Here is a 56,695-nt window from a genome sequence, read left to right as displayed (position 1 = left end):
TCCAGTATTTGATCAAGCGTGTGTTGCGATTGACCGCCACGCCGCATGCCATTGCCGCAGGCGTGGCCGCGGGGGTGTTCGCGTCCTGGACACCGCTCCTTGGCTTTCATTTCATTCTGGCGTTTGCGCTGGCCTATGTGCTTGCCGGCAACATGGTTGCTGCTGCGCTGGGCACCGCATTTGGCAATCCCTTGTCCTTTCCGTTCATCTGGACGCTGACGATCAAGATCGGCAACATGCTGATCGGTGTTGAAACCGGCGCGCACCAGAGACACGTCAATCTGGAAGGCTTGCTGCGGCATCTCGACATCAAGCAATTGTGGGACCCGGTGCTCAAGCCGATGCTGATCGGCGCCATTCCGCCTGGCCTTATTACCGGCATCGCGTTTTACATTCTGACCTATTGGGGGGTGCGGGCATTTCAGACACGGCGCAAGTCGCGGCTTGCGGCGCGGGCCAAGATCCGCCTGCAGGCGATGGCAGGGAAGCGGGCCGACAGACCGGCAGACGGGGCAGAGAGCGCGTGATTATCGGCATTGGCAGCGACCTCATCGACATCAGGCGCATCGAGAAGACCCTGGAGCGTCACGGCGAACGCTTCACCAACCGCTGCTTCACCGATGTCGAGCGCGCCAAGTCCGATCGCAGAACCCTGCGTGCGGCCTCCTATGCCAAGCGATTCGCGGCCAAGGAGGCCTGTTCGAAGGCGCTGGGGACCGGCCTGTCGAAAGGCGTGTTCTGGCGCGACATGGGAGTGGTCAATCTTCCCGGCGGCAAGCCGACCATGCAGCTCAGCGGCGGCGCCGCAAAGCGGCTGGAGGCGATGACGCCGGAGGGCATGAAATGCGCCATTCACTTGACAATAACCGATGATTTTCCGCTGGCGCAGGCATTTGTCATTATCGAAGCACTGCCCAAAGACTGAGGCCCAATCCACCGCGTTTCAGACCTTCATCGGGCATGTGGTGCGGATCGCTCGGGCATAATGCGGCACATTGGCCAGTGGTGTTGCCGCGAACGATGCAAAGCGCTAGAGAAAGCGCTTCCGCGCCCTAGCTGAGGAATTCAACGCGTGTCAGATACAAAAAAAGACCAGTCCGGCGGACTTTGGGAAAACGTCAAGGTGCTCGCCCAGGCGCTGTTGCTGGCGGTGATTATCCGGACGCTGTTCTTCCAGCCCTTCAGCATCCCCTCCGGTTCGATGATGGAGACGCTGCTGGTCGGCGACTATCTGTTCGTTTCGAAATACTCCTATGGGTACAGCAAGTATTCCATCCCGTTTTCACCGGACCTGTTCGAGGGACGGATCTGGAGCAGCGAGCCCGAGCGTGGTGACGTGGCAGTGTTCCGGCTGCCCAGCAACCCCAAAATCGATTACATCAAGCGCGTGATCGGGCTTCCCGGCGACCGCATCCAGATGACCGATGGCGTGCTTTACATCAATGGTGAAGCGGTCGAGCGCGAGCTTGTCGGCAGCTACGAGCCGGAAGGCAAATACAGCCAGAGTGACGATGTGCCGGTCTACAAAGAGACCCTGCCCAATGGCGTGAGCTACACAACGCTTGATCTCACACCCAATTCTCCCGGCGACAACACCCGTGAATTCGTGGTGCCCGATGGCCATTACTTCATGATGGGCGATAACCGCGACAACTCGCAGGACAGCCGCTTTGAAGTTGGTTACGTGCCGCTCGAGAACTTCATCGGCCGCGCGACGATCATCTTCTTCTCGATCGGAGAAGGTGCGTCGCCGCTGGAAATCTGGAAGTGGCCAACCGAGGTTCGGCTCGGCCGATTCTTCAAATCCGCGCAGCGATGAAGCGCGCAGCGAAAAAGACAGCCGAAGTCGTCGCCCGTGTCGAGGAGCGCATCGGTCACCGTTTTGCCAATGCGGAACGGCTCGAGCGGGCGCTGACTCATTCCAGCCTGCGCAACCCCGCCGGTGGCAATTACGAGCGGCTGGAGTTTCTGGGTGACCGGGTGCTCGGCCTGTGCGTGGCGGAAATGCTGTTTGACCATTTCCGGCAAGCCAGCGAGGGCGAGCTGTCGGTTCGCCTCAACCAGCTCGTCAGTGCGCAGACCTGTGCCGAAGTGGCTGACGAGCTTGCCTTGCACGAGTTCATCCGGACCGGTGCGGACGTGAAGCAGGTGGCTGACAAACGGATGCTCAATGTCCGGGCGGATGTGGTAGAATCGATCATCGCGGCGATCTATCTGGATGCCGGGCTGGAGGCTGCGCGGGCCTTCGTCCACACTCACTGGAAGCCGCGGGCCTTTGCCGAGGACGCGGCAAGGCGGGACGCCAAGACGGAATTGCAGGAATGGGCCCACGCCAGCCACGGTGTGACGCCGGTGTACCGGGTGACCGACCGGTCAGGGCCCGATCACGAACCGGTGTTCAAGGTGACCGTGACGGTCGAAGGCACTGAGCCTGCTAAAGGAGAAAGCCGTTCCAAGCGAGCCGCAGAACAGGCCGCCGCAACGGCACTGCTCGAACGCGAAGGCGTCTGGCAGGCAAACGCAGGACAGGATGATGACTGATACACCCCACACAGACGCAAAACCGGCCGAACCGCAGGGCCCCACCCGTTCGGGCTTTGTCGCGCTGATCGGCGCACCCAATGCCGGCAAGTCGACACTGATGAACCAGCTCGTCGGCGCCAAGGTTTCCATTGTCTCGCACAAGGTGCAGACGACGCGGGCGATCGTGCGCGGCATTGCCATTTATGACCGCACCCAGATCGTTTTCATCGACACGCCCGGCATCTTTACGCCAAAACGGCGGCTCGACCGGGCGATGGTCTCGACAGCCTGGGGCGGCGCCAAGGATGGCGATCTGGTGCTGGTGCTGATCGACGCCGAGCGCGGGATCAAGGGCGAGGCGGAAGCGCTGCTTGATTCCCTGGCCGAGCGGGATGGACACAAGATCCTGGTGATCAACAAGATCGACCAGGTCAAGCGCGAGACGCTCCTGGCCCTGACCGCCGCCATTCATGAGAAAGCCAAATTCGACGAAACCTTCATGATTTCCGCACTGAACGGTTCGGGGTGCAAGGATTTGATGGCGTATCTGGCGAAAACGCTTCCTGAAGGGCCCTGGTACTATCCCGAGGACCAGATCTCGGATCTGCCGATGCGGCAGCTGGCGGCCGAGATCACGCGCGAGAAGCTGTTTTTGCGGCTGCATCAGGAACTGCCCTATGCTTCCCATGTCGAAACCGAGAGTTGGGAAGAGAAGAAGGACGGATCGGTCCGTATCGAGCAGGTGATCTATGTCGAGCGCGACAGCCAGAAGAAGATCGTGCTCGGCCACAAGGGCGAGGCGATCAAGGCCATCGGTCAGGCATCGCGCAAGGAAATCGCCGAGATCCTCGAGCAGAAGGTGCATCTGTTCCTGTTCGTCAAGGTGCGTGAAAACTGGGGCAATGATCCCGAGCGCTACCGAGAGATGGGGCTTGAATTTCCCCACTGAGCGCGCAAGGTCACGCGATGGAATGGCGAGACGAGGGAATCATCCTGGGCCTGCGCAAGCACGGTGAAACCTCGGTTATTGCCGAGGTAATGACACGGGCGCATGGTCGGCATCTCGGTATCGTTCGCGGTGGCCGCTCCAAGCGCCTGCAACCGGTACTGCAGCCGGGCAACTCGGTGGACCTGGTCTGGCGCGCACGGCTCGACGAGCATCTGGGGCAATATCAGACTGAACTTCTTACCGCCCGCGCCGGGCGGCTGATGGAAAGCGCCATTGGCGTGCACGGGGTTCAGGCGATGGCGGCGCTGCTCAGACTGCTGCCAGAACGTGACAATCATCCGCGGTTGCATGATGCCTTCGCCATCATTCTGGACAGTCTCGTCACGCCGGAGGAAGCCGGCGCGCTCTATGTGCGTTTGGAGCTCGCCGTGCTCGAGGATCTCGGCTTCGGTCTCGATCTCAGCCAGTGTGCGGCGACCGGCGCTGAGACCGATCTTGTCTATGTGTCGCCGAAGTCGGGGCGGGCGGTGTCCGCGGAGGCGGGCGCGCCCTGGGCGGACCGGCTTCTCGCCCTGCCGGCGTTCCTGCCGGACCGAACGAAGGCCTGCACCGATGCCGATATGCTGGCCCAGGCGTTCCGGCTGACCGGGTATTTTCTCAACCGGCATGTGTTCGAACCGCGCGGTGTCGACCCACCGATCAGCCGAGAGAGCTTTTGCACCGCCGCCTTGCGCGCCATGCCGCAACCGCGGCATGATCAGCCCCCTGTTCAGGAAAAGATGTGATGACCGACACCACAGACCGCCTTGATGACGCCCACCCAAGGTCCAACAGACAGATCGCCGGCGTAGTGCCGCTTGATGTGGTGGCGCGGGAGGGTGGACTTTCGGTGATGAAGGGCATTCTCGAAGGACGGCTGCCCGGAGCGTCGATGGGCAGGACGCTCAATTTCTGGCTCACCACCGTAGAGGAGGGGCGGATCGTTTTCACCGGCGCGCCGACGGTGGAGCATCTCAACCCGCTCGGCACGGTGCATGGCGGATGGGCGTCGACCATCATGGATTCCGCGCTTGCCTGCGCGGTGATGACAATGATCAAGCCCGGCGAGGGCTACACCACGGTGGAGTTCAAGCTCAACCTGACCCGGCCGATCCTTCCGGATATGGGGGAGTTGAGTTGCGAGGGCCGGATCGTGCATCGCGGCCGGACCATTGCCACTTCCGAAGCCTATCTGCGGGACAGTTCGGGCAAGCTCCTGGCGCACGGCACCGAAACCTGTGCGATCTTTCCCATCGACCGGCTGATGCGTTAAGTGGCGCTGCCTGGCAAGCGGTCAACTCGGCTTTGCCGGCTTCAATGAAGTCCAGGTTACGGAAGCCGATCGCAAATTCCGTTCGCCGCACGATTGCGCGCCATCCAGGATTGGCAGGACCCGGATTGTGGACGGTCGCCGACCGGGATCATTGAAACAAGGAAGGGCGCCCGTGGGCGCCCTTGCATTTCCGACAGATCCGAACCTGTCAGGCGATGCCGATCTTGCCGCCGCCCTGTTTGGTGACGGCAACGACGGCCGGGCGAACCGGCATGTCGTCGCGGAAATCCGGCCAGCGGGTGGCGGGCTGCTCATAGGTGGCGAGGCCTTCGTCGCCCGGGTGCTGGACGGCGAGGAAGACGGTCTCGCCCGTCGGATCGAACAGCGGGCCGCACATTTCCGCACCGACTGGAACCCGGAAGAACAGTTTCGAGGTTGCGCGTGCGTCGCCTTCGGTGTCGACGGCCCAGAGGCCATCGGTGCGGCCGGTCTTTTTCCCCGAATTGCCGTCAGTCGATACCCAAAGCCGGCCCTCGGTGTCGATGGCGCAATTGTCGGGCATGCCGAACCAGCCGTTGATGCTGGTGGCCGAAGAGAAGCTGGCGCCGACTTCGGCGACCGAGGGATCGCCGCATTTGAGCAGGATTTCCCAGGTCGATCTGGTCGAGGCAAAATCGCCGTCAGTTTCGGTGATCTCGACGATGTGGCCGAAGGCGTTGCCGGCGCGCGGGTTGGCCGGGTTCTCGTCACCTTCCTTGCGGCGGGTGTTGTTGGTCAGCATGCAGTACACCTTGCCGGTCTTCGGGTTAGGCTGCACGTCTTCCGGACGGTCCATCTTGGTGGCGCCGAGAAGGTCGCCGGCGCGGCGGGCCTCGATCACCACGTCGGCCTGGCTGGCAAAGCCGTTGGTTTCGGTCAGCGGGCCTTCGCCATGCACCAGCGGCATCCAGTCGACGGTGCCGTCCTCGTTGAAGCGGGCGACATAGAGTGTGCCGTCGTCAAGCAGGTCCATGTTGGCAGAACGATCATCGGGATTGTACGTGGCTGCGGTAACGAACTTGTAGACATAGTCGAAGCGCTCGTCGTCGCCGCTATAGAACACCACCCGGCCATCCTTGTTGAGAACGCTTTCTGCGCCTTCGTGTTTCATCCGGCCAAGGGCCGTGCGCTTCTTCGGTACCGAATTCGGGTCCATCGGATCGACCTCGACCACCCAGCCGAAGCGGTTGGGTTCATTGGGCTCCTTGGCGACATCGAAGCGGTCGTGGTGCTGGCCCCAGTTGTACCAGCCGGCGGGCGCGCCGTAGCGCTTGTAACTTTCGGCTTCGCGGTGACCTTCGGGCAATTCACCGATGAAGTAGCCATGGAAGTTTTCTTCCGCCATCAGCCATGTGCCCCAAGGGGTGACGCCGCCGGCGCAGTTGTTGAGCGTGCCGAGTACCTTGGTGCCTGTCGGATCGGCGTTGGTCTTGAGGCGGTCGTGGCCAGCGGCCGGTCCCGTCAGCATCATCTCGGTGCCGACATGCAGCCGGCGGTTCATGCTGCTGTCCAGGACCGGCGCCCATTTGCCGTCCTGCTTGCGGATTTCGATGACCGTGCCGCCGTGGGCTGCCATCTCGATATCGACGATGTCCCTGGTGAGCGCGCCGTTCTTGACTTTCTCGACAGTCTTGCTGACCCCGTCCTTCTCGACGGTTTCGGTGACGATGGTGGCCCAGTTGGGGAACATCAGTTCGGCATTTGTGTATTCGTGGTTGACCACCAGCAGGCCATGATCATCGGCACCGTCGAGCGGGATGAAGCCGACATAGTCATTGTTGTAGCCGAACTGCCTGAGCTGGCTTTCCGGGGTCTGGTTCGTCGGATCGAACTCGGGTGAATCTGCGAAGATCTTGTCGCCCCAGCGCAGCAGCACATCGGCATCGTAGCCTTCGGCGACATGGTGGGTCTCATCGACGCCGGCCTCGACTTCGGTGAAGGAAAAGGCGCTCGTGCCTTCCGCGCGGGCTTCGTCGGCGATCATCAGCGCTAGCGGGCTGACCGTAGTCGCGATGGCGGTGACGGCGAGCGATCCGCCGAGGAAACCGCGGCGCGAGAAGCGGCGATTGATGACATCGCCCATGGTGGGATTGCCGGTCGGATTGCGGCCGACATCCTCTTCCGCTTCGCGCTGTTCGGTGAGGTTGATGATGTCTTCGTCTGGCTCGAACTGGTTGTTCATGGCTTTCTCCGTCACGTGGGCTGCGTCTGATGGAGGGGTTTACACCCTGTTGCATAACAGCCGTATGACGCGTGGCCCGGCCCTATTCCGCTGCCGCCAGTTCCGGCCGTTCCACGGCCTGTTCCCGGATCGGCCAATGGACGATGGCTGCGAAAATGCCAAGCGCCACGCCGAGCCACCACACCGGATCATAGGTGCCGAAGATATCGTAGAGATAGCCGCCAAGCCAGACGCCGAGGAAGGAGCCGAGCTGGTGGCTGAAAAACACCAGGCCGCCGAGCATACCAAGATGTCCGGTGCCGAACATGATCGCCACGAGCGCATTGGTGGGGGGCACGGTTGACAGCCACAGCAAGCCCATGACGATGGCGAAGATCACCACCGAAGTGCCTGTCTGCGGCAGCAGCAGGAAGGCCGTTACGGCAACCGAGCGGCCGAGATAGATCCAGACCAGCGCCATCGGCTTGGAATAGCGCTGGCCGATGAAACCCGAGGCGAGCGATCCGATGATGTTGAAAAAGCCGATCAGCGCCAGCGACAGCACCGCAAACGAACTTTCGATGCCGATGTCACGCAGATAGGCCGGGAAGTGGGCGGTGATGAAGGCCACCTGGAAACCGCAGACGAAGAAGCCCGCCACGAGCAGCACATAGCTCTTGTGACCGAGCGCCTCCTGCAGGGCTTCGCCGATCGACTGTTTGTACTGCAGGGCCGATTGCGAGCCGGAACTGGAATTGCCGCGCAACGGGATGGCGAGGAAGGGAATGATGAACATCATCGCCGCCATCCAGAGGAGCGCTTCCTGCCAGCCATAGGCGTCAATCAGCCCCTGGCCGAGCGGGGCGAAGACGAACATGCCGGCCGAGCCCGCTGCAGTGCCGATGCCGAAGGCGATGGACCGCTGTCCCGGTTCGACATTGCGGGCAAACGCCGCCAGAACGATGCCGAAGGATGCCGAGGCGACGCCAAGGCCGATGAGGACGCCGCCACCGATGTAGAACCAGCCGGGAGTTGGTGCCACCGACATGACGATCATGCCACCGGCATAAAGCAGCGAGGACAGCGCCAGCACCTTCCATGTGCCGTATTTGTCGGCAATGGCGCCGAAGAACGGCTGCCCCAGGCCCCAGAACAGGTTCTGAATCGCCATGGCGAGCCCGAAAGTTGTCCGGTCCCAGCCGGTATCGGCCAGCATCGGGAGCTGAAAGAACCCCATCGCCGAACGCGGTCCGAACGACAGCAGCGCAATCAGGGAGCCGGCGATGATGATCAGCCACGGCAGGGGCGGCGTCGCTGCGGATGAACGGGTGTCGGACATGGAGGGCTCCTGGAAATGTCCGGCGATCTTAGCCATTGCCGCTTCCGGAACAAGTGCCTTTGCTTGAAGGCAACCATCAGTGAAATTGATTGTTCGGTGCGTTGGTGTTGTGGTCCGCTGGCAATTGCAGCGGGTTGTTGACAGGCGGCAAGCATCTGGAAATGCTTGCAGGTGAGCAAATCCAGAGGCGGGAGGCAGCAGTGATGAAGCAGGTATTTCTCAAGGGTCTGGCAGTGGGGGCGTTGCTGGCCGGGTTGACCGGAGCAGCGATTGCGGAGGATTTCGACCCGGACAGTGCCACCTTTGATCCCGAAAGCCAGTTTGTGATCACGCCGTTTGGCGCGATCATCGGCGATCCCGCCCAGGTGACGGACCTGTCCACGGACCGCATCGGTTTTACCTATTGCTCGGCGGTGCCGGACAAGAATCGCGGCATGCTGTTGATGGCGTCGATCGTCATTCCTGCCCAGGACGGGGCCGAGGGTGGCGGGCATGCGATGATGCTGCCGGTGGAAGAGGCGCGCAATTTCATCGCCTATCTGCGCAAGGCCCCGGAATGGGCCGAGGTGGCGAGTGAAAACAAGGTCGGCCTTTTCTCCAAGCCGATCGGCGATGTCATCGGCAGTGAGGGCGACGCAGAGCATCTGTCGATCAAGTTTGTCTCCGACGAAGACAGCAAAGGATCGGTGCGGATCGAGCACGTGCTCGGCGGTGTGACCAAAGCCTTTGAGCTGGGCATCAACCCCGCGGTGAAATTCGCAGCACAGGCCGAGCACGCGCTGGAAACCGCCCTGGCTCAGACCCCGGAATCAGCACCGGCGGAAGACGCGGAAAAGTCCAAACTGTTCGAATAACAGCTTCGGCCTGAGCCGGGGGTGGCGACAGTTGGCTGACTTGCATTCGGGCATGCAACATCCTATGTGAAGGGTTCCCCGGCACCGCCGGGTTCTTTTGATACCTATTTATGCTCAAACTGAGCATAAATTATGAGCACGGGAGGGTTTGCCATGACCCGGTTGGACACCATCACTGAGCCCAGAGCGGCCAAAAGCGCGCAGACTGCAGCGGAGCGGTTCGGGGTGATGGAGCGTCAGGAGTTGAAATACACCCCGGCAGTAGCGCGCGAAACCGCGCATCTCTACGAGCGCGTGCGCAATCATATCCCGGAAATCGAGTGGCCGGTCTATGCGCCCTACGTGCACGCAATCAACCGGATCAAGAAGGAGCGCGGTGCGGCGATCCTGGCGCACAACTACCAGACGCCGGAGATTTTTCATTGCGTCGCCGACATTGCCGGCGATTCGCTGCAGCTGGCGCGCGAGGCGACACTGGTCGACGAGCAGATCATCATCCAGTGCGGCGTGCATTTCATGGCCGAGACCTCGAAGCTTTTGAACATGGAGAAGACGGTGCTGATACCGGATGCCAAGGCCGGATGCTCGCTGTCGGAATCGATCACCGGCGCCGATGTGCGGCTCTTGAAGGAGCGCTATCCGGGCGTGCCTGTGGTGACCTATGTCAACACATCGGCCGATGTGAAGGCCGAGACCGATGTGTGCTGCACCTCTTCCAATGCTGTGGCAGTGTGCGAGAGCTTCGAGTCGGACACGATCCTTTGCATCCCGGACGAATATCTGGCGATGAATGTCGCCAGGCAGACAAGCAAGAAGATCCTGACCTGGAAGGGCCATTGCGAGGTGCATGAGCGCTTCACGGCGGAAGAGCTGCTGGCCTACAAGGAAGCCGATCCGACGATCGAGATCATCGGTCACCCGGAGTGCCATCCGGACGTGATTGCGGTCTGCGACTACTCGGGCTCGACCTCGGGCATGATCAACTACGTCAAGGACACGCGGCCGCCGCGGGTGCTGCTGGTGACCGAATGCTCGATGGCCTCGAACATCGAAAGCGAGGTTGAGGGCGTGGAGTTCGTCAAGCCGTGCAATCTGTGCCCGCACATGAAACGCATCACCCTGCCCAAGATCCTCGACAGCCTGCTTTACATGACCGAAGAGGTTGTGGTCGATCCGGCGGTTGCCGATCGTGCGCGGCTGGCCGTCGAGCGGATGGTCAATCTGAAAAACTGACGTCTGGGCGGCGGTTCCGCACCGTTCGCGACCAGCAGGAGCATGTCATGGCGTCAACCGCACTTGCCGTCCATCAGCCACGACCGGAGAAGCGGTCCGAAGAGGTTTTGATTATCGGCGGCGGGCTGGCCGGGCTGTTCTGCGCGCTCAAGCTGGCGCCAAAGGCGGTCACGGTTCTGGCCGCCGCCCCGATTGGCCGTGGCGCCTCATCGGCCTGGGCGCAGGCCGGGATCGCAGCTGCGGTGGGGCCGGGCGACACGGTCGAGACCCATGTCAGGGATACCATCATCGCCGGCGATGGCATCGTTGACGAAGCAATCATCCGGGAGATGGCATCGGAAGCCTCCGCCCGTATCCATGATCTGCTGGACTACGGCGTGCCGTTCGACCGCGACCTTGAAGGTCATCTGGCCGTCAGTCGCGAAGCGGCCCATTCGGAAAGCCGCATCGTCCGGGTCAGGGGCGACATGGCGGGACGCGCGATCATGGAGGCGCTGGTGGCCTCGGTGCGCAAGACGCCGTCGATCCGGGTGCTGGAAGGCTATGTCGTCGAGGATCTGATTGTCGAGGATGGCCGGGTGACCGGCGTCGTCGCTCGCGACAAGGCCGGTAGCGGCGAAGAGCTGCACCGGCTCACCGGCTCGAATGTGGTGATGGCAACCGGTGGCGTCGGCCATCTCTACGAGGTGACGACCAACCCGACCGAAGCACGCGGCGGCGGCATCGGCATGGCGGCGCGCGCAGGGGCGCGGCTTGCGGACATGGAATTCGTGCAGTTTCACCCCACCGCTATCAATGTCGGCGAGGACCCGGCGCCGCTCGCCACCGAAGCGCTGCGCGGTCATGGTGCGACCCTGCACAATTCCGCGGGCGAACGCTTCATGCTGCCCTTGCATCCGGATGCGGAGCTGGCGCCGCGTGACGTGGTGGCGCGCGGCATCTTTGCCGAAGTAAAGGCGGGCAGGGGCGCGTTTTTGGATTGCCGCACGGCAGTTCATGATTTCGCGGCCGAATTTCCGACCGTCTTCGGCTACTGTCAGAAAGCGGGCATTGATCCGGCCAGCGAGATGATCCCGGTGGTTCCGGCGGCGCATTATTTCATGGGCGGCATCTGGACCGACATCAATGGCCGCTCGTCCCTTCCCGGGTTCTGGGCCTGTGGCGAATGCACCTCGACCGGTGCTCACGGTGCCAACCGGCTGGCCTCGAACTCGCTTCTGGAAGCGGTAGTATTTTCCGCCCGCATCGCTGAAACGATGAAAGCCGAGATCAAGCCCGATGCGCCGGCAGATTGGCAGGACGGTTCGGTGACGACCTCCGAGCACATCACCGAGAAGGTTCACCCCAACATGGTGGCCTTGCGGCAGGTGATGAGCGCGCATCTGGGCGTGTTGCGCGATGGCGCGGGCATGCGCGAGGCGCTCGAAAAGATCCTGCATCTTGCGAGGGAAAGCCACTCGGTTCGGTTTGATAATGTCATTACCACAGCGAAGCTGATCGCGGTCTGCGCGATCAACCGGACCGAGAGCCGGGGTGGGCATTTCCGCACCGATTATCCCGAGGAACGGGCGGAATGGAAGCGGCGAACCCTGGTGACGCTGGATCAGGCCCATGCGATCATCCCCGACCTCCTGGAAGGCTGACCCATGACGAGCGCCTATCTCCCCGAACTGCCGCAGCTGATGATCGAGGAGCAGGTGCGCGCAGCCCTGCGCGAGGATCTGGGGCGTGCCGGTGACATCACCTCCAACGCCACGATCGGTTTGGAGCGCCAGGCGACAGCGCAGATGAACAGCCGCGAAGCGGGCGTGATTTCCGGGCTGCCACTGGCCGAAGCCGCGTTCCGGCTGATCAACCCGGCGATCCGGTTCGAGGCGCTGATGGCCGATGGTGCGCGGGTCGAACCCGGCGCAATGATCGCAAGGATATCCGGCCCGGCGCGGGGGCTGCTGTCCGCCGAGCGGGTGGCGCTCAATTACCTGATGCACTTGTCGGGCGTGGCTACCCATACGGCGCGCTTTGCAGACGCCATCGCGCACACGCCAGCCAGGGTCACCTGCACCCGCAAGACCATCCCGGGGCTCAGGGCCGTGGAGAAATATGCCGTGCGCTGTGGCGGCGGTTCGTCGCACCGTTACGGTCTCGATGACGCCATCCTGATCAAGGACAACCATATCGCCGTTGCCGGCGGCATTTCCGAAGCCCTGCGGGCAGCAAAAGCCTTTGCCGGGCATCTGGTCAGGGTCGAGATTGAGGTCGACACGCTTGCGCAGTTTCAGGAGGTGCTTGATGAAGGTGCCGATGTTTGCTTGCTCGACAATATGGGGCCGGAGATGCTCGGCCAGGCGGTGGCGATGAACAAGGCTGCAGGCGGCCAGATCACGCTCGAAGCCTCCGGCAATGTCGATCTCGACACGATCCGGGCCATCGCCGAGACCGGTGTTGACTATATCTCGACCTCGAAGATCACCATGGCAGCGCCGACCCTCGATATCGGGCTGGATATGACGATCAATTGAGGAGTTTTGCTTTCTGTCGAGAGGTGAAGAGAGCTGTCAACATTCTGCGCGGATCGAAAATCAGCTCTCGGAGATCATGTGCCTGGCTGATATAGCGGGAGCCGTTGAAGCGCGAGCCTGTATTGGATTTTCAGTGACTTATCATATTGCGACGGACCGCAAGGCCAATCTGGCCGGCAGTTTCTGGATGATCGCGGCCATGGCGATGTTTGCCATTGAGGACGCGTTCATCAAGGGGGCCTCCGAAGTGCTTCCGGTTGGTCAGGTGCTTGTCGTCTTCGGCTTCGGCGGCGCGCTTGCATTTGCCTGTATCGCACTCGTCAGCCGACAGCCGCTATACAACCCGGATGTCGTATCCCGGCCCATGCTGGCCCGTGTGGTGTTCGAGATTACCGGCCGCCTGTTCTATGTGCTGGCGCTTTCGCTGATCCCCTTGTCGGCGGCCACCGTGATCCTGCAGGCTACCCCGCTTGTCGTCGTTGCCGGAGCGGCTCTGGTTTTCGGCGAGACCGTCGGATGGCGCCGCTGGACAGCCATTTTCGTCGGGCTGGCCGGTGTCGTGATCATTATCCAGCCGGGAACGGAGAGCTTTTCGCTGCTCTCTATTCTGGCGATCCTGGGAATGCTCGGGTTTGCCGGTCGCGATCTGGCCAGCCGCGCCGCCCCCGCGGGGCTCAGCACCACGGTCCTCGGCCTCTATGGTTTCCTGTCGATTGTGGTTGCCGGCGGGGTGTACGCGGCCTGGCAAGGTGCGCCTTTTGTCATGCCGAATGGTGAATTGTCGCTTCTGCTGCTTGGCGCGATTGTGGCCGGTGTTGCCGCCTATTCGTGCCTGATGAGAGCGATGCGGACCGGTGAAGTGTCAGCCGTCACGCCGTTCAGATACACCCGGCTGTTGTTTGGCATCGCTCTGGGCATGGTGCTGTTTGGTGAGCAGCTGAGCCTTGCGATGGTGGTTGGATCGTCTCTGATCGTCGTTTCCGGCCTGTTCATTCTGTGGCGTGGCCGGGAGGCGCGGGTGGCTACGTGATTTGCTAGCGGTTCCCGCCGCCGCAAAAGCGCCGGGCCGAAAGCAACCGCCTTGAAAAAAGGGCCGCTGGTTTCCCGGCGGCCCTTTCTGTTTCTAGCGTGGCTCGCTGCGCAATCCCTTGACGATGGCCACACAGGCCAGCAGCAGCACAATGGTAAACGGGAAGCCGGTCGAGACCGCCATGGCCTGCAGGGCTGCCAGTCCGCCGCCAAGCAGCAGCGCGATCGCCACCAGACCCTCGAAAGTGGCCCAGAAGATGCGCTGCGACACCGGCGCATCGACCTTGCCGCCGGCGGTGATGGTGTCGATCACCAGCGAGCCGGAGTCCGACGACGTCACGAAGAACACGATCACCAGCACAATGGCGATGAACGACGTGATCTGCTGCAGGGGCAAGGCTTCGAGCATGGCGAAGAGCTTGAGCTCCAGCGGAGCGTCGACAACCATCTGATACCCGTCATTGACCAACTGGCTGATGGCGGTGCCGCCGAAGACGGTCATCCAGAACACGGAGACAAGCGACGGGATGATCAGCACGCAAGTGATGAACTCGCGCACGGAGCGGCCACGGCTGACGCGGGCGATGAACATGCCGACGAAAGGCGACCAGGAAATCCACCAGGCCCAGTAGAACGAGGTCCAACCCTGGCGGAAATTGTCATCCGTGCGGCCGAACGGGTTTGAGAGTTCCGGCAGGTAGCGGGCATACTCATAGAGATTGTGGAAGAAGCCTGTGACAATCGCAACGGTCGGCCCGACAAGCAGAACGAAGAGCAGCAAGAGGGCCGCCAGCACCATGTTGATTTCGGACAGGCGCTTGACCCCTGCATCTAGACCCGCGACCACGGAGACCAGTGCGACCGCGGTGATCGCGGCGATCAGAACAACCTTGGAGACATCGGTGACCGGGATGCCGAAGATGTGGTTGAGACCGGCACTGGCCTGTTCGGCACCGAAGCCAAGCGATGTCGCCAGGCCGAACAGCGTGGCGAAGACGGCCAGAGTGTCGATGATATGGCCAGTCCAGCCCCAGACGCGTTCGCCGAAGATCGGGTAGAACACCGAGCGCATGGTGAGTGGCAGGCCCTTGTTGTAGGCAAACAGGGCCAGCGCCAGCGCGACGATGGCGTAGATCGCCCAGGGGTGCAGACCCCAGTGGAAGATCGTTGCAGCCATGCCGAGATCGGTTGCCTCGGCCGTATTGCCGGCAGCACCGCCGAGCGGAGCCCAGCTGTCCGGCGTTCCGGCATCCTCCGCGACGGAGGAGGAGTAATGCGAGATCGGTTCGGAAACACCGTAGAACATCAGGCCGATGCCCATGCCGGCTGCAAACAGCATCGCGAACCAGCCGGAATAGGAATAGTCCGGCGTCGCGTCCTTGCCGCCGATGCGAACCTTGCCGTAGGGCGAAAAGATCAGGAACAGGCACAGCAGCACGAAGATGTTGGCTGCGCTGAGGAAGAACCAGTCAAAGGTACCGGTCAGCCAGTTGCGCAGATCGCCGAAGGCAGCCCCGGCACTCTCCTGAAAGGCCAGGGTGATAAAGACGAACGCAACGATTGTCAGTCCGGAGATTGCAAAGACCGGATTGTGGATGTCGAGGCCGAAGGGGCCGACCGACATGGAAATATTGTCCTGACCGACTTCGTATTCGGTTTCGATCGGAGTTGCCGGGCCTTCCGGCGCCGGAATACCCGGTCCGCTGTTGTCGCTCATGGGGTGTACTCCCGCTTGTGTTTATTGTGACAGGTGCCGTCGCCCGTGCCTAGCCGCGCACGAGGAAGACAGATGCATTGGTGTGGGTGGCCAGCCGGCCGCCATTGGAAGGCCAGAAATGATCGGCGACATTGGGAATATGCGTCGCCATGACAATAAGATCGCAGCCGGTGTCCTTTGCTGCATCGATCAACGCGTCGTCCAGATCGACCGCCGGGTCGTGACTGACGACGGTCTTTCCATCGGTCTGGATGCCATGGGTGCTGGCCTGGGACGCAGTGAAACCGGACAGCTTTTCTGCGTATTCGTCCGGATTGTGCCCAAGCGGGCCGGGTGCCGAGGATGTCACACCGACATAGGTCACAGGTGCGTTGTAGAGTTTCGCCATCTCGGCCGCCGTGTCCAGTGCACGCGCCAGCTTGTCGACGTGTGCAAGATCCACGGGCACCATGATCTTCTTGTACATTGGCTTTTCCCGTCTTGTGTTCGACCGGCTCGTCGTCTGCCGATTCTGTTGTTGTCGCGCTGATGGCCGTTGCATAAGGGCGACCATGGCGCCGCAGCCGGTCAAAAAAGCGCCAGTCTGCGACGAAAGGCTAACGCGGCTGGTACATGATTGTAAACCGAAGCCGGCTTGTTTCCCCAGGCGCGGCCCCTCCTGGAGCTCGAAACGGACCAGGTAACCGTGTCGATCAAGTCACTGATTGCCAGGGATGATGCGCCGGAAATGGCTGTGAACTGGGGTTTGCCGCACCCGGCGGACTGCGAAACCCGCTGCGAAGCGTCGGGCGGTTGCCGGCGAGAAGGGAAATCACGAATGAGCACGAAATCAGCCGGGTATCAGCAAGGAATTGGGTCCATGTGGGCCGGGTGCGCGCATGTCGTCATCATTTGCGGTTGACCACGAGATTCAGCGGCTGAGCGTCGCGTATCATGGTTCTGGTTGTGCACTTGGCAGGATTTGCCCGGTCAAACACAGTTCGCCCCGGCAATGGGGCATCCCGGAGAGGGCCTCGCTGTGGCCGGAAGAGTGCGGTAGAAGAGGCCCGTAGGCCTGCCGGGAGGGGCACGGTTACAGTGACGGCCAGGGAGAGGACCGCCAAGATGAACCTGTTTTCAATGTTGAACAAGCGCGCCGAGGACGGTGAACCCATCCGCATCGGCATGATCGGGGCCGGAAAGTTCGGGACCATGTTCCTTTCACAGGTGCGCAAGCTTGCGGGCATTCATCTGGTTGGCGTCGCAGACCTGTCGCCGGCGAATGCGCGGTCAAACATGGAGTTCGCCGGCTGGGAGCCGGAGCGCTTCGCCGCCGCATCGCTCGACCAGGCAGCAAAAGAGAGCGGCACCCATGTCGGAGACGACTGGCAGGCGCTTGTGGCGCACCCGGCAATCGACATCGTGATTGAATGCACCGGCGCGCCGGTGGCGGCGATCGACCACATCCTGGGCGCGTTCGATCACGGCAAGCATGTGGTCAATGTCACCGTCGAGGCCGATGCGTTTTGCGGCTATGCGCTGGCGCGCAAGGCCGAAGCGGCCGGGGTGATCTATTCGATGGCCTATGGCGATCAGCCGGCGCTGACCTGCGATCTGGTCGACTGGGCCCGTACCTGCGGTTTCAACGTCACCGCCGCCGGACGCGGGCACAAATGGCTGCCCGAATTTCGCAAGTCGACGCCGGAGACGGTCTGGGATCATTGGGGTGTTTCGCGCGAAAAGGCCGAGCGCGGGCGGCTCAATCCGAAAATGTTCAACTCGTTTCTGGACGGCTCCAAGCCGGCGATCGAGTCCTCGGCGATTGCCAATGCCACCGGCCTGATGGTGCCTGCACAAGGTCTGCAGTTTCCCGTCGGCGGCGCCGAGGATCTGGCCAATATCATGCGGCCGAAGGCCGAAGGCGGCCATCTTGAGCGGAAGGGCATGGTCGAGGTGGCCTCGTCCCTGACCCGCGAGGGCAGGCCGGTGCCCTATGACATCCGCCAGGGTGTCTGGGTGGTGTTTGAGGGCGACACCGAGTATCTGCGCAACTGCTTCCAGGAATATCTGGTCCGGACCGATGACAGCGGCCGTTATTCCTCGCTCTACAAGCGCTGGCACCTGATCGGACTGGAACTGCCGGTGTCGGTCGCCTCGGTCGGGTTGCGCAGAGAGCCGACCGGCGTTGCGCGGTGCTTCAATGGGGATGTTGCGGCCATCGCCAAGCGCGATCTGGCCGCCGGCGAGATACTCGACGGGGAGGGCGGCTACACGGTGACCGGCGGATTGCGCCCCGCCAGGCTGTCTGTGGAAGCTGGCCATCTGCCACTCGGACTGGCGCACAACGTCAAGCTCAAGCGCGCCATTGCCGATGGCCAGCCGGTCCGCTTCGGGGATGTCGAGATTGATGAAACCACGACGGCCTACAAGCTCCGGCGCTGGATGGAGAGCCTGGTCTGAGTGTTCGCACCCGTTCCGCGCTCTCAGGAAGTGCGTGCGATCTTCGTTTCATCGCTTCTTCAGGGCCGCATTTGCTAGCCGCGGCCGCCGAGACGGAGCCCGGGCGCGGGGCGCTCTTCCAGGATCTTGGCGCGGAAGCGGTAGAGCGCTGCGGGACGGCCTCCGGTTGCGGCGCTAGCCGCACCGGTCGGTTCCACCAGTTCCGCACCCTCGACCAGACGGCGGAAATTCTGCTTGTGCAGATGACGGCCCGAAATCGCCTCCACCGATGTCTGCAACTGGGTGAGGGTGAATTCGGGTGGCATAAGCTCGAAGATTACCGGCCGGTACTTGATCTTGGCGCGCAGCCTCTGCACTGCCGTCGCTGCAATGCGGCGATGGTCGAAGCGCATGGCGTGGCCCAGTTGCGAGGCAAGGCCGGTGGATTGCACCCGCTGGTCTGCGACCGCTTCGCTAAGCAGGCCTGCCTCGTAGAGAAGTTCGTAACGGTCGAGAACCCGTTCCTCGTCCCAGGGAAAATCGCCAAGCCCGAAGGCAAGCCGGATCCGCGCCTTGCGGCTCGGGACTTGTTGCGGCTTTGTGGGTTCTTCTGCCCAGGCCGAAAGTCGCGGCAGGATTGCTGCATCGAGCATGGCCGGGCGGCCCTTGCGCCAGTCCTCCCATGGAAACAGCTCGTACCAGTCGTGCCAGCGGGCGCCGGTGGCGTAGAGAGCTTCGGGGTTGTCGGCATCGACACGAGTCAAAGCAAGATAACCGACGGAGACCAGATGCGGGCTACCTTCGTCGCGTGCCTCGCTACTGCGCATGTGGCGTCCGCGGTCGCCAAAGGTATAGAGCTGTTCGACATAGCCCAGATGCAGTCCCGTCTGGCTCTCGACGCTCGCCCGCAGGCTGGCTTCGAAGGTGCGGTGCTTGGCGGGGTCGAACTGGCCGAAGGGCAGGCCGTCTGCCGAACCTTCCCCCGGTGACGAAGGAACGGCCAGGATGCTCGGTGTCTGGTTGGTCACGGCCACGATCGCGGCGTTGAGCCCAATGTGCAGGGAAGGGGTGAGGTCGCTGGCCATGGCCGTTCAACCGCAACCCAGGGGGCGAGCGGGTGTGGCAACTGGCACCGCGTCGCCGGGCCGGACCGCAAGGCAGATGCGGTCGCCTTCAAAGGCGTCGGCTCCACGGCCGATGGCCCTGATGGCGCGGATCAGCCTGCCGTCCCGTCCGAGCAGGGAATCGCCGATCTCGATCAGCCTGGCATTGGGCGTGACAAAGGGCGATGCGGCGCGCAGGCGTTCTGCCAAAGCGAACTCGTCCTGCCCGGGCTCGAGCGCCAGCGCGGTGATCGCGGCTGCGGCCGGCGACCGGGAAATCCCGAGCCAGCAGTGAATGATCAGCGGCGCGCGCCGGTCCCAGCCCCGGGCGAAGTTGATCAGGCGTTCGACGTGGGCTTCGTCTGGCGGCGTCAGGCCGGGGCGGGCTTCCGATATGTCGTTGAGGCCGAGCAGCAGGTGCCGGTTCTCATCAATGACGGCGGGGCGGTGGAAGTGCTGGTTCTCGGCGAGCAGGCTGACCATTTCCCGTGCACCATGCAACACAGCGGTCTCGGCGATCTGGTTGAGGCGGCAGACGAGAATATAGGACATGGGTCATGAACTCCGGGGATGGCGCAGGAGCTCGATTGCCGTAAAACGCGCGATGAACATCTCTTCGACTTCTGCGGCCGGGCGCGGCGTCACATCCAGCATGTCACGGCTGATGCCGCGCGGTGGACCGAAGATGGCGCGCGCCTCCTTGTCGTCAAACCCAGCCAGTTCCGTGGCTTCGAAATAGGCTGCGATCCGGTCGGCGCGCTTGATCAGCGCCTTGATGTTCTTTGGTGTCACCGGGGGAAGACCGAACCGGATATGGATGGCGGCCTCCAGCCGGGTTTCAACGGTCTTGTAGCCGCCGCCGACCACCGATTTGAACGGAGAAATCATGTCGCCGATCACATATTCCGGGGCGTCATGCAACAAGGCTAGCTGCAGGGTCTGTGGCGCGGCTGCGGTGAGCCGCTCGACAATCCCTTCCACCATCAAGGAGTGCTGAGCGACCGAAAAGGCATGGTTACCGCGGGTCTGGCCGTTCCAGCGTGCAACGCGCGCCAGCCCCTGCGCGATATCGGAAATCTCGACATCGAGCGGCGATGGATCGAGCAGGTCCAGCCGCCGCCCGGAAAGCATGCGCTGCCAGGCGCGCGGGGCTTTTTCGGCAGGTGGCATCGGTCAGGCGTCCGCGTGGCTCGGACCGCCGCCGTCAAAAGACAGGCCGGTCCAGTCTGGCAAGCTCAGGGTGACAGGAACGGCTTCCACCGTCAGCGCAATTTCCCCGGCCAGCGCATCGGCCACCCGGTCGGTGCGGACGATCGCAAGGGCTGAGCTGCCGACCGTCGTACCCAGGCTTCCCACCGCTTTGTCGCCCGCCCAGATGCTCATCTCTGTCGCGGGGTCGGCGGCTGTTGGCAGGTCAGTCTCCGCTTTGACAGTGACCACCCTGCGCCGGGCGGTGCCGCGATGGTGCATGCGCGAAACCACTTCCTGGCCGACATAGCAGCCTTTCCTGAAGTCGACGCCGCCATTCTTGTCCATCAGCACATCGTGCGGAAACACATCCGAAAGGGCGAAATCCGTGCCTGATTCCGCAACGCCATGGGCAATGCGAATCGAGTTCCAGGCCGCAAGGTCGCCATCGAGAATGGAGCCGCCGCCATAAAGGCGCCAGACACGCGCATTCTCGGGAAACCGTATGTCGCGCAGCGCGCCATCAGGTGCATCGCCGTCCCACCCGGCGATAACCGGGGCTTCGATCAGCTTCTCGAAGCTGACGGCGGCACGCAGTTTGTACAAGGTGAGCCGGCGGATGAAATCGTCGGTCTGATCGGCGCGGATGTCGCAACGGTAGCCGGTCTCGCCCGCCCTGGAGATCAGAAAGTCGAACAGGATCTTGCCCTGCGGGGTAAGCAGCGCGGAGGCATGCGCTTGATCGGCCTTGATTGCTTCGATGTTGGCAGTGATCAGGTTCTGCAGAAAATGTCCGGCGTCGGCGCCATCCACCTGCACGATGTTCCGGTCGGGGAGGATCAAGGCTGGCACGTGCGGCACTCCGAATTCGTGGGCTGGGAAATTCCAGCTGCACAGGTAGGCGTTAGCGTGGCCGCGGGCAAGGGCGCTTGTGATCAGTCGCCGGCCATGAAGAAGCGCCACTCACCCTCGGCCGAAATGCCGATCCGGTAGAAATTGTAGCCGCCATAGGCCCTCATGTCCTCGACGTCGCCGGCGGTTACCAGACGCAGCAGTTCGACCCTTTGTGGCGGAGACAGGCTTTCGAGCGGCAGTGCCGCGAAATAGGGCCAGATATAGGTTTCTTCCACTTTGCCGGCATCGATGCGGACAAAGCCGGTGTTGAGGAGGTCGATGAGGATGGCCAGAATTTCCTGCCCCTCGGCGTCGCCAGAAATCGAGCGCAGGTAGTCGACGGGATCGGCATCGATCTGGCTGAAGGCCAGTTGCGTGGCTGTGGGGCCGGTGCCGAGCAGCGGGCGAAGCTTTTCGGGGTCTCCGGTCGCGGCTGCTTCGAGAATCAGCTGACGCATCCGCTGTGCCGATTCGGGCAGCATCGCCGGGTCTGTCAGGATTTCGACTGTCACGTCGCCCGCTGGCTTGTCCGCTTCGGCGCCGGGGGCGCCACCGATGCCGCCGGGCTCTGCTTGCGGGGTCGCGCGGATGATCGGATTTGGAGCTGGCAGCCCGCCGTCCTGGCCAATAGTCGGTTCATCAAGAGGTGGGGCGGTCTGCTCGATGGTCGTATCCGGCGCCTGGACGGGCTTGAGTTCACTCAAGGCGAGGGCGGAGCCGGAACTAGACAGAAGAAGTACCGCGGCCAGTGCGAACGGACGCAAGCTCGAGCAGTCCGTTTGAACTCCGCTCCTGCCGTTGCTGATCACGTAGCTCCCCGCCGGTAACCTTATTGAAGAATGCGTTCTGGAGAAAATTCACCGGCCAGGATGCGGCTCCTTAGTGATTCCACCAGCGCTTCCGCCTGCTCTTCACCGAGCGCCCGCACGGTTTCCCGGATTGCGGTAATCATGGCGGCATCGGCGATGATCTCCGGCTCGATTCCGTCGGCGGTGCTTTCAGCCCACGCATCATGCTGAAACTCCAGGGCCACCTGAAGTTTTTCCTGAACGATCAGATCATCGAGTTCATCGGGCGTATGGGCTGTGGTATGTGTCATGCGGACCAACTCTTACTTACTATCTTGTTAACACCCTAGCATGGCTTGATGCGTTTCGGCACGGGGCAGGAACGATATCGGTTAACAAAACATCAATTTCCGTAACGTGCCACGATTTCTGTAATCAGTGTGGCCCCTTCGTAACGGTATCGCTCCTCCGCCACAACCGCCGAGGCCGTGCAATCAGTGTAAACCGAGGCGAAAGCGCGGAAACCGCGATTGTACCCGGCGGTCAATTGCGCGCGCCGGTCAGGTTCGCCTTCGGTCTCGCTGTCAAGCAGCGCCTGCATGCTGCTGCGCCAGCCGTTCTCGCCCTCGGGATCACACAGGCTGCGCAGGTACTGGATCGATCCGATGATCTCCGCCAGCCGCAACAATTTCGCTTCGTAAGGCGGCGGCGGCAGGTCGGGTGAAGCCATCGTCTCTTCGGCGGTGTCCTGGGCCCATACGGAATCCTGTCCCGATGCCAGCAGAACCGGCGTCAGCAAGGCTGTGATCAGGAGGAAGCGGCGCATCATGCTCGCTCCCATACACCAAGTGGTGACGCGATGAAATCCCGTCCGGCAATGCTCTGCCTATTTCAGAATATCAGTGTCCGGCAAAAAGGCATGCACGACGAACGCAAAGGTCAGCTCGTGGGCCACGACCTCGCCATCGCGGGTGACGCTGACACTGCCGATTTCGCGGCCTTCCCCGATATTGGCGGTGTCGAGAACCGAGCGGACTCCGGGAACCCAGGCAATGTCGATACCATTATGTTCAACGCTGCCTTCCCGGCGCAACCGGTCGAGCGCAACCGCCATCGGCTTTGGTCCATCGCGGACCAGGACGACATAGGACAACGGGCTGATGCCCTCCGGCATCGGGCCGCGGTAAAGAAATGGCACCGCCGAGCTGTCATAGCCTGCATAGGGATTGCGGCCGTAATCCCTGAAGCCGGGATTGTTTGGCACCAGAACTTCGCCGCCGGGATGGCGGTCCTTGAAGTCCTGCCAGGATATCAGCTGCGACGGGATGATCTCAAGCTGCGTACCTGTCCTCGCGCCGGTAATCGCCTCGCCGGTGAACTGCTGCCACCAGCTCTCGGTCTCCCGGTCATACATGACGAGGTCGGAGTTGCGCAGCTTGCCGGTGGTGCCGAACGTGGTTTCCGCGCCGTCAACCACCCGGTCAAACACGATGGCGGCGTTGCAGAGCGGGCAGTAGGTGACCGCAATCGGCCGGCCTGCCAGCGTGTCATTGACAATTTCGTGCCAGATCATGATGCGCAGGGGATAGGCGCGGGCCTGGCCGTCGATCGTGAGCGCCATAACCGGCTCCTTCGGATCGAGGCCCGAGGCTTCGGACACGGGAAGGAAAGCCGGGTCGTCGATGGAGGGAATGCCGTCGCGCGGCGGGCCGCCGGACATGATGCTGTCGAAGTCGATTGCGAATTGCGAGAAATCGGTCTTCCAGCCCTCGCTGCGCCAGCGGTCGGGATCGGCGGCTGCGGCAAGGGTTGATATGGCCAACCAGAACCCGGTCATCAGCGCCAGAACGATCGCCCCCGTCTGCCCTGCAGCCAGGCGCCTTGTCTGTCGAGCCGCAGATGCGGAATGGAAGCCGAAACCCGTCATGCGCGCATCCTGCCCCGAGAGGCCGGCTTTCGCCAATCAAGCCCGCTCACATTGGCTTGATCTGACACAGAATCCTGTTTCCGCTCTTCGGCCTGACACCCGATCCGGACGGCGCCGATGCCGCAATTGCCTGTAAGCGTTGCACCGGCCAGGACCCGGCGCGCGGGGTGCCATGGTCAGGGTGTGGGAAGCGCCTGCGCCAGCCGGTCCATACAGGAGGTCATGCTTTGCGGCACCGGCAGTTCGCGGATTTCTTCGGGTGTGAACCAGCCCACTGCCTTGGCGTCATCCTGTGCCACTGCCGTCCCGCCGGGGTCGTCGGCGAGAAACACGGTCAGGATGAAACTCGGCTTTCCGGCCTCACTTGGATCGTCTGCGCTCAAGTCGAAAGTCATGAACGGGCGGAAATTGCTGGCCTTCAGCCCGGTTTCCTCTTCCAGTTCGCGCAGGGCGGCGGCTTCGAGCGCCTCTCCGGGATCGACGCGGCCACCCGGAAAGGCATACATGTGCTGGGCCGGCGGGTTGGCACGCAGCACCAGCAGATATCTGCCGTCGCGTTCAAGCGCGACCGATACCGCCAGTTGCGGAGCGGCTGGCGTGTCACCTGTCTGGGCTGTCATTGCTTGACCCTGTTCCTGTCCTGCTGCATGGATTGGCAATGTGTGGACGTTTTTCTTTAACAGCAACCCCGGAAGAGGTGCAGGAGCTGTTCGGTCTCGAGGAAATCGAGGACTTCCCGCCGCGCTACAATATTGCGCCGACCCAACCGATCCTGGTCATCACCGGCGATCGCCGTCGCGAGGAAGGCGACAACCGCACCGATCGCCGGGCGCTGTTGGCGCGCTGGGGCTTTCTGCCGGGCTGGGTCAAGGATCCGGCGGAGTTTCCTCTGCTGATCAATGCGCGCTCCGAAACGGCGGCCGAGAAAGCCTCGTTCCGCGCCGCCATGCGGCACCGGCGGGTGCTGATCGCGGCCTCGGGCTTTTACGAATGGCACCGGCCGGGCAAGGGCTCGAAGGAAAAATCCACACCCTACTGGATCAAGCCCAGGCATGGCGGGATCGTTGCCTTTGGCGGGCTGATGGAAACCTATATGAGCGCCGACGGCGCCGAGATGGACACCGCCGCGGTGCTGACGGTGGGGCCGAACCGGGAGGTGGCGCCGATCCATGACCGGATGCCGGTGGTGATCCATCCGGAGGATTTTTCCCGCTGGCTCGACTGCCTCAACCAGGAGCCGCGCCACGTCGCCGATCTGATGGCGCCGGCGCCGGACGACTATTTCGAGGCGATCCGTGTCTCTGATCTGGTCAACAAGGTTGCAAACAGCGGCCCCGAGGTGCAAGAGCCAGCGACCGACGCCCCCGCTGCTCCCGGGTCGGAGAAGCCGGCGCGCAAACCCAAGGCCGCCGATCCGGCCGACAAGCAGATGAAGTTGTTCTGACCTGATGACGCCACTTGTTACTCCCGCCATTGCCGGCCTGCTGCTTGGCGGTTCGCTGATCATCGCCATCGGTGCCCAGAATGCCTTCATCCTGCGGCAGGGGCTGCTCCGCCAGCATGTCTTCATCCTGTGCCTGATCTGCGCGCTGTCGGATGCGGTGCTGATCGGGCTCGGCGTCGCCGGGCTCGGAGCGATCATCTCGGGGTCCGATGTCCTGATCGCCGTTGTGACCCTTGGCGGTGCGGCTTTCCTCGCCGTTTATGCTTTTCTGGCGCTGAAGCGGGCTCTCAATCCGTCCGGAATGAAGGCCGCGCGTTCGGCTCCCGGATCGCTGAAGGCCGCGGTGCTTACCTGTCTCGCCTTCACCTTCCTCAATCCGCATGTCTATCTCGACACCGTGCTCCTGGTGGGCGGGTTGAGCGGGCGTTACGAAGGCACGGCACGGCTGGCCTTCGGCATCGGCGCGATGTCGGCCTCGTTCCTCTGGTTCTTCGGGCTCGGCTATGGCGCGCGGGTGCTCGAGCCGCTGTTTGCCAGACCCTCTGCCTGGCGGGTTCTCGACGGGCTGATCGCGGCCGTGATGGCGGCCCTGTCGGTGTCGTTGCTGATACGTTTTATTGCCGGTTGAAAGCCGTTCCCGGGCATCTTGACCGGGCCGTTTCAATCGGGGATAAGAGCAGCATGAAAACGGCACACGGCGCGCGCGCCACTTGCATCTGCGGCATCATTATTCGCTAGCGCTTCGCTGGCTCGGCCGTTTTCGTCTTTTCACCATACAGGACAAACGACCCGGGCCGGGCGCCGGCATCGGGGAGTTGACATGACGGACCTCAAGTTCTGGAACACGCTGACGCGGGCCAAGGAACAGTTTACGCCTATCGATCCGGACAATGTGCGGATGTATGTCTGCGGCCCGACGGTTTACGATTATGCCCATATCGGCAACGCCCGGCCGGCCATCGTTTTCGACGTGCTGTTCCGGCTTTTGCGCCACGTCTATGGCGAGGACCACGTCACCTATGTGCGCAATCTCACCGACGTCGATGACAAGATCAACGCCCGCGCGCTGCGCGATTATCCCGATCTGCCGCTCAACGAGGCCATCGCCCGGGTGACAGAGAAAACCGCCGACCGCTACCACAAGGACGTGGCGGCTCTCGGCTGCCTGCCGCCCAGCTTCGAGCCGCGCGCCACCGCCCATATCGACGGCATGGTGAAGATGATCCAGCGGCTCATCGACAAGGGCAACGCCTATGTCACCTCTGGCCGCGAGGGCCGCGAAGTGCTGTTTTCGGTCACCTCGATGCCAGACTACGGCAGGCTTTCGAACCGCAAGCTCGAAGACCAGCAGGCCGGCGCCCGCATCGCGGTCGAAGAGCACAAGCGCAATGCGGGCGATTTCGTGCTGTGGAAAGAATCGGCTGCCGACGAGCCGGGCTGGGACGGCGTCTTCACCGAAGCCGGCGAAAGCGTCACCATTCACGGCCGCCCCGGCTGGCACATCGAATGCTCGGTGATGAGCGACGAACTGCTTTGGCAGCGTCCCAAGCAGGCGGGCCAGCTGACGGAGGCGGCCTTGGCTCAGCCGCACAAATTCGACATCCACGGCGGCGGGCTGGATCTGATCTTCCCGCACCACGAAAACGAAATCGCCCAGTCCTGCTGTGCCCACGGCAATGACCGCATGGCCAACCTGTGGATGCACAACGGCTTCCTGCAGGTCGAGGGCAGGAAGATGTCGAAATCCGAGGGCAATTTCGTCACCATCGCCGAGCTTCTGGAAACCGAGAAATTCGGCGGCCGCAAATGGCCCGGCGAAGTGCTGCGGCTGGCCATGCTGATGACCCACTACCGCGAACCGATCGATTTCAGCGTGAAGCGGCTGGAGGAGGCTGAAAGCATTCTGCAGAAACTCCGCCGCAAGGCGGAGGGTGGCATAGCCACGAACCTGCACCCAACTTTTCTGGAAGCGTTGGGTGATGATCTCAACACCAGCGAATACATTCGAAACCTTCAGGCAACCGGTATCCCTGCTTCGAACTTGATCGCGGGTGCTGATCTGCTTGGCGTCGACCTGCGGCCCAAAGAAGCATTGGTCGACGTTTCCAAGTATGTAGACAAACGTCTGGCTTTCATCGCCGCAAAAAACTGGTCCGAAGCCGACAAGATTCGCGACGAGCTGCTGGCACAGGGAATCCAGCTCAAGGACGGCAAGGATCCCGAGACTGGCGAGCGGGTGACGACGTGGGAAGTGAAGCGGTGAGGTTACCGCATTACCCCCCTCTGTCGGCTATGCCGACATCTCCCCCGCAAGGGGGGAGATTGGGGGCCTGGGGCTCCGGCCGAGGTAAATCACCGAGGTCTGAACGTGTTGAAGGTCTCCTTGTCCTAAGCAAGCAGCGAATTGATATCATTTCGGTGAGCTATTCGCCCTCAGGTTGCAATATGGTTGCAAATGCAGTTGAGTTGTCTTGGCGTGATCCGTCGGCACGCCAATCTCCCCCCTTGCGGGGGAGATGTCACGCAGTGACAGAGGGGGGTCGCTTGCCACATAGCAAAGTGCCACCGCATCTCAGGCGCAATGCCCGCCGCATGCGCAGCGCGATGACCGATGCGGAACTCAAGCTCTGGAATGAACTCCGGGCGCACCGGCTGATGGGGCTGGGGTTTCGGCGGCAGGTACCGATTGGCAATTACATTGTGGACTTCGCCTGCCCAGAGCACCGGCTTGTCGTCGAAGTCGATGGCTCGCAGCACGCCAACAACGTCACCCGTGACCAAGCAAGAACACGCTATCTCGAGCAACAGGGCTCGCAGGTCGTCCGCTTCTGGAATCACGATGTGCTGACCGATAACGACAATGTCTGCATGCATATTCTGCAATCGGTCGGGAGGGAACTGAAATGAGCTCAACTCACACCGGCGGCTGCCAGTGCGGGGCGGTCCGCTACCGCGTCGAAGGCGCGCTTGAGTATCCGCATCTGTGCCATTGCCGGATGTGCCAGAAGGCGGCAGGCAATTATTTCATGCCGCTCGGGTTTGCGCCCGGGAAAAGCCTGAGCATCACCCGGGGCAAGCCGGGCTGGTTCCAATCGTCCGAACCGGTTCGGCGCGGCTTCTGCCGGGATTGCGGAACGCCGTTGTTTTTCGACACGCTGCAATCGGAGGGCATGGCGGTGACGCTGGGCAGTCTCGATGACCCGGCCGCGTTTCCGCCGGTGTCACAGGACGGCATCGAAAGCCGGCTGCCGTTTCACGCGGCACCGGGCAGCCTGCCTGGCAAACATGTCGACCGGGACGATCTGCCCGGTGGTCTTGAGAGCATTGCCTCGACCAACCGCCAGCATCCGGACCACGATACGGTTTCCTGGCCGGAGCGGAAAGCATGAGCGGGCAAAGGGCGGGAACACAAACCCCGAAGGGGCTGCCATACAGCCTGACCGGCAAGGGCGTGCCGGGTGTCGCGGTAACGGCAGCTCCCATCGTCCGGGTGTATGGGGGAGTGAGACAATGAGCAAGCTGCGCGGATTGTACCCGGAGATCGAGCCGTTCGAGACCGGCTATCTCGACACCGGCGACGGGCATTCAGTCTATTGGGAACGGGTTGGCACGAAGGGAGCCAAGCCGGCGGTGTTTCTGCATGGCGGACCGGGCGGCGGCTTCGGGCCGGTGCACCGGCGGCTGTTCGACCCCGCTCTGTACGACGTCATCCTGTTCGACCAGCGCGGCTGCGGGCGCTCGACGCCGTTCGCCTCGCTCGACAACAACACCACCTGGGATCTGGTTGCCGATATCGAGCGACTGCGCGACATGGCCGGCTTCGAGCAATGGCTGGTGTTTGGCGGCTCCTGGGGCTCGACGCTGGCGCTCGCCTATGCCGAAACCCACCCGGGTCGGGTCAGCGAGCTGGTGCTGCGCGGCATCTACACACTGACCAAGGCAGAGCTCGACTGGTACTACCAGTTTGGCGTCTCGGAGATGTTTCCCGACAAGTGGGAGCGGTTTCTGGCACCGATCCCCGAGGCCGAACGTGGCGACCTGATGGCGGCCTATCGCAAGCGGCTGGTTGGGGATGACCCGGCCGAACGGATCGCCGCGGCCAGGGCCTGGAGCGGCTGGGAAGGCGAGACCATCACGCTTTTGCCCGAACCTTCGACCAGCGACAAGTTTCACGAAGACCGGTTCGCGCTGGCCTTTGCCCGGATCGAGAATCATTTCTTCGTTCACGGGGGCTGGCTCGACGAGGGGCAGCTGTTGCGCGATGCCCACAAGCTTGCCGGGATTGACGGGGTCATCGTGCATGGCCGCTATGACATGCCATGCCCGGCGCGCATCGCCTGGCAATTGCACAAGGCCTGGCCACGGGCCGGTTTTCACCTCGTCGAAGGGGCGGGACATGCCTTTTCCGAACCCGGGATTCTTGATCAGCTGATCCACGCCACTGACAGGTTCGCGGGGAAAACCGATGCTTGAGGAATTGGCTCGCACCCCCCTCTGCGACGTCGTGACATCTCCCCCGCAAGGAGAGAGATCGGGCGCAGAAAATTCACAGGTTCCATTCTCCCCCCTTGCGGGGGAGATGTCGGCGCCGCCGACAGAGGGGGGTATTTCTCCCCTTCGTTTCTGGAGAATACGATGACCAAAGACCGCATCTACCTGTTCGACACCACCTTGCGCGATGGCCAGCAGACGCCTGGGATCGATTTTTCCGTCGAGGACAAGATTGCCATCGCAAAGATGCTGGATGATTTCGGCATCGATTATGTCGAGGGCGGCTATCCCGGCGCCAATCCGACCGACACCGAGTTCTTTGCCAGCAAGCGCACGCAAAACGCCTCCTTCGTGGCCTTCGGCATGACCAAGCGGGCTGGCATTTCGGCATCCAATGATCCCGGTCTTGCCGGGCTCATCCAGGCGTCGGGCGATGCGGTGTGCCTGGTTGCCAAGAGCTGGGATTACCATGTGAAGGTGGCGCTCGGCTGCAGCAACGAGGAAAATCTGGATTCGATTTCCGGGTCGGTTCAGGCGGTCATCGAAGCCGGCAAGGAAGCAATGGTCGACTGCGAGCATTTCTTCGACGGCTACAAGAACAATCGCGATTATGCCCTGGCCTGTGCCAGGACGGCCTATGAGGCCGGGGCACGCTGGATCGTGCTGTGCGACACTAATGGCGGCGCCCAGCCGTCCGAGATTCGCGAGACCATCGCCGCCCTGATCGCCGAAGGCATCCCCGGTGAGCGGCTGGGCATTCACGCCCATAATGACACCGGGCAGGCGGTGGCCAATTCGCTGGCTGCGGTGGAAGCCGGCGTCCGGCAGATCCAGGGCACGCTCAATGGCATCGGCGAGCGCTGCGGCAACGCCAATCTGGTCACGCTGATTCCGACACTGATGCTCAAGCCCCACTTCTCGGACCGGTTCGAGACGGGGATTTCGCTTGAAAAACTGGCTGAACTTACATCGCTCAGCCATGGCTTCGATGAGCTGCTGAACCGCTCGCCGGCCGCCCAGTCGCCCTATGTCGGCGCGTCGGCCTTTGCCACCAAGGCCGGCATTCATGCCTCGGCGCTGCTCAAGGATCCGCGGACCTATGAGCATGTGCCGCCTGAAAGTGTCGGCAATTTCCGCAAGGTCATGGTCTCCGATCAGGGCGGCAAGTCCAATTTCATCAATGCGCTGAAACGGCGTGGCATCGAGGTCGGCAAGAGCGATCCGAAGCTCGACAAGCTGATTGCGATCGTCAAAGAGCGCGAGGCCACCGGCTATGCCTATGAAGGGGCGGATGCGAGCTTCGAGCTGCTGGCGCACCGGACGCTGGGCCGCGTGCCGGAATTCTTCTCGGTGACCAGCTTCCGGGTGATGGTCGAACGGCGGTTCAATGCCATGGGGCAGATCACCACGGTTTCGGAAGCCGTGGTCAAGCTGGTCGTCGACGGCCAGGAGATGATGTCGGTGGCCGAAGGGCACGGGCCGGTCAATGCTCTCGATATCGCGCTCAGAAAGGATCTCGGCGTCTACCAGTCGGAGATCGCCGATCTCGAACTGGTCGACTACAAGGTGCGGATCCTCAATGGCGGCACCGAGGCGATCACAAGGGTGCTGATCGAATCGGCCGACAGCGATGGCGGGCGCTGGTGGACGGTGGGCGTTTCCGACAACATCATCGACGCTTCGTTCCAGGCGCTGATGGATTCGGTCGTCTTCAAGCTGATGAAAAACCGGGATCTGGCGGGCCGGATCGCGGCAGAATAGGGCTGCCGTTACAGAGTTGAGGAAAACAACGTGATCGTACAGGCATGTCTGAACGGCGCGCGGCCGCAAGACTTTCATCCAGGACTTCCGTTAACGCCGGAAGCCATGGCCGAAGACGGCGCCGCCTGCCTGACTGCAGGGGCGGCGGAACTCCATATCCACCCGCGCAACGGGGACTTGCAGGAAAGCCTGGCCGCCGTCGACACGACGGTTGCTGCCGTTCGCAGCGCGTGCCCGGGAACGCTGATCGGCGTATCGACCGGTGCCTGGATCGAAAACGACATCGGCAAGACCCGCGAACGGATCTCCAACTGGACGGTGCTGCCGGACTACGCCTCGGTCAATCTGTCGGAACCCGACGCGCCGCAGGTGATGGACTTGCTGCACTCCGCCGGTGTCGGCATCGAGGCCGGGCTCGCGACGATCGATGATGCGAAGCGCTTTGTTGCACTCGATAACCACAGCAAGGCCTTTCGCATCCTCATCGAGATCGAGGAGCAAGAGCTGTCCGCAGCCCATGCCGTGACCCAAGGCATCACATCAGTGCTTGCAGATGCCGGTGTGACGCGGTCGATCCTGCTGCATGGTTTTGACGCGACTGCCTGGGATTTCGTCCGGCTTGCACGCAAGCACAACTGGTCGACCCGGATCGGGCTCGAGGACTGCCGGCAGATGCCTGATGGAAGCTTGGCAGCAAGCAATGCCGCCTTGGCCACTGCGGCGGTCGCTATCTTTCGGGGCAATTCGTGATGACCCGCCTGCTACTGGCGGGGGTGTCGCGCATCACGTCGTTCAGCGGAATGAATTTGCCCATTCACGCGCGATATCCTAAGCGTCTGACCTTGTTGTCGGAAAGAAGCAGGACTGATCATGGCGACCCAAGCAGCACCGCCGGTATATGACGAAGACACGCCGCGGGGCTTTGCCTTTGCGCTGGCGGCCTATTTGCTGTGGGGCTTTCTGCCGTTCTACATGAAGGCCGTGGCCCACATCCCGGCGCTTGAAGTTGTGGCGCACCGGGTGATCTGGTCGGTGCCGATCGCTGCGGTGGTGCTGCTTCTGCTTGGCCGCACCAAGGACATCCGTGCTGCCTTCAAGTCGCCACGCACGCTGGGCATGGGCTTCATTACGGCGGCCCTGATCACCATCAACTGGAGCATTTATGTCTGGTCGATCGCCGCAGGACGGGCTGTCGAGACTGCGCTTGGCTACTACATCAATCCGCTGTTTTCGATTTTTCTGGCTGCAATCCTGCTCAAGGAGAGTCTCGATGGGCGCCAGAAAGCGGCGATCGCGTTGGCCGTTGTTGCCGTCGGGCTGCTGGCGTTCGAAACCGGCGGGTTGCCCTGGGTTTCAGTCGGGCTTGCGCTCAGCTGGGGTTTTTACGCGCTGTGCAAGAAATCGCTGCCGGTCGGTCCGAATCAGGGCTTCTTTCTCGAGGTGCTGATGCTGACACCGCTGGCATTGGGCTACATCGCCTATGTGGAATTCAACGGCGTTGGCCATTTCGGTGATACCGGGATGGTGGACGTGCTGTTGCTGTTGGGGTGCGGCGTGGTCACCGCGGTGCCGCTGATGATCTACGCCAATGGCGCCAAGTTGCTGCGGCTGTCGACAATCGGCATCATGCAGTACATCGCGCCAACGATGATCTTCTTCATCGCGGTGTTCGTCTTCAAGGAGCCGTTCGGGACCTACAAGCTGGCCGCGTTCGTGCTGATCTGGATTGCGCTGGCGATCTATACCTCTTCGCTGTTGCGCAGCCGCAGGGCGCGCCAGGCAGCAGCTGCGGCCGCTGCATCAGGCATAGCCAGATGAGATGACTAGCTGGTGAGTCCTGCCGCTTGTGCCGATGGGGCAGGTGAGATCGAATCCGTGCGGACGCCGCTGGAGGTGTCCGGGTCGGGAAAAAGCTACATCTTCGAGATGATGGTTTCGTCTTCGCCGTTGCCCGTGGCCGCGGCCTGGATCGCAGGCACGATCTGTTCGGCGGATTCGATCACGAGCGGGCGGACAAGATGGCCGGTGTGGATGAAACCGGCCTCGCGCATGTGGCCGATCAAGGCACTCAGCGGATCCCAGAAGCCATTGATATTGGCCAGCACCATCGGTTTGACATGGCGGCCGAGCTGCGCCCAGGTCATGATTTCGACAATCTCTTCAAGCGTTCCTATGCCGCCGGGCAGCGTGACGAAGGCGTCCGATCGTTCGAACATCATGTGCTTGCGCTCGTGCATGTCTGCCGTCACATGCAGTTCGCTCAGCTGGCCGAGTTCCTGGCGTGAGGCTTCCTTGTCCATCAGGAATTCGGGGATGATGCCGGTGACCTTGCCGCCATGGGACAACACGGCTTCCGCGACCGCGCCCATAAGGCCCCTGGTGCCACCACCATAGACCAGGCCGATGCCCTGTCCGGCCATGCTGCGCCCCAGAATCTCGGCGGCCTGACGAAAGGCTGGGTCGTGACCAGGCTGGGATCCGCAATAGACACAGATGGAACTTATGCGCGCTGACGGTGTGTTCATGCAGGCAATGAGCACAGCCAGTCGCGCATGGTCAAGATGGCGCGGGCGATGCAAATCGCTTTTTCTTGTACCCGGTATTCAAAGCATATAGGTTTTTGCGCAGATGACACATTTTATGCCGTCTCCACGGAGCAGACAATGAATAAAAACAATGCCGGTTTTCTGGTTCTTCTCGGCTTCGCAGCGGCGATTGCCCTCGGCGCGTTCTTTTTAGCACCCAGCATTTTCAAGACTGAAACCGAAGTGGCATCCGTCCCGGCTCCGAAGACCAATATGGTTGACGCCACGGCGCCGGCTGACCAGCCGCAGGAGGCACCGGTGCAGGAGGGTCTGCCCGCGGACGCGGCCGAGGCCGAGGCCGGTTCGAAGCCAGCCGAGGCAACAGAGCCGGCAATGGAGGGCGACAGTTTTGCCATGCCAGGCTTCGATCTGCTTCGGGTCGAGCCCGATGGTTCAACCGTGATCGCGGGCAAGGCCGAGCCCGGCACCACGCTCGAAATCATGAATGGGGAGACCGTGATCGCCACGACTGAAGTTGGCTCCAGCGGCGATTTTGCGGTCGTTCTGGATACGCCGTTGCCGGCGGGCGACTACCAGCTGACATTGCGGGTCACGGATGCGGACGGGAAGGTGCGGCAGTCCGAAGAGGTGGCCACGGTGTCGGTTCCCGAATCCGCCGATGGTGAGCTTCTCGCCATGGTCAGCAAGCCCGGCAAAGCCAGCCGGATCATCACGCAGCCCAAAGCCGCCCCGGTCGATGACGCGGTCGAAATTGCTGCAGCATCGGCACCTCCGCAGAATGCTGAAACAGCCGAAGCAGCCGGGACAGGCGAGGGGGCGGACGGTTCTCAGGCCGCTGCAACTCTCGGCAGCGAGGGCGCGGCGCCAGCCGCCGGCGAGGCTGAAGCCCGAGCCGGGACGGCTGCTGCCGGCGCCAGTGAATCCGGCTCGGAAGCAGGGACTGAACTGGCTGCTGCCGACACCAGCGCAGGCAATGCCGGGGCCGGCACCCAGACACCAGCGCTGCCGGAGGCATCAAGCGTGCTGACCACGTCGGCGCCACAGGTATCCGGCGAAAGCGAGGGGGTCGATGAACCGGAGACCGCCGCAACGCCGGATCAGGAGACTGAAGCTGAAGACGCAAACGCAAATGCGGAGTCCGAGGTCGCCCTGGCGGCGCCGGCTTCGGACGCTGAAACAGCGCCTGCACCGGTTCCCGCGGACGCCAGCGTGCGAGTCGACGCCGTGGAAATCGAGGGCGACCGGATCTTCGTTGCCGGGTCTGCGACCGCGGGCCACCAGGTCCGGGTCAGTGCCGATGGCAAGCTGATCGGTACCGATACGGCCGATGAGACTGGACGCTTCATCGTCGAGGCAACGGGCGAGTTGGCGGTCGGCGATCATTTCATCAGCGCCGACATGATGGATAAGGCGGGGGAGACCGTGCTGTTGCGGGCGACCGTGCCGTTTAATCGCCCCGAAGGCGGGGCGCTGGCCGCGGTCGCGCCGGCGGAACCAGCCGAAGAGGTCGAGGTGGCTGACGCGGAGCCTGCGGGTGAAGCTTCCGCTCCGGAAGATCTCGTGCAGCACGATATTGCCGGCCTGTCGAAGATGCGCGAAAGCGCGTTTGATGCGCTGTCGGCGCTCAAGCAGATGACTTCATCCGGCCAGCAACCTGATACTGCCGAGATGGGTGCGGCGATGGAGGATGCCGTGGACAAGCTCAAGGCAGCATCCATTGCCGAGCTTCCGGCGGGCAGCAGTGCTGAAGCCCAGGCGATCGCGAAATCAATGCGCCTGCAGGCCAGGTCCGCGCTTGCGGCCCTGGCGCCAGGGGCAGACGGTGCCGTAGCAGAAGACGCCGGTTCGACCGGGACCGGGGACGAGCCATCGCCGGTCGACCGTCTGGTCACCGGCGACTTGTCCAAGATGGCCGAAGCTCTCTCACAGGCTGAGACCGCGCTCGCGGCACCTGCGGACATGACGGATGCGGAGCTTGCCGGAGAAGAGATTGTTGCGGCCGGTCCCCGTGAACCAGGCGATCTAGGCGAACCAGGCGAGCCAAAGACCATTCTCCAGGCGCCACTGGCTTCGACGCCCGGCGCCGTCATCATCCGCCGGGGTGACACGTTGTGGCAGATCTCGCGCCGGACCTATGGCGAAGGCGTGCGCTACACCACGATCTACCTGGCCAATCGGTCCCAGATCCAGAATCCGAACCGGATCCAGCCGGGCCAGGTGTTCTCCGTGCCTGAAGAACCGATGGAGAATGCCGAAGAGATGCACAAAAAGCTCCTCGGCGAAGCCAAAAAACGCTAGATCGGTTGACCGGACATCGTTCATCGTATATCGCCGATGAACGATGAATATTGCTGATTCAGGTCCTTCCTGTCATGACGAAGCCGTGGCCCGCAAACTCGCGGCGTTGGCGCATCCCGTGCGGTTGCGCCTGTTGCGCAGCCTGGGTACAGGACACAGCTGTTGCGTAAAGGATCTGGTTGGCCCCACCGGTCTGGCGCAATCGACGGTTTCGCAGCATCTCAAGGTGCTGGTGGAGGCCGGGCTCGTGAGCTTCCGCGCCGACCGGCAGAGTTCCCGTTATACCGTCAACGCCGCGGCGCTGCGGGAGTTGGCGGGCATCATAGGCACAACACTTGATCATTGTTGCAGTGGCGGTTGTTCGCCCTCCGGCGACGGTGAATTGGCAGACCACACCCGGCAGGGAACGCCGCGGCGGCCCTGAGCGGAAACAAGGACAACTGACTTGGCTTCGAAAACCGTATCCGCCGACCAGGGAAATCCCTTCGGCACCTTGAAAAACCTGTGGCCTTACATGTGGCCGTCGGACCGGCCGGACCTCAAGATGCGGGTGCTGTGGGCGACGCTGTTTCTGCTTCTGTCGAAGCTGGTGCTGATCTCGGTTCCCTATTTCTTCAAATGGGCCACCGATGCGCTCAACGGCAAGCCCGATGTGGTATCCTGGATGCCGGCGCTGATTGCGACGCCGGTGATGCTGGTGGTCGCCTACAATGTGGTGCGGATCGTGCAGTGGGGTTTCAACCAGCTGCGTGATGCTCTGTTTGCCCGTGTTGGCCAGCATGCGGTGCGGCAGCTGGCCTACAAGACCTTCGTGCACATGCATGAGCTGTCGCTCAGGTTTCACCTCGAGCGGCGCACCGGCGGCCTGTCCCGCGTCATCGAGCGCGGCACCAAGGGCATCGAGACCATCGTCCGCTTTACCATTCTCAACACTGCGCCGACGCTGATCGAGTTTGCGCTGACGGCGGTCATTTTCGGCGTTGCCTATGGCTGGAGCTATGTTCTGGTGACGGCTGTCACTGTCTGGCTCTATATCTGGTTTACCGTGCGGGCATCGGACTGGCGGATCGGGATCCGACGCTCGATGAACGCCTCGGACACGGACGCCAACACAAAGTCCGTGGATTCGCTTCTCAATTTCGAGACCGTGAAATATTTCGGCAACGAGGCCATGGAGGCGCAGCGCTTCGATGTCTCGATGGCCTCCTACGAGAAATCGGCGACGCAGGTTTGGACCTCGCTTGGCTGGCTCAATATGGGCCAGGGCGTCATCTTCGGTGTCGGCATGACCGTGATGATGGTGATGTCGGCGCTTGCGGTGCAGGCCGGCGAGCAGACCATCGGCGACTTCGTGTTCATCAACGCGATGCTGATGCAGCTTTCGATCCCGCTCAATTTCATCGGTTTCGTCTATCGCGAGATCCGCCAGGGTCTCACCGACATCGAGCAGATGTTCGAGCTTCTCGATGTGGAGCCGGAAGTTCGCGATGCGCCGCATGCGAAGCCGCTGGTGGTCGGTCAGGGGGCGATCCGCTTCGAGGATGTCAATTTCAGCTACGACCCGGCACGTCCGATCCTCAGGGGTGTCTCGTTTGAGGTGCCTGCTGGCAAGACGGTGGCCATCGTCGGGCCGTCGGGGGCGGGCAAGTCGACGATTTCACGGCTTCTGTACCGGTTCTACGACATCCAGTCGGGCAATATCGCGATCGATGGTCAGAACGTCCGCGACGTGACACAGCAAAGCCTGAGGGCGGCGATCGGCATGGTGCCTCAGGACACGGTTCTGTTCAACGACACCATCGCCTACAATATCCGCTATGGCCGGATCGATGCCAGCGAGGAAGAAGTCAGCCGGGCGGCGGACCTGGCGCAGATCGGTGATTTCATCCGCAGGCTGCCGGACGGCTTCAAGTCGATGGTCGGTGAACGCGGATTGAAACTCTCGGGCGGGGAAAAGCAGCGCGTGGCGATTGCCCGCACCATCCTCAAGGCGCCGCCGATCCTCATTCTCGACGAGGCGACCTCGGCACTCGACACTGCCACCGAGCAGGAGATCCAGGCAGCGCTTGATTTCGTCTCCAAGGGCCGGACTACACTGGTCATCGCTCACCGGCTGTCGACGGTGGTCAGCGCCGACGAGATTATCGTGCTCAAGGACGGTCAGATTGCCGAACGCGGACGTCATGCGGAACTTCTTGCCCAGAAAGGACTTTATGCTTCCATGTGGGACCGCCAGCGCGAAGCGACGGAAGCCGAGGAGCAGCTCAAGCGCATGCGCGAGAACGATGAGATGGGCATCGTCACGCGGCGGCGGACACCGGAAGTTGACGAGGCCTAGGGGCGTGTGCGCAATTGGCGCTGCAAAGTGGTTTCCCCTTTGCGGCGAATTGCTGTAGGCACGGCCATTGAACAAATCAGGGAAGACGACATGACCATTATCGACAGCGTACGCAACGCGCTGGTTCCGGTACATCGCGAAGGTTACAAATTCATCGCAGCATTCTTTGTTGCATCACTTGTGCTTGGCTGGATCGCCGACCCGCTGTTTTGGATTGGCATGGTGCTGACCGCCTGGTGCGCCTATTTCTTTCGCGACCCGGAGCGCGTCACCCCGCTGGACGAGGATCTGGTGGTCAGCCCGGCGGATGGCCGGGTGTCCTCGGTGGTGCGGATGGTTCCACCGGCCGAACTGGGCCTGGGAACCGAGGAAATGCTGCGCATCTCGGTGTTCATGAATGTGTTCGACTGCCATGTGAACCGAGCACCGGTAAAAGGCCGCGTTGTCCGCAAGGTCTATTCGCAAGGGGCATTTCTCAACGCCGAACTTGACAAGGCCAGCCTCGAAAACGAGCGCAGTGGCCTGGTCATTGACACAAACCGTCATGGTGAAATCGGCGTGGTCCAGATCGCCGGACTGGTGGCGCGGCGTATCCTGTGCTGGGCCGGAGAGAACGAGCATCTCGATGCCGGCGAGCGTTTCGGCCTGATCCGCTTCGGTTCCCGTCTGGATGTGTTTCTGCCAGCGACCGCGCGCTCTCTGGTCAGCGTCGGTCAAACCGCAATTGCAGGCGAAACGATGCTGGCCGAGTTCGGATCGAACAAGGGCCCCGTGGTCAGCCGCCGCGACTGAGGTTCACCCCGTCAAAAAGGGAGACATGCATGCCAACGCCGTTTCCACCCTATGACCCTCACGGTCTGGATGAATCCGACTACCACGAAGGTCGCGGTCCGCGGCTGCGTGAGATTCCGTTTAGGCTGCTGGTTCCCAATCTGATCACGGTGCTGGCGATTTGCGCCGGCATGACCGGGATCCGGCTGGCCTTTGAAAACCAGATCCAGATGGCGGTGACGATGGTGCTGGTGGCGGCCTTTCTCGACGGTGTCGACGGCCGCGTGGCGCGGTTGCTGAAGGCGCAGTCGAAATTCGGCGCGCAGATGGATTCACTGGCCGATATCATCAATTTCGGTGTCGCGCCGGCGCTGGTGCTCTACGTGTTCATTCTCGATCAGGCGCGCTCCTTCGGGTGGATTGCGGCGATCGTCTTTGCCATTGCCGCAGGCTTGCGGCTGGCGAGGTTCAACGTCATTTCCGAAAGCACGGCGCGCTCGGAGTGGCAAAGCTACTACTTCGTCGGCGTGCCGGCGCCTGCAGGGGCTCTGCTGGTGCTGTTGCCGGTCTATCTCGGCATCATGGGCTTGCCGATCGACCGGACCACGGGCTTTGCCGCTGCGGCCTATACCATGTTCATCGGTTTCCTGCTGATCAGCCGCGTGCCGGTGTTTTCCGGCAAGGGCATCAGCGGCGGTGTCCGCCGTGACCTTGTGATGCCGTTCATTCTGGCGGCGGTGGTCTATGTGTCGCTGTTGATGAGCTTCACCTGGGAGACGCTGACGCTGACGGCGCTGGCCTATCTGGCGTCGCTGCCGTTCGGTGCGCGTGCGTGGGCACGCCGTTACGGGCCCAAAGCGCGGCTTGCGAGCAGCAAAAACGGGGATGCTGATGCCGATGCCGGCGCGCCCGTGGATGGCAAGGCAGACGACAGCGACAAGCCTGATGCGTAGCGCCAGTTCGTTCCTGCTTGGTCGTGCTGCAGGCTTGCAGGCGTCTAAAAACCGATTCGTGTCTTTCCGGTCAGGCTTTGCTGTTGTCGGTACGGTGTGAGCTGATCCACTCGTCGGCGATCTTTTGCGCGGTGACGTAATCGGTCTTGCCCGAGCCGAGGAGCGGAATCTCGGAAACGTTGATGATCTCGCCCGGCACCATCAGCTCGGTGGCGCCGAAGCGGCGGGAAAATTCGCGCAATTCGTCCCGCAAGGCCGGCATCCTGGTGGTGACCAGCACGATCCGCTCCCCCTTTCGCCTGTCCTTGACGGCGACAGCGGCGTGGAAATCCTCCGGCCAGAGCTGTTGCACCATCAGTTCGATGGCGCCGAGCGACACCATTTCACCGGCGATCTTGGCAAAGCGCTTGGCGCGGCCGCGGATCGCGATATAGCCGTCCTCGTCAACCGCAACGATATCGCCGGAATCATGCCAGCCGCTGCTCAGCGGCTGAAGCTTTCCGGGCTCGGAGGCCAGCATGTAGCCGAGCATGATATTGGGTCCGGAAACGTACAATCTGCCAGCGTCATTGATGCCTTCCACCGGTTCGAGCCGCAGCGACATGGCAGGCAACAGGCGTCCGACCGTTCCATCCTTGTTGTGGCTGCTGGAATTGACCGCAGCAACCGGCGCCGTCTCGGTCATGCCGAAGCCCTCGATGACGGTGGCGTTGAAGCGCTCCCGGTAGATCCTTCTGGTTTCGGCGCGAACGGCTTCCGCACCGGCCACGATCAGCCGCAGGCTTTCAAAGTCGGTATCCTTGGCGGTTCGCGCATAGCCTGCCAGGAAGGTGTCGGTGCCGAACATGATCGAAGGCCTGACCTCGCGCGCCACCGCCGGAAGGTTGCGGTAATGCAGCGGAGAGGGATAGAGAAACAGCCGGACCCCGTAAAACAATGGCAGGATCGCACCTCCGGTCAACCCGAAGCAATGGAACACCGGAAGCACGTTGAACAATCTGTCCGCGACCGAAATGTCGATGCGGGCTTCGGCCTGTGCCGCATTGGCATGAATATTGGTGTGCGAGAGAACCACGCCCTTGGGTGTCCCCTCGGAGCCGGAGGTGAACAGGATCACCGCCGGATCGCTGGCCCTGACGGGCCTTAGGGGTCTGCGCCAGTTGACGAATGCATTTGCCTTCTCGAGAACCGAAATGCTCTCGCGCAGTTCCTCCAGCCAGACGATCTTGACGCCTGCGTTTTCGATCGCTGCAACCGGTGCCTCGAGGCCCGCCTTGTCGACAAAGGCGCGGCTCGAAAGCACGGTGCGGATTCTTGCCGTCGACAGGGCCGAGACCAGTGCTGCGGGTCCTGCCGTGTAATTGAGCATGGCAGCGACCCGACCCGCCGACTGGAGCGCAAGAAAGGTGACGATGACGGCATTGGCATTGGGCAGCAGGATGCCGAGCGCTTCACCCGGCTGGCTCATGGCTTCGAGTTTCGCGCCAAGCGCGCGGGCGCCGATCAGGGTCCGCTTGTAGGTGAGCTTGCCGCCGAGCGCGTCCTCGAGCACCGGACCGGCCTTCCCGTAGATGTCGCAGGCATCGCGAAAGGCGAGGAACAGGCCGCGTTCGAGATTGTTGCTGCGAAAACGGGCCAGAGCCATGAGGTCGTGCACACGGTCTTCATCGCGCGGATCGGTTGCGCCATTGTCGGCCGGGCTGGTGTCGTCAAATCCGAGAAGATCGGACTGTCCGAGCCTCATGCGGGGAAGCAGGTGGCGGGGCGCTTTTGATCTCGGGTGAACCGACCATTGCGAGAAGCGCGAGCCGCGGACATGCAGCGCCCGCAGTCCCGCGCCGTGCTTTCGTGCGAGGGCTGCGAGCGTGCCGTAGCCGCGGAGCGTTTGCGGTTGGGGCTCGATCTCGGGCGGGCAGGGGACACTGACAGACTGTCCGGCAGCAAGCGCCGCCTCGATCGCCGCGATGTCGCCGGCATAAGCCGTCTCGCCGATCAGGCGGAGGCCGAAAAGGAACAGGGAGCGCTGGTCTTTCTCGTGCAGCAGGTGCAGGCAGCGCCGGTCGAGGAATGACCAGAGGACTGCGACATCGAGGCCCGACTGGCGCGCATAGACGTGGATGACGGGCCGCTCAGCCGGTGCGGAACGATCGGGCAGCTGCAGCCGAAAAAGGCTGCGGAGCTTAAGCAGCGCGATCGCCTGAGGGAGGCTGCAGTTGCGTTTGTGTGCGAGGTAGAGTGCCGCCAACAGACCGGCCGCTGCCAGAAGCGCAACGATTGCTGCCGCAAAACCCGCCATGACCATCCTCCTCCGTGCCTGCCGGCCCGTGAGGGTGGTTCAATTGTCGAACCGGCAACCGCGTCCGTGGCAAGCCTAGAGCCGATCTTGCGCAATTGGAACCGGTTTCAGGGCGCTTGCGGCGCGGCTCGGCGCTCAGACAGGCAGCTGGTAGTCGAAGAAGCGGTTTTCCGCCACCCGGAACAGCTTGCCGGACTCGAGGCAGCTCGGAGCGCAGAGCGGAACCAGTTTCGCAGCCGTCTCCTCGGGATGCGGCAGCGTCTCGGGATTTTCGCCCGGCATCGCCTGCGCGCGCATTGCCGTCCGGGTGGCGCCGGGATCAATGGAATTGACCTTGAGAGCGGTCTTCTCGGTTTCCGCCGCCCAGACACGGGCGAGGGTCTCGACCGCCGCCTTGGACGCTGCGTAGGGACCCCAGAAGGCGCGGGCGGAATGGGCAACGCCCGAAGACAGGATCAACGCCCGGCCGGCATCGGACTTCAGCAGCAGCGGCTCTACCGAGCGGATGACGCGCCAGGTTGCGGTGACATTGACCGCCATGACCTTGTCAAACACCTTGGCCTCGACATGGCCCACCGGCGAGATGGTGCCAAGCACGCCGGCATTGGCGACAAGAATGTCGAGCTTGCCCCAACGCTCGTTGATGGCAGCACCCAACCGGTCGACGGCCTGCATGTCGGTCAGGTCCATCGGCACCAGCGTGGCGGTGCCGCCGGCGGCCTGGATGGCGTCGTCGAGCTCTTCAAGGCCTCCGGTGGTGCGGGCGACAGCGATGACATGCGCACCCTCTTTGGCCAGCGCCAATGCGGTCCAGTAGCCAATGCCACGGGAAGCGCCGGTTACGAGCGCGATACGTCCTTGAAGTGAAGTCATTGCTTTGGATTATCCGTTGTTGGCCAGCAGCGAAAGGCTGCGGACATTTACCTGATCTTCCTGATCGGTGAGCGTCGTCGGGTAGTCGCCGGTAAAACAGGCGTCACAGAATTGCGGGCATTCGGAATTGCGGCCTGGCTCGCGCACCGCGCGGTAGAGCCCGTCGATGGAAACAAAGCCGAGGCTGTCCACCCGGATAAAGTCCGCCATGGCGTCGACCGACATGCGCGAGGCGAGCAGCTTGGACTTCTCCGGCGTATCGACCCCGTAGAAGCACGACGACATCGTGGGCGGAGAGGCAATGCGCATGTGCACTTCGCGGGCGCCGGCTTCCCGGACCAGCTGCACGATTTTCTGGCTGGTCGTGCCGCGGACAATGGAATCATCGACCAGCACGACGCGCTTGCCCTCGATCATGTTCCGGTTGGGATTGAGCTTGAGCTTGACGCCCATGTGCCGGATTTCCGACGAGGGCGCGATGAAGGTGCGGCCGACATAATGATTTCGAATGATGCCGAGTTCGAAAGGCAGGTTGGCTTCCTGTGCAAAGCCGATTGCCGCGGGCGTGCCGGAATCGGGCACCGGAATGATGACATCGGCATCGACCGGGCATTCCTTGGCCAGTTCCTGTCCGATCTTCTTGCGCGATTCATAGACGTTGCGGCTCTGGATCGTCGAATCGGGACGGGCGAAATAGACATACTCGAAGATGCAGAGCCGGGAGGGCTGCTTTTCGAAGGGGAAATGGCTTTCGATGCCCTTGCGGGTAATCACCACCACCTCGCCGGGTTCGACTTCGCGGACAAAGCGGGCGCCGATGATGTCGAGCGCGCAGGTTTCTGACGCAAGAATATAGGCGCCATCGAGATCGCCGATGCAAAGCGGCCGGATGCCGAGCGGGTCGCGCGCGCCGATCATCTTCTTCTCTGACAGGCCGACCAGGGAGTAGGCGCCTTCCAGGCGGGTGATCGCGTCGATGAATTTCGGCACGATCCTGTCCTTCTCGCTGACGGCGATGAGATGCAGGATGGTTTCGGTGTCCGAGGTCGACGAGAAGATCGAGCCGCGCTTCTGCAGCTCGCGTTGCACGGTGAGCGCGTTGGTGATGTTGCCATTGTGCGCGATGGCAAAGCCGCCGCCGGCAAATTCCGCAAAGAACGGCTGGACGTTGCGCAGGCCCTCGCCACCGGTGGTGGAGTAGCGGGTATGGCCGATGGCGCGGTCACCGGGCAGCCGGTCCATGACCGATCGCTTGGTGAAGGTGTCGCCGATCAGCCCGACATGGCGCTCGACAGAAAACTGCTTGCCGTCGAAGGCGACGATACCGGCAGCCTCCTGGCCCCGGTGCTGGAGCGCGTGCAAGCCAAGCGTGACCACGGCAGCGGCTTCCGATTTTCCGAAAATGCCGAACACGCCGCATTCGTCGTGAAAATCATCAGCTTCGTTGTCGACCGGTTTCAAGCCACTGTCTGTCATCGGCGTCGAACCCTCGTGTAGACCTGCCGGATGGATCCCGGCCGGCAATCTGTCATCCGCTTGTGGCGGGTGCCGCCTCGGATCCCGGTTCGGCGGCACTGCTGCCACGCAGGCGCTCGAGGATCGTTGCGTCGGCATTGTCGGGCAGCATGTTAACCAGCTTTGCTCCCAGCGAATCCAGCATCGGTTTGGATTTCGCGGTGACGACCCATTCAGGCTGCTTCGGCGTTGCCACCAGCCAGTTGAAGAACAGCATGGCCACGACCACCAGGAGCACGCCGCGGGCGGCGCCGAATACGAAACCCAGCGTCCGGTCAAGCGCACCGATGCGGCTGTCGATGATGAAATCGGCAATCCGCATGGTGATGTAGGACACCAGGATCAGCGCAATCAGGAAAACGACCGCAGCCGAGCCGATCATGGCGATCTTGTCGGATGACGTGTATTTCAGCGCCAGCGGGGTGAGCAAGGGATAAAGGAAATAGGCGGCGGCTGCGGCTGCGATCCACGATGCGACGGCCAGAACCTCGCGCGAAAATCCACGAACCATGGCCAGCACCGCCGAAAACAGCGTGATGCCAAGCAGGATGCCGTCAAGAAGGGTAATGGGCATGAAATCGCGTTCCGTTCAGGCTCTGCCCACCCTGCCTCTGTCGGCGCCCGGATAGGCTGAATTCAGTTTTCGTCCTCGTCGCCGCCGGTCACAAGCGCACCCTTGGAACCGGCAATCCGTGCCACCAGATCCGCCAGCGTTTCCATCTGGGCCAGACCCGCGCCCGATTTCGAGGGCAGATCGGCAGAACCGGATGGCAACACCGCATTGGCGAAGCCGAGTTTTTCGGCTTCCTTGAGCCGCAAACCCGTCTGCGCCACCGGCCGGATGGACCCGGACAGGCTGACTTCGCCGAAATAGACGCAATCGGCGGGAAGGGCAAGCCCGGCGAGGGAGGAAACCAGTGCTGCGGCCACAGCCAAATCGGCCGCGGGTTCGGCAATGCGATAACCGCCTGCGATGTTGAGGTAGACATCGTGGCTGCCAAGGCGGACGCCGCAATGGGCCTCGAGGACAGCCAGGATCATCGAAAGCCGGGCGGAATCCCAGCCGATCACCGCTCTGCGCGGCGTTCCCAGGCTCGAAGGCGCCACCAGCGCCTGGACTTCGACGAGCACCGGGCGGGTGCCTTCGATGCCGGCAAAGACGGCAGCGCCCGGGGCCTTGTCGTTGCGTTCGCCGAGAAACAGTTCGGACGGGTTGGCAACTTCGCGCAGGCCCTTGTCGGACATTTCGAAGACACCGATCTCGTCGGTGGCGCCAAAGCGATTCTTCACCGTGCGCAGGATGCGGTAGTGGTGGCCGCGATCGCCTTCGAAATAGAGCACCGCATCGACCATGTGTTCGACCACGCGCGGGCCGGCGATCTGCCCGTCCTTGGTGACATGGCCGACCAGAACCATGGCGGCGCCGGTCTGCTTGGCATAGCGCACCATGGCATGCACGCCGGTGCGGACCTGGGTGACAGTGCCCGGCGCCGATCCGGCGAGATCGCTCCACAGGGTCTGGATCGAATCGATGATGACGAAATCCGGGCGCTTGCCGTCGGCGAGGGTGGCGAGGATATCCTCGACATTGGTTTCCGCCGCCAGCAGCACGCCTGAATCGGCGGCACCCAGACGCTGTGCCCGGAGCCGCACCTGGGCGACAGCTTCCTCGCCCGAGACATAGATGACACGGTTGCCCTGGCGGGCGAGCGCTGCCGCGGCCTGCATCAGCAGCGTGGATTTGCCGATGCCGGGGTCACCGCCCACCAGTACAGCGGAACCGCGAACGAAACCGCCGCCGGTGACGCGGTCGAGCTCGCTGACTTTCGTGGGGATGCGTGGGGCTTCCTCGATCTCGCCGGAGAGGCTGGCGAGCGCCACGGCACGGCCCTTCTTCGCCGCCGTTCCCGGCCCGCCGCCGACACCGCCTGTCGGATCATCCTCGACAATCGTGTTCCACTCGCCGCAGCCATCACATTTACCGGCCCAGCGGGAGTGGACCGTGCCGCAGGACTGGCAGATGAATTGAACGCGTGCTTTGGCCAAGAGCGATATCCCTTTGTTGATGATGCCGGTTTGTCAGGAAGAACGGCTTTTGTCCACTGTTTGTTCTCATATTCTTGTTGTTTGCGGATCCGTTCGCAGTTACCCGCAGCGCTCCCAAGCATGGTGGAAGCCCCTTTCCCAACAATTCGCTTGTGCAGTACTACAGCGCTCAGCCGACATAGTTGCGTGCGTGTCTGCGGCCGAGGCTGGTCAGCAGTTCATAATTGATGGTTCCGGCTGCGTCAGCTGCCTCCTCAAGCGTGATGGTCGGGCCCATCAGCTCGATCCAGTCCCCGGCACTGACGGAGCCTTCGGGCAGGTCGGTGACATCGAACATGGTCAGATCCATGGTGATCTTGCCGAGGACCGGAACCCGCTTCCCGCCCACAGCAGCCTGAGCGCCGCGCGCGACCGCGGAGCGCAACGGCACGCCCGCACCCGAGGCCGAGCGGTGAAAACCGTCGGCATAGCCCACGCCACACACGGCGATGCGGCAGTCCCGTTCTAACTGGTGGGCTGCGCCATAACTCACCGTTTCGCCGGCCCTGGCATGGCGGATCAGAAGCACGCGGCTTTCCGCGGTGACCACCGTCTGCAACCGGTTGGGCCGGTATGCCCCCGGTTCGCCGCCATAAAGCGCGATCCCGGGACGGGTCAGATCGTGATGAACAGCGCTGCCGAGAAAGATGCCGCCGGAATTGGCGAGGCTGGCTTCAATGCCGGCAAAGGCAGGCTTGAGGCTCTCGAAAAGCTCGATCTGGGTGGTATTGAGCGGATGGTGCGGCTCGTCGGCGCGGGCAAGGTGGCTCATCACCAGACATGGCGCGGGTGCGCTGCCCTGCTGATGGTTGAGCGCCTGGCCGGGCGTCAGGCCCATCCGGTTCATGCCGGTGTCGATGTGCAGGGCATAAGGGCGGCCACCGGCGTTGCCGCACCAGAACGCGGCCTGACCGGGCGAGCTGATGACCGGGATGAGATCATGGGCGAGCGTTTGTGCAAAAGCCTCTTCGAACACACCGTTGAGCACATAGATGCGGGCCTCAGGCAGCAATGGCCGAAGTGCGGCACCTTCATTGGCATCGGCGACGAAGAAATCGCGGCAGCCCTCGCGCGCCAGCCTTGGCGCCGCCTGATCGGCGCCTGTGCCATAGGCATCGGCCTTGACCGCAGCACCACACCGCGCGCTGCCGGAGAGATCGCGCATCTTCAGCCAATTGGCAGCCAGTGCCGCGAGATCAATGCTCACCCGCGTGGTGGCGGCGGAGCGGAGTGTGGCGTCGGGCGGCGTCACATCGTGCGCCTATTCGTCGTGGATGAACTGGGCATAGGAGTTGTCGGCCAGATCCTCGAAGCGGGTGAACTCCGCCTGGAAGGCAAGCTGTACCGTGCCGGTGGGGCCGTGACGCTGCTTGGCAATGATGACGTCCGCGGTGCCCTTGACCTTGAGCATCTTTTCTTCCCAGGCGAGATATTCCGGCGTCTTGATGTCGGCGGCAATCTCGTCCTGGGTGCGGCGCGGCTCGCCGTTCTTGGTGTAGTATTCCTCGCGGTACACGAACAGCACCACGTCGGCATCCTGCTCGATCGAGCCCGATTCACGCAGGTCGGAAAGCTGCGGACGCTTGTCCTCGCGGTTCTCGACCTGGCGCGAGAGCTGGGACAGCGCGATGATGGGAACATTGAGCTCCTTGCCGAGCGCTTTCAGCCCGGTGGTGATCTGGGTGATTTCCTGCACGCGGTTGTCGCTCGACTTGCCCGAGCCGGTCATCAGCTGGATGTAGTCGATGACCAGAACGTCGAGGCCGCGCTGGCGCTTGAGACGGCGGGCGCGGGCCGAGAGCTGGGCGATGGAAATACCACCGGTCTGGTCGATGTAGAACGGGATCTTCTGCATCATCTGCGAGCAGCCGACGAGTTTTTCGAAGTCCGCCTCGGTGATCTCGCCGCGGCGGATCTTTGACGATGAAATTTCGGTCTGCTCGGAAATGATACGGGTGGCGAGCTGCTCTGACGACATTTCGAGCGAGTAGAAGCCGACCACGCCACCATTCTTGGCCTTCATCGAGCCGTCGGCCTGAACTTCGCCTTCATAGGCCTGGGCGATGTTGAAGGCGATGTTGGTGGCCAGTGAGGTCTTGCCCATGCCCGGGCGTCCGGCAAGCACGATCAAGTCGGAATGCTGCAGCCCGCCCATCCGCGCATCGAGCGAGGAAATGCCGGTCGATATGCCCGACAGGCCGCCATCGCGCTGGTAGGCCGCACCGGCCATGTCGATAGCCAGCGACACGGCGTCGTTGAACGACTGGAAGCCACCATCGTAGCGGCCGGTTTCCGCCAGCTCGAACAGGCGGCGCTCGGCGTCCTCGATCTGGGTCGATGGCGGCATGTCGAGCGGCGCGTCATAGGCGATATTGACCATGTCCTCGCCGATCGAGATCAGCGAGCGGCGAAGTGCCAGGTCATAGATGGCGCGGCCGTAGTCCTCGGCATTGATGATGGTGACGGCTTCGGTGGCAAGCCGCGCAAGGTATTGCGCCACGGTCATCTCGCCGACCTTGGCGTCGGCCGGCAGGAAGGTCTTGATGGTCACCGGGTTGGCGGTCTTGCCCATGCGGATGATGTCGCCGCCGACCTCGTAGATCTTGCGGTGCAGGGGTTCCTGGAAATGCTCCGGCTTGAGGAAATCCGAAACCCGGTAAAATGCATCATTGTTGACCAGAATCGCGCCCAGCAGAGCCTGTTCGGCCTCGATGTTGGACGGCGCCTCGCGGAACAAGGGGCTTTTTTCGGCGCGGGCCGGAATCGGCTCTATCTTGCGGGCTGCATCATTCATCGTCTGGACTGTCCTGAACTTGGTGCGGGCGGCGTTAGCACGCAATAGCGGATGTGGCTGACCATGTCAGCGCACGGCCGGCCCGAATCCGAAGCGAATCGCCGCAGCGCCAATGTTGTGCACGTTGTCCACACTTGTCCACAGCCTGGTTCAGTCGAAGTGGCCGCTTGCTACAAATGCGCGAAAGGAGGCTTGTGTTGCAAACCGAATCGGTCGGCTCATGCTCTCAGGCCAGTGACGCCTTGCGGTCCACGCTGCTGGCAGAGCGCAGCATATCACCGGCGCGGACACTCCTGCAGCGGTTCAGGGCGGCGGCTTGGCTGATCCCGCATGCCCGTGTCCCGGCATTGCAGGCGGCAAAGGCGCCGGCGTTGCTGACAATCCGTCGAACCTATGCTCAGTGTGCCGCATCCTCTCGCCCGGGTGGCGATGCGTCCATCGACAGCAGCATCTCGCTTTCGAACGCGACGTGACGCCGCAAAGCTTCGAAAAAACCGCGCAGCATGTAGCCGGCCGCCTCGATGTTGACGTCATCGTCCCCGCTGCCCAGCTGGTTCAGGGTTTCGGTCAGTTCCTCGGCGAAGCACTCGTCCTCGCAGTGCTCGAAGCGCAGGCGGCTGAGGGTCGGCTCGGTCCGTTCGTCATCCGCCAGCTGTTGCGCAATCAGCGGGAACACCACCTCTTCCTCGAAACGGTGAACGCCACGGATCATCGGGCCCAGTGCGCGCGCGGCATACATGCATTTCTGGCGATTGACGGCGTCGGGGAGGGAATCTGCGATTTCTTCAAGCCGGTCACACAAGAGCAACTGATCCCTGTGCGCCTTGCGCAAGGTGGCAATCGGATCCTCGCCATGCGCCAGTTTGTTGGTCGCGTTGTCGGTCATGAGGTCTCATCCCAGTCAAGGAGCGAAGCCTGGTGTTCGTTCTGTTTCCCTCTTGCTTAAACAACTAGTCCCACGGTCCGGCTGCGTCCTTGACCTGGATCAATGCGGATCGAGCGTGCGTCTGCGAATTGTGCTGCAGTTCGGAGAAGCCGCGCCGCCCGTCGCAAGGGGGCAGGCGGTGCGTCCTTTCCGGACCTGTTTCGATACCCCAGGGGGATACCTAAGATGAAATACACTACCGAAACGATCGCCGTGGGCATCAGCGCCTTTCTGGCGTTGCTCGGCGTGGCTTTCGCCAGGGACGACCAGTTCGCGGCCCATATGACGGTCCTGTTCTTCGTCCTTCTGGTGAGCACCGTGCTGCTGATGCGGCGGATCAATTTTTCGACCGCGGCTCATGTCCAGATGGCTGACGACAAATCAGGCTATTTTGACGAGGTGGTACGTTACGGCGTCATTGCCACCACCTTCTGGGGCATTGTCGGTTTTCTGGTCGGCGTCGTCGTCGCCTTCCAGCTCGCCTATCCCGATCTCAACATCGAGCCGTGGTTCAATTTCGGCCGCACCCGGCCGCTGCACACCTCGGCGGTGATTTTCGCGTTCGGCGGCAACGCGCTGATCGCGACATCGTTCTACGTGGTCCAGCGAACCTCGCGCGCCCGGCTGTTTGGCGGTGATCTGGGCTGGTTCGTGTTCTGGGGCTATCAGCTGTTCATCGTCATGGCGGCAACCGGGTATCTGCTGGGCATCACCCAGGGCCGGGAATACGCCGAGCCGGAATGGTATGTCGACCTGTGGCTGACGGTCGTCTGGGTGGCTTACCTGATCACCTTCCTGGGCACCATCATCAGGCGCAAGGAGCCGCATATCTATGTGGCCAACTGGTTCTACCTGGCCTTCATCGTCACCATCGCGATGCTGCATGTCGTCAACAATCTGGCGGTCCCGGTGTCATTCCTCGGGGTCAAGAGCTACTCGGCATTCGCCGGGGTGCAGGATGCGCTGACGCAATGGTGGTACGGCCATAACGCGGTCGGGTTCTTCCTCACCGCAGGCTTCCTGGGCATGATGTACTACTTCATTCCCAAGCAGGCCAACCGTCCGGTCTATTCCTACCGGCTGTCGATCATCCACTTCTGGGCGCTGATCTTCCTCTATATCTGGGCCGGTCCGCACCATTTGCATTACACGGCTCTGCCCGACTGGGCGCAGACGCTCGGCATGGTGTTCTCGATCATGCTGTGGATGCCGTCCTGGGGCGGGATGATCAACGGCCTGATGACGCTGTCGGGCGCCTGGGACAAGATCCGCACCGATCCGATCATCCGGATGATGGTGATCGCGGTGGCGTTTTACGGCATGTCGACCTTCGAGGGTCCGATGATGTCGATCAAGGCGGTCAATTCGCTCAGCCACTACACCGACTGGACCATCGGTCACGTGCATTCCGGCGCGCTCGGCTGGGTCGGCATGATCTCGTTCGGCGCGATCTACTACCTGACGCCGAAGCTTTGGGGCCGCGAGCGGCTCTACTCGATGCGCCTGGTCAACTGGCACTTCTGGCTGGCCACCCTCGGCATCGTTGTCTACGCGGCGGTTCTCTGGGTTGCCGGTATCCAGCAGGGGCTGATGTGGCGCGAATACAATGATCAGGGCTTCCTAGTCTATTCCTTCGCCGAATCCGTGGCAGCGATGTTCCCCTATTACCTGCTGCGCTCGATTGGCGGCGTGATGTATTTCGCAGGCGGCATGATCATGGGCTGGAACGTCTACATGACCATCCGTGGCTATCAGCGCGACGAGGTCCCGATTCCGGGCAGCGCACCCGCCATGCAGCCGGCAGAGTAAGGAGAGAGACCCAATGTCACTGCTAGATAAACACGGTATCATCGAGCGCAATGCAACGCTGCTTCTGGTCGGCTCTCTTGTGGTGGTTTCCATCGGCGGCATCGTCGAGATCGCACCGCTGTTCTATCTCGAGAACACGATCGAGAAAGTCGACGGGATGCGTCCCTATACGCCGCTCGAGCTTGCCGGCCGCAACATCTATATCCGCGAAGGCTGCTATACCTGCCACAGCCAGATGATCCGTCCGTTCCGCGACGAGGTCGAGCGCTACGGCCATTACAGCCTGGCCGCGGAATCGATGTACGACCATCCGTTCCAGTGGGGATCGAAGCGGACCGGACCTGATCTCGCCCGCGTCGGTGACCGCTACTCGAACGAATGGCATGTCGAGCACCTCAAGGAGCCGCGCTCGGTTGTGCCTGAATCGATCATGCCGGGCTATTCGTTCCTGGCGACGACCCCGCTCAAGGTGGCCAATGTCACGGCTGACCTCAAGGCCAACCTCGCCGTCGGGGTGCCCTACAGCGAGGAGATGATTGCCAATGCCAGGCCTGACCTGATGGCGCAGGCGGATCCGGAAGCGGATGCGTCGGGTCTCGAAGAGCGCTATCCGAAGGCAAAGCTCGGCGATTTCGACGGCGATCCTTCCATGGTCACCGAGATGGATGCGCTGGTGTCCTATCTGCAGATGCTTGGCACGCTGGTCGATTTCTCGACCTACGACCAGGCATCGGGCTACCGGTAAGAAAGGTCTGAGCAATGGAAACCTACACTGCAATGCGCCACTTCGCCGACAGCTGGGGACTGGTCTTCCTGTTCGTCGTCTTCATCGGCGTCGTGCTTTTCATGTTCCGTCCCGGGGCAAAGAAATCGGCGCAGGATGCCGCGCAAATTCCGTTGAAGGAAGACTGAGACATGTCCGATAAACACGTTGACGAAGTCTCCGGTGTCGCCACCACCGGTCATGAGTGGGACGGCATCCGGGAGCTCGACAATCCGATGCCGCGCTGGTGGCTGTGGACGCTTTACGCCACCATCGTCTGGTCCATCGGGTATGTGATCGCCTATCCGGCAATTCCGCTGATCAGCAGTGCCACGCCGGGACTGCTGGGTTATTCCAGCCGTGCCGAGGTGGTTGCCGAGCTGGCCGAGGCACAGATCGCACAAGGCACGCTGCTTGAAAAGATCGCCGCGACTCCGCTCGACGAGATCGCATCCGATCCGGAACTGCTGCAATTCGCCATTGCCGGCGGCTCCTCGGCCTTCAAGGTCAATTGCGCCCAGTGCCATGGTTCGGGTGCTGCGGGGTCTGCCGGTTATCCCAATCTCAATGATGACGACTGGCTGTGGGGCGGCACCGTCGACGACATCTACCTGACGATTGCGCACGGCGTCCGCTATGGAGCCGACGACGACACGCGCTACTCGGAAATGCCCGCCTTCGGCGACATGCTCGAGACATCGCAGATCAACGAGGTCGCAGCCTATGTGGTGAGCCTCAGCGATACGCCGCGTGAACCGGCGATGGTCGAACCCGGCAAGGTGATCTACACGGAGAACTGCGCTGCCTGCCATGGCGACAATGGTGAAGGTATCACCGATTTCGGCGCGCCAAGGCTGTCGGACGGGATCTGGCTCAAGGGCTCGACCGAAGCCGAGATCGCAGCCCAGATCCGCAATCCCAAGCATGGCGCGATGCCGGCCTGGGTCGGTCGCCTCGGCGCACGGGCGATCAAGCAACTGGCAGTCTACGTCCACACGCTGGGCGGTGGTCAGTAAGACCGGCCCGGGTCCTGCGCGGCACGTCCTCTCAACCGCAAGCAAACCCCTGCCGGATAGACTTCCGGCGGGGTTTTGTTGGCGCCCAGACCCTGGCTTAGCACCGGGCGCAGGTGTTCACTCACCCTCGCGGACGTTGCTCCCGCCGATGCGATCTCACCTCAAGCTCTTGCTATTTGCACAGCGGTCAAATCTACTCGGGATCATTGCAGAAGAGGCGGGGAGGCGGACTGATGGCTGACGTGAGCGAACGGATGCGCGATGCCTTTGAAGCGGTCGCCATCGATGATGAGGGCCGGGCCTGCAGGGACATCCCGGACTCCGTGTGCCGCGAGGAGCCGCGGAACTTCTTCATCCATGCCGGCTCGCTGGCGCTGACCAAATCATCCGACGGTCTGATCGATCCGAAGCTCGTGCTCAGCTGGCTTCTTACCGAACTTGCTGCGCCCGTCTTCCTTGTCGGTCTGCTGGTGCCGGTCCGCGAAGCCGGCGCCTTGTTGCCGCAGATCCTCACGGCCAGCAGCATCAGGCGGCTTCCGGTGCGCAAATGGGTCTGGGCGATTGGCAGCCTGGTGCAGGGGCTGGCGGCAGCAACGATCGCCATCTGCGCGCTGACACTGGAAGGTGCCGCTGCGGGCTGGGCTATCGTCCTGTCACTTGCGGTTCTGGCGGTCGCGCGCAGCGCCTGTTCTGTGTCCTACAAGGATGTGCTCGGCAAAACCGTGTCAAAATCCACCCGCGGCACCGCCACGGGCCTGGCGGGATCGCTGGCCGCGACGGTGACGATCATTTACGCGATCCTGCTGATCACCGGTTTCGTGCCGAGAATGACGCTGGTCATTGGCGGTCTGTTTGTCGCCGCGGCCTGCTGGCTGATTGCCGCCCTGGTTTTCTCCACGCTGTTTGAAGAAGAAGGCGCTACCGAGGGCGGGAAAAATGCCCTCAAGGCGGCCCTTGCGGATCTGCAGTATCTGTCATCCGATCCCCAGCTTCGCCGGTTCATCATCGTCAGGGGGCTTCTCACCACCACCGCCCTGGCGCCGCCCTTCATGATTGCAGCTGCAAGCGCGGCCGGCGAGGGTGGCTTTGAAGGGCTTGGCTATCTGGTCCTGGCATCGGCCCTTGCGGGACTGGTCAGCGCCTATGTCTGGGGCCGGCTGGCGGACCGGTCCAGCCGCAAGGATCTTATGCTTGCCTCGTTGGTATCGATGGTGGTGCTGGCGCTGAGCTTCTGGTTCTCGCTCACCGGGTGGTTGTCGACACCCTTGGTGCTGCCCGTGCTGCTTTTCTCGATCATGATCGCCTATCAGGGAGTCCGGCTCGGCCGCTCCACCCATCTGACCGACATGGCAACCGCCGAGACACGCGCCGCCTATACCGCACTCTCAAACACAATCATCGGCATCGTGCTGTTCGCCGGCGGGCTTTTCAGCCTGATTGCCGGAGTTTTCGGCGTATCCGTGGTGCTGATCGTTATGGCACTCATGTGTGCGGCAGCTGTCCCCATGGCTTACGGTCTCAAAGAGGTGCAGGCGGAGTAGGGAGAGGGAGTCTGGCAGACGCAACGTTATGGTACTGGCAGCGCGTCTCTCATTCCACCGCGAATGTCAGCGACGCCCAGTAGCTCTGCCAGTCGGCCTCGCGGTCTGCCGGCGCTTCGATCATGTGCACGGATGCTGCCATGTAGGCGCCGGCCGCGGGGAGGGTGAAGCGCACCTCGCCGTTTGCGTCGGTACGGGTGAGGCTTCTTTTCCCGCTGTCCGGCGATTCGCCCTTGCTGAACAGCGCTACCTGGGTGTCCGGCAACGGCTCGCCCTGCCAGAGCAGGGTGAAGCTCATCTCCGTTCCGGGCTTGATGTTTGCCGGGTTTTCGCCCGCAACAAGCTCGAGCCGCATGCCGGTCGCCCGGTCCTCACCACCGGACGCATCGCCGACTGAGACCAGCGTCTTGGCACATCTCGTATAGAGTTCGCTTATGTCGTCGCGCGCAAGCCCGCGGGCATCGTGGCGGGCGGGAATCGCGA

The 56,695-nt window shown here is 62.4% G+C and carries 55 protein-coding genes (2 of these 55 only partly in view); 32 read left to right on the top strand and 23 right to left on the bottom strand.

Features of this window, described 5'->3' with window-relative positions:
- The 7 genes from CRO46_RS03070 to CRO46_RS03040 form a co-directional block, all read left to right on the top strand.
- Positions 1–527, top strand: the 3' portion of a protein-coding gene (locus tag CRO46_RS03070) for a DUF2062 domain-containing protein (protein ID WP_097104956.1). The gene continues 85 nt to the left of window position 1, outside the view; 527 of the gene's 612 nt are visible here — the last part of the coding sequence; the start codon falls outside the window, past its left edge; it ends in the stop codon at positions 525–527.
- Complete coding sequence (acpS, locus tag CRO46_RS03065; RefSeq protein WP_097104953.1) at positions 524–925, top strand: holo-ACP synthase; 402 nt, start codon at positions 524–526, stop codon at positions 923–925. Before CRO46_RS03070 ends, acpS begins: the two co-directional genes overlap by 4 nt.
- 147 nt (positions 926–1,072) lie before the next feature.
- Positions 1,073–1,819: a signal peptidase I gene (gene lepB / locus CRO46_RS03060; RefSeq protein ID WP_179758928.1), complete on the top strand. Its 747-nt coding sequence runs from the start codon at positions 1,073–1,075 to the stop codon at positions 1,817–1,819.
- Positions 1,816–2,541: a ribonuclease III gene (gene rnc / locus CRO46_RS03055; protein WP_097104951.1), complete on the top strand. Its 726-nt coding sequence runs from the start codon at positions 1,816–1,818 to the stop codon at positions 2,539–2,541. Before lepB ends, rnc begins: the two co-directional genes overlap by 4 nt.
- Positions 2,534–3,472, top strand: a complete 939-nt coding sequence (gene era / locus CRO46_RS03050) for a GTPase Era (RefSeq protein WP_097104949.1) — start codon at positions 2,534–2,536, stop codon at positions 3,470–3,472. The genes rnc and era overlap by 8 nt, the downstream gene beginning before the upstream one ends.
- 17 nt (positions 3,473–3,489) lie before the next feature.
- Positions 3,490–4,257: a DNA repair protein RecO gene (recO, locus tag CRO46_RS03045; RefSeq protein WP_097104945.1), complete on the top strand. Its 768-nt coding sequence runs from the start codon at positions 3,490–3,492 to the stop codon at positions 4,255–4,257.
- A complete protein-coding gene (locus CRO46_RS03040) occupies positions 4,257–4,784 on the top strand; it encodes a PaaI family thioesterase (protein WP_097104942.1) in 528 nt (175 codons plus the stop codon). The genes recO and CRO46_RS03040 overlap by 1 nt, the downstream gene beginning before the upstream one ends.
- Positions 4,785–4,992: 208 nt before the next feature.
- Here CRO46_RS03040 and CRO46_RS03035 read toward each other — a convergent pair whose 3' ends face one another.
- Both CRO46_RS03035 and CRO46_RS03030 read right to left on the bottom strand, forming a co-directional pair.
- Positions 4,993–7,005 (bottom strand): PhoX family protein, encoded by a 2,013-nt coding sequence (locus CRO46_RS03035; RefSeq protein WP_097104939.1) that lies wholly within the window; start codon positions 7,003–7,005, stop codon positions 4,993–4,995.
- Between the two features lie 82 nt (positions 7,006–7,087).
- Positions 7,088–8,323 (bottom strand): MFS transporter, encoded by a 1,236-nt coding sequence (locus CRO46_RS03030; RefSeq protein WP_097106452.1) that lies wholly within the window; start codon positions 8,321–8,323, stop codon positions 7,088–7,090.
- A 203-nt stretch (positions 8,324–8,526) separates the two neighbouring features.
- On the opposite strand from CRO46_RS03030, the gene CRO46_RS03025 reads away from it, so the two are divergent.
- The 5 genes from CRO46_RS03025 (at position 8,527) to CRO46_RS03005 (ending at position 13,959) form a co-directional block, all read left to right on the top strand.
- Positions 8,527–9,177, top strand: a complete 651-nt coding sequence (locus tag CRO46_RS03025; RefSeq protein ID WP_143438933.1) for a hypothetical protein — start codon at positions 8,527–8,529, stop codon at positions 9,175–9,177.
- Positions 9,178–9,330: 153 nt separating this feature from the next.
- Positions 9,331–10,410: a quinolinate synthase NadA gene (gene nadA / locus CRO46_RS03020; RefSeq protein WP_097104933.1), complete on the top strand. Its 1,080-nt coding sequence runs from the start codon at positions 9,331–9,333 to the stop codon at positions 10,408–10,410.
- Positions 10,411–10,457: 47 nt separating this feature from the next.
- Positions 10,458–12,053, top strand: a complete 1,596-nt coding sequence (locus tag CRO46_RS03015; RefSeq protein ID WP_097104930.1) for an L-aspartate oxidase — start codon at positions 10,458–10,460, stop codon at positions 12,051–12,053.
- Between the two features lie 3 nt (positions 12,054–12,056).
- Positions 12,057–12,929: a carboxylating nicotinate-nucleotide diphosphorylase gene (nadC, locus tag CRO46_RS03010; RefSeq protein WP_097104928.1), complete on the top strand. Its 873-nt coding sequence runs from the start codon at positions 12,057–12,059 to the stop codon at positions 12,927–12,929.
- 133 nt (positions 12,930–13,062) lie between these two features.
- Entirely contained in the window at positions 13,063–13,959 is an 897-nt protein-coding gene (locus tag CRO46_RS03005) for a DMT family transporter (RefSeq protein WP_244577751.1), read from the top strand.
- Positions 13,960–14,052: 93 nt separating this feature from the next.
- On the opposite strand, the gene CRO46_RS03000 is transcribed toward CRO46_RS03005, so the two are convergent.
- The gene (locus tag CRO46_RS03000; RefSeq protein WP_097104925.1) at positions 14,053–15,675 is read right to left on the bottom strand and encodes a BCCT family transporter; all 1,623 of its coding nucleotides are present in this window, start codon (positions 15,673–15,675) and stop codon (positions 14,053–14,055) included.
- A gap of 49 nt (positions 15,676–15,724) precedes the next feature.
- Positions 15,725–16,141, bottom strand: coding sequence for a universal stress protein (locus CRO46_RS02995; RefSeq protein ID WP_097104920.1), 417 nt, complete (start codon positions 16,139–16,141; stop codon positions 15,725–15,727).
- Positions 16,142–16,779: 638 nt separating this feature from the next.
- Between CRO46_RS02995 and CRO46_RS02990 the strand changes: the two genes are divergently transcribed.
- Entirely contained in the window at positions 16,780–18,114 is a 1,335-nt protein-coding gene (locus CRO46_RS02990) for an NAD(P)H-dependent oxidoreductase (protein WP_097104917.1), read from the top strand.
- A gap of 74 nt (positions 18,115–18,188) precedes the next feature.
- Here CRO46_RS02990 and CRO46_RS02985 read toward each other — a convergent pair whose 3' ends face one another.
- The 9 genes from CRO46_RS02985 to CRO46_RS02945 all read right to left on the bottom strand — a co-directional run bounded on the left by CRO46_RS02985 (position 18,189) and on the right by CRO46_RS02945 (position 24,613).
- Positions 18,189–19,178 (bottom strand): NUDIX hydrolase, encoded by a 990-nt coding sequence (locus tag CRO46_RS02985; protein WP_097104914.1) that lies wholly within the window; start codon positions 19,176–19,178, stop codon positions 18,189–18,191.
- Between the two features lie 6 nt (positions 19,179–19,184).
- A complete protein-coding gene (locus CRO46_RS02980) occupies positions 19,185–19,748 on the bottom strand; it encodes a tyrosine phosphatase family protein (RefSeq protein WP_097104912.1) in 564 nt (187 codons plus the stop codon).
- 3 nt (positions 19,749–19,751) lie between these two features.
- Positions 19,752–20,366, bottom strand: coding sequence for a YfbR-like 5'-deoxynucleotidase (locus tag CRO46_RS02975; RefSeq protein WP_097104909.1), 615 nt, complete (start codon positions 20,364–20,366; stop codon positions 19,752–19,754).
- A gap of 3 nt (positions 20,367–20,369) precedes the next feature.
- Positions 20,370–21,236, bottom strand: coding sequence for a CAF17-like 4Fe-4S cluster assembly/insertion protein YgfZ (gene ygfZ, locus CRO46_RS02970; protein WP_097104907.1), 867 nt, complete (start codon positions 21,234–21,236; stop codon positions 20,370–20,372).
- Between the two features lie 83 nt (positions 21,237–21,319).
- Positions 21,320–21,982, bottom strand: coding sequence for a hypothetical protein (locus tag CRO46_RS02965; protein WP_143438932.1), 663 nt, complete (start codon positions 21,980–21,982; stop codon positions 21,320–21,322).
- A gap of 125 nt (positions 21,983–22,107) precedes the next feature.
- Entirely contained in the window at positions 22,108–22,377 is a 270-nt protein-coding gene (locus tag CRO46_RS02960) for a hypothetical protein (RefSeq protein WP_097106449.1), read from the bottom strand.
- Positions 22,378–22,469: 92 nt separating this feature from the next.
- Entirely contained in the window at positions 22,470–22,895 is a 426-nt protein-coding gene (locus CRO46_RS02955; RefSeq protein ID WP_244577750.1) for a TIGR02301 family protein, read from the bottom strand.
- Between the two features lie 57 nt (positions 22,896–22,952).
- Positions 22,953–23,993, bottom strand: a complete 1,041-nt coding sequence (locus CRO46_RS02950; protein WP_097104903.1) for a DUF3179 domain-containing protein — start codon at positions 23,991–23,993, stop codon at positions 22,953–22,955.
- A 176-nt stretch (positions 23,994–24,169) separates the two neighbouring features.
- Positions 24,170–24,613, bottom strand: coding sequence for an NUDIX hydrolase (locus CRO46_RS02945; protein WP_097104900.1), 444 nt, complete (start codon positions 24,611–24,613; stop codon positions 24,170–24,172).
- 38 nt (positions 24,614–24,651) lie between these two features.
- On the opposite strand from CRO46_RS02945, the gene CRO46_RS02940 reads away from it, so the two are divergent.
- The 9 genes from CRO46_RS02940 (at position 24,652) to rarD (ending at position 33,507) form a co-directional block, all read left to right on the top strand.
- The gene (locus CRO46_RS02940; protein WP_097104897.1) at positions 24,652–25,437 is read left to right on the top strand and encodes an SOS response-associated peptidase; all 786 of its coding nucleotides are present in this window, start codon (positions 24,652–24,654) and stop codon (positions 25,435–25,437) included.
- 4 nt (positions 25,438–25,441) lie between these two features.
- On the top strand, positions 25,442–26,065 hold the full coding sequence (locus tag CRO46_RS02935; protein ID WP_097104895.1) for a LysE/ArgO family amino acid transporter: 624 nt from the start codon (positions 25,442–25,444) through the stop codon (positions 26,063–26,065).
- Positions 26,066–26,257: 192 nt separating this feature from the next.
- The gene (gene cysS / locus CRO46_RS02930) at positions 26,258–27,700 is read left to right on the top strand and encodes a cysteine--tRNA ligase (RefSeq protein ID WP_097104892.1); all 1,443 of its coding nucleotides are present in this window, start codon (positions 26,258–26,260) and stop codon (positions 27,698–27,700) included.
- Positions 27,701–27,981: 281 nt separating this feature from the next.
- Positions 27,982–28,344 carry an endonuclease domain-containing protein gene (locus CRO46_RS02925; RefSeq protein ID WP_097104889.1) on the top strand — a complete coding sequence of 121 codons (363 nt, stop codon included), beginning with the start codon at positions 27,982–27,984 and terminating at the stop codon, positions 28,342–28,344.
- Positions 28,341–28,826 carry a GFA family protein gene (locus tag CRO46_RS02920; RefSeq protein WP_097104887.1) on the top strand — a complete coding sequence of 162 codons (486 nt, stop codon included), beginning with the start codon at positions 28,341–28,343 and terminating at the stop codon, positions 28,824–28,826. Before CRO46_RS02925 ends, CRO46_RS02920 begins: the two co-directional genes overlap by 4 nt.
- A gap of 121 nt (positions 28,827–28,947) precedes the next feature.
- A complete protein-coding gene (pip, locus tag CRO46_RS02915; protein ID WP_097104884.1) occupies positions 28,948–29,910 on the top strand; it encodes a prolyl aminopeptidase in 963 nt (320 codons plus the stop codon).
- Between the two features lie 162 nt (positions 29,911–30,072).
- Entirely contained in the window at positions 30,073–31,689 is a 1,617-nt protein-coding gene (gene cimA, locus CRO46_RS02910; RefSeq protein WP_097104880.1) for a citramalate synthase, read from the top strand.
- 30 nt (positions 31,690–31,719) lie between these two features.
- Positions 31,720–32,439, top strand: a complete 720-nt coding sequence (locus CRO46_RS02905) for a 3-keto-5-aminohexanoate cleavage protein (protein ID WP_097104877.1) — start codon at positions 31,720–31,722, stop codon at positions 32,437–32,439.
- Positions 32,440–32,559: 120 nt separating this feature from the next.
- Positions 32,560–33,507, top strand: coding sequence for an EamA family transporter RarD (rarD, locus tag CRO46_RS02900; protein ID WP_097104874.1), 948 nt, complete (start codon positions 32,560–32,562; stop codon positions 33,505–33,507).
- A 95-nt stretch (positions 33,508–33,602) separates the two neighbouring features.
- Here the strand turns inward: rarD and CRO46_RS02895 are convergent, their stop codons facing one another.
- Entirely contained in the window at positions 33,603–34,214 is a 612-nt protein-coding gene (locus tag CRO46_RS02895) for an LOG family protein (protein WP_097106446.1), read from the bottom strand.
- A gap of 138 nt (positions 34,215–34,352) precedes the next feature.
- On the opposite strand from CRO46_RS02895, the gene CRO46_RS02890 reads away from it, so the two are divergent.
- From CRO46_RS02890 to pssA, 5 genes are all read left to right on the top strand, one after another.
- Positions 34,353–36,533 (top strand): LysM peptidoglycan-binding domain-containing protein, encoded by a 2,181-nt coding sequence (locus CRO46_RS02890; protein WP_097104871.1) that lies wholly within the window; start codon positions 34,353–34,355, stop codon positions 36,531–36,533.
- Between the two features lie 85 nt (positions 36,534–36,618).
- Positions 36,619–36,957: an ArsR/SmtB family transcription factor gene (locus CRO46_RS02885; protein ID WP_244577749.1), complete on the top strand. Its 339-nt coding sequence runs from the start codon at positions 36,619–36,621 to the stop codon at positions 36,955–36,957.
- A gap of 21 nt (positions 36,958–36,978) precedes the next feature.
- Complete coding sequence (locus CRO46_RS02880) at positions 36,979–38,871, top strand: ABCB family ABC transporter ATP-binding protein/permease (protein WP_179758927.1); 1,893 nt, start codon at positions 36,979–36,981, stop codon at positions 38,869–38,871.
- A gap of 75 nt (positions 38,872–38,946) precedes the next feature.
- Complete coding sequence (locus CRO46_RS02875) at positions 38,947–39,663, top strand: phosphatidylserine decarboxylase (protein ID WP_280176260.1); 717 nt, start codon at positions 38,947–38,949, stop codon at positions 39,661–39,663.
- A gap of 29 nt (positions 39,664–39,692) precedes the next feature.
- Positions 39,693–40,595 carry a CDP-diacylglycerol--serine O-phosphatidyltransferase gene (gene pssA / locus CRO46_RS02870; protein WP_097104865.1) on the top strand — a complete coding sequence of 301 codons (903 nt, stop codon included), beginning with the start codon at positions 39,693–39,695 and terminating at the stop codon, positions 40,593–40,595.
- 70 nt (positions 40,596–40,665) lie between these two features.
- Here the strand turns inward: pssA and CRO46_RS02865 are convergent, their stop codons facing one another.
- From CRO46_RS02865 to CRO46_RS02830, 8 genes are all read right to left on the bottom strand, one after another.
- Positions 40,666–42,891: an AMP-binding protein gene (locus tag CRO46_RS02865; RefSeq protein ID WP_244577748.1), complete on the bottom strand. Its 2,226-nt coding sequence runs from the start codon at positions 42,889–42,891 to the stop codon at positions 40,666–40,668.
- 135 nt (positions 42,892–43,026) lie between these two features.
- A complete protein-coding gene (locus tag CRO46_RS02860; RefSeq protein WP_097104859.1) occupies positions 43,027–43,764 on the bottom strand; it encodes an SDR family NAD(P)-dependent oxidoreductase in 738 nt (245 codons plus the stop codon).
- 9 nt (positions 43,765–43,773) lie between these two features.
- Entirely contained in the window at positions 43,774–45,240 is a 1,467-nt protein-coding gene (gene purF / locus CRO46_RS02855) for an amidophosphoribosyltransferase (protein ID WP_097104856.1), read from the bottom strand.
- 52 nt (positions 45,241–45,292) lie between these two features.
- Entirely contained in the window at positions 45,293–45,853 is a 561-nt protein-coding gene (locus CRO46_RS02850; RefSeq protein WP_097104854.1) for a CvpA family protein, read from the bottom strand.
- Positions 45,854–45,915: 62 nt separating this feature from the next.
- Complete coding sequence (gene radA, locus CRO46_RS02845; RefSeq protein ID WP_097104851.1) at positions 45,916–47,325, bottom strand: DNA repair protein RadA; 1,410 nt, start codon at positions 47,323–47,325, stop codon at positions 45,916–45,918.
- Between the two features lie 169 nt (positions 47,326–47,494).
- A complete protein-coding gene (gene alr / locus CRO46_RS02840) occupies positions 47,495–48,616 on the bottom strand; it encodes an alanine racemase (RefSeq protein WP_097104848.1) in 1,122 nt (373 codons plus the stop codon).
- 9 nt (positions 48,617–48,625) lie between these two features.
- The gene (locus CRO46_RS02835; RefSeq protein ID WP_097104845.1) at positions 48,626–50,158 is read right to left on the bottom strand and encodes a replicative DNA helicase; all 1,533 of its coding nucleotides are present in this window, start codon (positions 50,156–50,158) and stop codon (positions 48,626–48,628) included.
- A 397-nt stretch (positions 50,159–50,555) separates the two neighbouring features.
- Positions 50,556–51,044, bottom strand: a complete 489-nt coding sequence (locus tag CRO46_RS02830; RefSeq protein ID WP_097104842.1) for a hemerythrin domain-containing protein — start codon at positions 51,042–51,044, stop codon at positions 50,556–50,558.
- 225 nt (positions 51,045–51,269) lie between these two features.
- Here CRO46_RS02830 and ccoN point away from each other — a divergent pair, with 225 nt between their 5' ends.
- From ccoN to CRO46_RS02805, 5 genes are all read left to right on the top strand, one after another.
- Positions 51,270–52,892, top strand: coding sequence for a cytochrome-c oxidase, cbb3-type subunit I (ccoN, locus tag CRO46_RS02825; RefSeq protein ID WP_097104839.1), 1,623 nt, complete (start codon positions 51,270–51,272; stop codon positions 52,890–52,892).
- 13 nt (positions 52,893–52,905) lie between these two features.
- Positions 52,906–53,637 (top strand): cytochrome-c oxidase, cbb3-type subunit II, encoded by a 732-nt coding sequence (gene ccoO, locus CRO46_RS02820; RefSeq protein ID WP_097104837.1) that lies wholly within the window; start codon positions 52,906–52,908, stop codon positions 53,635–53,637.
- A gap of 14 nt (positions 53,638–53,651) precedes the next feature.
- Positions 53,652–53,804 (top strand): cbb3-type cytochrome c oxidase subunit 3, encoded by a 153-nt coding sequence (locus CRO46_RS02815; protein ID WP_097104834.1) that lies wholly within the window; start codon positions 53,652–53,654, stop codon positions 53,802–53,804.
- A gap of 3 nt (positions 53,805–53,807) precedes the next feature.
- Positions 53,808–54,671 (top strand): cytochrome-c oxidase, cbb3-type subunit III, encoded by an 864-nt coding sequence (gene ccoP / locus CRO46_RS02810; protein ID WP_097104831.1) that lies wholly within the window; start codon positions 53,808–53,810, stop codon positions 54,669–54,671.
- A gap of 233 nt (positions 54,672–54,904) precedes the next feature.
- Positions 54,905–56,212 (top strand): MFS transporter, encoded by a 1,308-nt coding sequence (locus CRO46_RS02805; RefSeq protein ID WP_097104828.1) that lies wholly within the window; start codon positions 54,905–54,907, stop codon positions 56,210–56,212.
- A 49-nt stretch (positions 56,213–56,261) separates the two neighbouring features.
- Here CRO46_RS02805 and CRO46_RS02800 read toward each other — a convergent pair whose 3' ends face one another.
- A protein-coding gene (locus tag CRO46_RS02800; protein WP_097104824.1) for a DUF4198 domain-containing protein crosses the window boundary here: on the bottom strand, positions 56,262–56,695 show its 3' portion. 394 nt of this gene lie beyond the right edge of the window; only the last 434 of its 828 coding nucleotides appear in the window; its start codon lies off the right edge, out of view — the gene reads right to left on this strand; it ends in the stop codon at positions 56,262–56,264.

Origin of the sequence: Parahoeflea halophila (assembly GCF_900220985.1) — a bacterium.
In the GTDB taxonomy this organism is placed as follows: Bacteria; Pseudomonadota; Alphaproteobacteria; order Rhizobiales; family Rhizobiaceae; genus Hoeflea; species Hoeflea halophila.
The sequence above is the reverse complement of the archived record's forward strand: the minus strand, read 5'-3'. Positions and strand labels throughout refer to the sequence as shown.

What these genes read in the sequence shown, in the direction of transcription:
- nadA (WP_097104933.1), top strand. Translation starts at nt 9,331, where the DNA reads ATGACCCGGTTGGACACCATCACTGAGCCCAGAGCGGCCAAAAGCGCG.
- cysS (WP_097104892.1), top strand. Translation starts at nt 26,258, where the DNA reads ATGACGGACCTCAAGTTCTGGAACACGCTGACGCGGGCCAAGGAACAG.
- CRO46_RS02860 (WP_097104859.1), bottom strand. Translation starts at nt 43,764, where the DNA reads ATGACTTCACTTCAAGGACGTATCGCGCTCGTAACCGGCGCTTCCCGT.
- pip (WP_097104884.1), top strand. Translation starts at nt 28,948, where the DNA reads ATGAGCAAGCTGCGCGGATTGTACCCGGAGATCGAGCCGTTCGAGACC.
- recO (WP_097104945.1), top strand. Translation starts at nt 3,490, where the DNA reads ATGGAATGGCGAGACGAGGGAATCATCCTGGGCCTGCGCAAGCACGGT.
- CRO46_RS02960 (WP_097106449.1), bottom strand. Translation starts at nt 22,377, where the DNA reads ATGACACATACCACAGCCCATACGCCCGATGAACTCGATGATCTGATC.
- pssA (WP_097104865.1), top strand. Translation starts at nt 39,693, where the DNA reads ATGCCAACGCCGTTTCCACCCTATGACCCTCACGGTCTGGATGAATCC.
- purF (WP_097104856.1), bottom strand. Translation starts at nt 45,240, where the DNA reads ATGACAGACAGTGGCTTGAAACCGGTCGACAACGAAGCTGATGATTTT.
- CRO46_RS02955 (WP_244577750.1), bottom strand. Translation starts at nt 22,895, where the DNA reads ATGATGCGCCGCTTCCTCCTGATCACAGCCTTGCTGACGCCGGTTCTG.
- CRO46_RS02935 (WP_097104895.1), top strand. Translation starts at nt 25,442, where the DNA reads ATGACGCCACTTGTTACTCCCGCCATTGCCGGCCTGCTGCTTGGCGGT.
- CRO46_RS03000 (WP_097104925.1), bottom strand. Translation starts at nt 15,675, where the DNA reads ATGAGCGACAACAGCGGACCGGGTATTCCGGCGCCGGAAGGCCCGGCA.
- CRO46_RS02985 (WP_097104914.1), bottom strand. Translation starts at nt 19,178, where the DNA reads ATGGCCAGCGACCTCACCCCTTCCCTGCACATTGGGCTCAACGCCGCG.
- CRO46_RS02945 (WP_097104900.1), bottom strand. Translation starts at nt 24,613, where the DNA reads ATGACAGCCCAGACAGGTGACACGCCAGCCGCTCCGCAACTGGCGGTA.
- nadC (WP_097104928.1), top strand. Translation starts at nt 12,057, where the DNA reads ATGACGAGCGCCTATCTCCCCGAACTGCCGCAGCTGATGATCGAGGAG.
- cimA (WP_097104880.1), top strand. Translation starts at nt 30,073, where the DNA reads ATGACCAAAGACCGCATCTACCTGTTCGACACCACCTTGCGCGATGGC.
- CRO46_RS02805 (WP_097104828.1), top strand. Translation starts at nt 54,905, where the DNA reads ATGGCTGACGTGAGCGAACGGATGCGCGATGCCTTTGAAGCGGTCGCC.
- CRO46_RS03040 (WP_097104942.1), top strand. Translation starts at nt 4,257, where the DNA reads ATGACCGACACCACAGACCGCCTTGATGACGCCCACCCAAGGTCCAAC.
- ccoN (WP_097104839.1), top strand. Translation starts at nt 51,270, where the DNA reads ATGAAATACACTACCGAAACGATCGCCGTGGGCATCAGCGCCTTTCTG.
- CRO46_RS02990 (WP_097104917.1), top strand. Translation starts at nt 16,780, where the DNA reads ATGAACCTGTTTTCAATGTTGAACAAGCGCGCCGAGGACGGTGAACCC.
- CRO46_RS02890 (WP_097104871.1), top strand. Translation starts at nt 34,353, where the DNA reads ATGAATAAAAACAATGCCGGTTTTCTGGTTCTTCTCGGCTTCGCAGCG.
- CRO46_RS02830 (WP_097104842.1), bottom strand. Translation starts at nt 51,044, where the DNA reads ATGACCGACAACGCGACCAACAAACTGGCGCATGGCGAGGATCCGATT.
- ccoP (WP_097104831.1), top strand. Translation starts at nt 53,808, where the DNA reads ATGTCCGATAAACACGTTGACGAAGTCTCCGGTGTCGCCACCACCGGT.
- CRO46_RS02920 (WP_097104887.1), top strand. Translation starts at nt 28,341, where the DNA reads ATGAGCTCAACTCACACCGGCGGCTGCCAGTGCGGGGCGGTCCGCTAC.
- CRO46_RS02895 (WP_097106446.1), bottom strand. Translation starts at nt 34,214, where the DNA reads ATGAACACACCGTCAGCGCGCATAAGTTCCATCTGTGTCTATTGCGGA.
- CRO46_RS02940 (WP_097104897.1), top strand. Translation starts at nt 24,652, where the DNA reads ATGTGTGGACGTTTTTCTTTAACAGCAACCCCGGAAGAGGTGCAGGAG.
- CRO46_RS02835 (WP_097104845.1), bottom strand. Translation starts at nt 50,158, where the DNA reads ATGAATGATGCAGCCCGCAAGATAGAGCCGATTCCGGCCCGCGCCGAA.
- CRO46_RS03025 (WP_143438933.1), top strand. Translation starts at nt 8,527, where the DNA reads ATGAAGCAGGTATTTCTCAAGGGTCTGGCAGTGGGGGCGTTGCTGGCC.
- CRO46_RS03035 (WP_097104939.1), bottom strand. Translation starts at nt 7,005, where the DNA reads ATGAACAACCAGTTCGAGCCAGACGAAGACATCATCAACCTCACCGAA.
- CRO46_RS02850 (WP_097104854.1), bottom strand. Translation starts at nt 45,853, where the DNA reads ATGCCCATTACCCTTCTTGACGGCATCCTGCTTGGCATCACGCTGTTT.
- CRO46_RS02980 (WP_097104912.1), bottom strand. Translation starts at nt 19,748, where the DNA reads ATGTCCTATATTCTCGTCTGCCGCCTCAACCAGATCGCCGAGACCGCT.
- era (WP_097104949.1), top strand. Translation starts at nt 2,534, where the DNA reads ATGACTGATACACCCCACACAGACGCAAAACCGGCCGAACCGCAGGGC.
- CRO46_RS02815 (WP_097104834.1), top strand. Translation starts at nt 53,652, where the DNA reads ATGGAAACCTACACTGCAATGCGCCACTTCGCCGACAGCTGGGGACTG.
- CRO46_RS02950 (WP_097104903.1), bottom strand. Translation starts at nt 23,993, where the DNA reads ATGACGGGTTTCGGCTTCCATTCCGCATCTGCGGCTCGACAGACAAGG.
- ccoO (WP_097104837.1), top strand. Translation starts at nt 52,906, where the DNA reads ATGTCACTGCTAGATAAACACGGTATCATCGAGCGCAATGCAACGCTG.
- CRO46_RS02975 (WP_097104909.1), bottom strand. Translation starts at nt 20,366, where the DNA reads ATGCCACCTGCCGAAAAAGCCCCGCGCGCCTGGCAGCGCATGCTTTCC.
- CRO46_RS02995 (WP_097104920.1), bottom strand. Translation starts at nt 16,141, where the DNA reads ATGTACAAGAAGATCATGGTGCCCGTGGATCTTGCACACGTCGACAAG.
- rarD (WP_097104874.1), top strand. Translation starts at nt 32,560, where the DNA reads ATGGCGACCCAAGCAGCACCGCCGGTATATGACGAAGACACGCCGCGG.
- CRO46_RS02865 (WP_244577748.1), bottom strand. Translation starts at nt 42,891, where the DNA reads ATGGCGGGTTTTGCGGCAGCAATCGTTGCGCTTCTGGCAGCGGCCGGT.
- rnc (WP_097104951.1), top strand. Translation starts at nt 1,816, where the DNA reads ATGAAGCGCGCAGCGAAAAAGACAGCCGAAGTCGTCGCCCGTGTCGAG.
- CRO46_RS03015 (WP_097104930.1), top strand. Translation starts at nt 10,458, where the DNA reads ATGGCGTCAACCGCACTTGCCGTCCATCAGCCACGACCGGAGAAGCGG.
- CRO46_RS03030 (WP_097106452.1), bottom strand. Translation starts at nt 8,323, where the DNA reads ATGTCCGACACCCGTTCATCCGCAGCGACGCCGCCCCTGCCGTGGCTG.